The sequence below is a fragment of the Aurantiacibacter flavus genome (genome assembly GCF_039710615.1).
GTDB lineage: Bacteria > Pseudomonadota > Alphaproteobacteria > Sphingomonadales > Sphingomonadaceae > Alteraurantiacibacter > Alteraurantiacibacter flavus.
On record NZ_JBDLBR010000005.1, the window covers coordinates 115,060 to 169,501 of the forward strand.

57 protein-coding genes (2 of these 57 running past the window's edge) are annotated in these 54,442 nt (G+C 64.3%); 31 read left to right on the forward strand and 26 right to left on the reverse strand.

Translation table 11 applies throughout. The features are described from left to right. Window positions 1-667 carry the 5' end (the start) of a TonB-dependent receptor gene (locus ABDJ38_RS14190; protein WP_346785784.1) on the reverse strand. 1,436 nt of this gene lie to the left of the window's left edge, so only the first 667 of its 2,103 coding nucleotides appear in the window; it begins with the start codon at window positions 665-667; its stop codon lies off the left edge, out of view. 102 nt (window positions 668-769) lie between these two features. Here ABDJ38_RS14190 and ABDJ38_RS14195 point away from each other — a divergent pair, with 102 nt between their 5' ends. Together ABDJ38_RS14195 and ftsH are read left to right on the forward strand one after the other, a co-directional pair. Then, window positions 770-1,978, forward strand: coding sequence for a hypothetical protein (locus ABDJ38_RS14195; protein WP_346785785.1), 1,209 nt, complete (start codon window positions 770-772; stop codon window positions 1,976-1,978). An 84-nt stretch (window positions 1,979-2,062) separates the two neighbouring features. Beyond that, window positions 2,063-4,009 carry an ATP-dependent zinc metalloprotease FtsH gene (gene ftsH, locus ABDJ38_RS14200; RefSeq protein ID WP_346785787.1) on the forward strand — a complete coding sequence of 649 codons (1,947 nt, stop codon included), beginning with the start codon at window positions 2,063-2,065 and terminating at the stop codon, window positions 4,007-4,009. A gap of 92 nt (window positions 4,010-4,101) precedes the next feature. Here ftsH and ABDJ38_RS14205 read toward each other — a convergent pair whose 3' ends face one another. Beyond that, window positions 4,102-4,833, reverse strand: a complete 732-nt coding sequence (locus ABDJ38_RS14205; protein WP_346785788.1) for a ParA family protein — start codon at window positions 4,831-4,833, stop codon at window positions 4,102-4,104. 162 nt (window positions 4,834-4,995) lie between these two features. Beyond that, window positions 4,996-5,340: a DNA-directed RNA polymerase subunit omega gene (rpoZ, locus tag ABDJ38_RS14210; RefSeq protein WP_346785789.1), complete on the reverse strand. Its 345-nt coding sequence runs from the start codon at window positions 5,338-5,340 to the stop codon at window positions 4,996-4,998. A gap of 134 nt (window positions 5,341-5,474) precedes the next feature. Between rpoZ and ABDJ38_RS14215 the strand changes: the two genes are divergently transcribed. Beyond that, the gene (locus tag ABDJ38_RS14215; protein WP_346785790.1) at window positions 5,475-5,999 is read left to right on the forward strand and encodes a hypothetical protein; all 525 of its coding nucleotides are present in this window, start codon (window positions 5,475-5,477) and stop codon (window positions 5,997-5,999) included. Window positions 6,000-6,146: 147 nt separating this feature from the next. Further along, entirely contained in the window at window positions 6,147-7,433 is a 1,287-nt protein-coding gene (locus ABDJ38_RS14220) for a DUF6438 domain-containing protein (RefSeq protein WP_346785791.1), read from the forward strand. Between the two features lie 132 nt (window positions 7,434-7,565). On the opposite strand, the gene ABDJ38_RS14225 is transcribed toward ABDJ38_RS14220, so the two are convergent. Continuing rightward, complete coding sequence (locus ABDJ38_RS14225) at window positions 7,566-9,092, reverse strand: replicative DNA helicase (RefSeq protein ID WP_346785792.1); 1,527 nt, start codon at window positions 9,090-9,092, stop codon at window positions 7,566-7,568. Between the two features lie 126 nt (window positions 9,093-9,218). On the opposite strand from ABDJ38_RS14225, the gene ABDJ38_RS14230 reads away from it, so the two are divergent. The 3 genes from ABDJ38_RS14230 to ABDJ38_RS14240 are packed head-to-tail and all read left to right on the forward strand — an operon-like array spanning window position 9,219 to window position 10,828. Beyond that, a complete protein-coding gene (locus ABDJ38_RS14230) occupies window positions 9,219-9,710 on the forward strand; it encodes a UPF0262 family protein (RefSeq protein WP_346785793.1) in 492 nt (163 codons plus the stop codon). A 21-nt stretch (window positions 9,711-9,731) separates the two neighbouring features. Next, complete coding sequence (locus tag ABDJ38_RS14235; protein ID WP_346785794.1) at window positions 9,732-10,430, forward strand: glycoside hydrolase family 25 protein; 699 nt, start codon at window positions 9,732-9,734, stop codon at window positions 10,428-10,430. Continuing rightward, entirely contained in the window at window positions 10,427-10,828 is a 402-nt protein-coding gene (locus tag ABDJ38_RS14240) for a cytidine deaminase (protein WP_346785795.1), read from the forward strand. The genes ABDJ38_RS14235 and ABDJ38_RS14240 overlap by 4 nt, the downstream gene beginning before the upstream one ends. Before the next feature lie 134 nt (window positions 10,829-10,962). Here the strand turns inward: ABDJ38_RS14240 and ABDJ38_RS14245 are convergent, their stop codons facing one another. From ABDJ38_RS14245 to ABDJ38_RS14255, 3 genes are read right to left on the reverse strand one after another with little or no spacing between them, the layout of a single operon-like run. Further along, complete coding sequence (locus ABDJ38_RS14245; protein ID WP_346785796.1) at window positions 10,963-11,508, reverse strand: hypothetical protein; 546 nt, start codon at window positions 11,506-11,508, stop codon at window positions 10,963-10,965. Continuing rightward, on the reverse strand, window positions 11,487-12,623 hold the full coding sequence (locus tag ABDJ38_RS14250; protein ID WP_346785797.1) for a M14 family metallopeptidase: 1,137 nt from the start codon (window positions 12,621-12,623) through the stop codon (window positions 11,487-11,489). Before ABDJ38_RS14250 ends, ABDJ38_RS14245 begins: the two co-directional genes overlap by 22 nt. 2 nt (window positions 12,624-12,625) lie before the next feature. Then, window positions 12,626-13,216, reverse strand: a complete 591-nt coding sequence (locus tag ABDJ38_RS14255) for a DUF4136 domain-containing protein (protein ID WP_346785798.1) — start codon at window positions 13,214-13,216, stop codon at window positions 12,626-12,628. A gap of 151 nt (window positions 13,217-13,367) precedes the next feature. Here ABDJ38_RS14255 and ykgO point away from each other — a divergent pair, with 151 nt between their 5' ends. Both ykgO and ABDJ38_RS14265 read left to right on the forward strand, forming a co-directional pair. Next, window positions 13,368-13,493, forward strand: coding sequence for a type B 50S ribosomal protein L36 (gene ykgO, locus ABDJ38_RS14260; RefSeq protein ID WP_004210176.1), 126 nt, complete (start codon window positions 13,368-13,370; stop codon window positions 13,491-13,493). An 87-nt stretch (window positions 13,494-13,580) separates the two neighbouring features. After that, window positions 13,581-14,216, forward strand: coding sequence for an HAD-IA family hydrolase (locus ABDJ38_RS14265; protein ID WP_346785799.1), 636 nt, complete (start codon window positions 13,581-13,583; stop codon window positions 14,214-14,216). Window positions 14,217-14,220: 4 nt separating this feature from the next. On the opposite strand, the gene ABDJ38_RS14270 is transcribed toward ABDJ38_RS14265, so the two are convergent. Beyond that, the gene (locus ABDJ38_RS14270; RefSeq protein ID WP_346785800.1) at window positions 14,221-14,541 is read right to left on the reverse strand and encodes a CC_3452 family protein; all 321 of its coding nucleotides are present in this window, start codon (window positions 14,539-14,541) and stop codon (window positions 14,221-14,223) included. A gap of 134 nt (window positions 14,542-14,675) precedes the next feature. On the opposite strand from ABDJ38_RS14270, the gene ABDJ38_RS14275 reads away from it, so the two are divergent. Next, window positions 14,676-15,170, forward strand: coding sequence for a winged helix-turn-helix transcriptional regulator (locus tag ABDJ38_RS14275; RefSeq protein ID WP_346785801.1), 495 nt, complete (start codon window positions 14,676-14,678; stop codon window positions 15,168-15,170). 443 nt (window positions 15,171-15,613) lie between these two features. Here ABDJ38_RS14275 and ABDJ38_RS14280 read toward each other — a convergent pair whose 3' ends face one another. Beyond that, a complete protein-coding gene (locus ABDJ38_RS14280; protein ID WP_346785802.1) occupies window positions 15,614-17,110 on the reverse strand; it encodes a YifB family Mg chelatase-like AAA ATPase in 1,497 nt (498 codons plus the stop codon). A gap of 122 nt (window positions 17,111-17,232) precedes the next feature. Here ABDJ38_RS14280 and ABDJ38_RS14285 point away from each other — a divergent pair, with 122 nt between their 5' ends. The 6 genes from ABDJ38_RS14285 (at window position 17,233) to yihA (ending at window position 21,404) form a co-directional block, all read left to right on the forward strand. Continuing rightward, window positions 17,233-17,997, forward strand: coding sequence for an alpha/beta hydrolase (locus ABDJ38_RS14285; RefSeq protein WP_346785803.1), 765 nt, complete (start codon window positions 17,233-17,235; stop codon window positions 17,995-17,997). An 82-nt stretch (window positions 17,998-18,079) separates the two neighbouring features. Beyond that, window positions 18,080-18,214 carry a 50S ribosomal protein L34 gene (gene rpmH, locus ABDJ38_RS14290; protein WP_119591263.1) on the forward strand — a complete coding sequence of 45 codons (135 nt, stop codon included), beginning with the start codon at window positions 18,080-18,082 and terminating at the stop codon, window positions 18,212-18,214. 165 nt (window positions 18,215-18,379) lie between these two features. Continuing rightward, the gene (rnpA, locus tag ABDJ38_RS14295; RefSeq protein ID WP_346785804.1) at window positions 18,380-18,784 is read left to right on the forward strand and encodes a ribonuclease P protein component; all 405 of its coding nucleotides are present in this window, start codon (window positions 18,380-18,382) and stop codon (window positions 18,782-18,784) included. Next, window positions 18,781-18,990: a membrane protein insertion efficiency factor YidD gene (gene yidD / locus ABDJ38_RS14300; RefSeq protein WP_346785805.1), complete on the forward strand. Its 210-nt coding sequence runs from the start codon at window positions 18,781-18,783 to the stop codon at window positions 18,988-18,990. Before rnpA ends, yidD begins: the two co-directional genes overlap by 4 nt. Before the next feature lie 30 nt (window positions 18,991-19,020). Next, window positions 19,021-20,766 carry a membrane protein insertase YidC gene (gene yidC, locus ABDJ38_RS14305; RefSeq protein WP_346785806.1) on the forward strand — a complete coding sequence of 582 codons (1,746 nt, stop codon included), beginning with the start codon at window positions 19,021-19,023 and terminating at the stop codon, window positions 20,764-20,766. Next, entirely contained in the window at window positions 20,763-21,404 is a 642-nt protein-coding gene (gene yihA / locus ABDJ38_RS14310; RefSeq protein WP_346785807.1) for a ribosome biogenesis GTP-binding protein YihA/YsxC, read from the forward strand. Before yidC ends, yihA begins: the two co-directional genes overlap by 4 nt. A 219-nt stretch (window positions 21,405-21,623) precedes the next feature. Here the strand turns inward: yihA and ABDJ38_RS14315 are convergent, their stop codons facing one another. Continuing rightward, window positions 21,624-23,891: an EAL domain-containing protein gene (locus ABDJ38_RS14315; RefSeq protein ID WP_346785808.1), complete on the reverse strand. Its 2,268-nt coding sequence runs from the start codon at window positions 23,889-23,891 to the stop codon at window positions 21,624-21,626. 283 nt (window positions 23,892-24,174) lie between these two features. Between ABDJ38_RS14315 and ABDJ38_RS14320 the strand changes: the two genes are divergently transcribed. The 4 genes from ABDJ38_RS14320 to ABDJ38_RS14335 all read left to right on the forward strand — a co-directional run bounded on the left by ABDJ38_RS14320 (window position 24,175) and on the right by ABDJ38_RS14335 (window position 28,141). Further along, entirely contained in the window at window positions 24,175-24,840 is a 666-nt protein-coding gene (locus tag ABDJ38_RS14320) for a glutathione S-transferase family protein (protein WP_346785809.1), read from the forward strand. Continuing rightward, window positions 24,837-25,988, forward strand: a complete 1,152-nt coding sequence (gene dapE / locus ABDJ38_RS14325; RefSeq protein WP_346785810.1) for a succinyl-diaminopimelate desuccinylase — start codon at window positions 24,837-24,839, stop codon at window positions 25,986-25,988. The genes ABDJ38_RS14320 and dapE overlap by 4 nt, the downstream gene beginning before the upstream one ends. Before the next feature lie 11 nt (window positions 25,989-25,999). Beyond that, window positions 26,000-27,235: a dicarboxylate/amino acid:cation symporter gene (locus ABDJ38_RS14330; protein WP_346785811.1), complete on the forward strand. Its 1,236-nt coding sequence runs from the start codon at window positions 26,000-26,002 to the stop codon at window positions 27,233-27,235. Between the two features lie 258 nt (window positions 27,236-27,493). Further along, complete coding sequence (locus tag ABDJ38_RS14335) at window positions 27,494-28,141, forward strand: class I SAM-dependent methyltransferase (RefSeq protein WP_346785812.1); 648 nt, start codon at window positions 27,494-27,496, stop codon at window positions 28,139-28,141. A gap of 55 nt (window positions 28,142-28,196) precedes the next feature. On the opposite strand, the gene nth is transcribed toward ABDJ38_RS14335, so the two are convergent. From nth to ABDJ38_RS14350, 3 genes are all read right to left on the reverse strand, one after another. After that, complete coding sequence (gene nth, locus ABDJ38_RS14340; protein WP_346785813.1) at window positions 28,197-28,847, reverse strand: endonuclease III; 651 nt, start codon at window positions 28,845-28,847, stop codon at window positions 28,197-28,199. Next, the gene (gene dapB, locus ABDJ38_RS14345; protein WP_346785814.1) at window positions 28,847-29,578 is read right to left on the reverse strand and encodes a 4-hydroxy-tetrahydrodipicolinate reductase; all 732 of its coding nucleotides are present in this window, start codon (window positions 29,576-29,578) and stop codon (window positions 28,847-28,849) included. Before dapB ends, nth begins: the two co-directional genes overlap by 1 nt. A 174-nt stretch (window positions 29,579-29,752) precedes the next feature. Beyond that, the gene (locus ABDJ38_RS14350) at window positions 29,753-30,301 is read right to left on the reverse strand and encodes a GNAT family N-acetyltransferase (RefSeq protein ID WP_346785815.1); all 549 of its coding nucleotides are present in this window, start codon (window positions 30,299-30,301) and stop codon (window positions 29,753-29,755) included. Between the two features lie 61 nt (window positions 30,302-30,362). On the opposite strand from ABDJ38_RS14350, the gene ABDJ38_RS14355 reads away from it, so the two are divergent. Then, complete coding sequence (locus ABDJ38_RS14355) at window positions 30,363-31,064, forward strand: NAD-dependent deacylase (protein WP_346785816.1); 702 nt, start codon at window positions 30,363-30,365, stop codon at window positions 31,062-31,064. A 138-nt stretch (window positions 31,065-31,202) separates the two neighbouring features. Here ABDJ38_RS14355 and ABDJ38_RS14360 read toward each other — a convergent pair whose 3' ends face one another. The 6 genes from ABDJ38_RS14360 to mutM form a co-directional block, all read right to left on the reverse strand. Then, window positions 31,203-31,529, reverse strand: a complete 327-nt coding sequence (locus tag ABDJ38_RS14360; protein ID WP_346785817.1) for a hypothetical protein — start codon at window positions 31,527-31,529, stop codon at window positions 31,203-31,205. A gap of 9 nt (window positions 31,530-31,538) precedes the next feature. Further along, complete coding sequence (locus ABDJ38_RS14365; protein ID WP_346785818.1) at window positions 31,539-32,504, reverse strand: isoaspartyl peptidase/L-asparaginase family protein; 966 nt, start codon at window positions 32,502-32,504, stop codon at window positions 31,539-31,541. After that, complete coding sequence (locus ABDJ38_RS14370) at window positions 32,504-33,268, reverse strand: HesA/MoeB/ThiF family protein (RefSeq protein ID WP_346785819.1); 765 nt, start codon at window positions 33,266-33,268, stop codon at window positions 32,504-32,506. Before ABDJ38_RS14370 ends, ABDJ38_RS14365 begins: the two co-directional genes overlap by 1 nt. A gap of 442 nt (window positions 33,269-33,710) precedes the next feature. After that, on the reverse strand, window positions 33,711-35,171 hold the full coding sequence (gene dnaA / locus ABDJ38_RS14375; protein WP_346785949.1) for a chromosomal replication initiator protein DnaA: 1,461 nt from the start codon (window positions 35,169-35,171) through the stop codon (window positions 33,711-33,713). A gap of 451 nt (window positions 35,172-35,622) precedes the next feature. Continuing rightward, a complete protein-coding gene (gene rpsT, locus ABDJ38_RS14380; RefSeq protein ID WP_346785820.1) occupies window positions 35,623-35,883 on the reverse strand; it encodes a 30S ribosomal protein S20 in 261 nt (86 codons plus the stop codon). Between the two features lie 140 nt (window positions 35,884-36,023). Beyond that, complete coding sequence (mutM, locus tag ABDJ38_RS14385; protein ID WP_346785821.1) at window positions 36,024-36,839, reverse strand: bifunctional DNA-formamidopyrimidine glycosylase/DNA-(apurinic or apyrimidinic site) lyase; 816 nt, start codon at window positions 36,837-36,839, stop codon at window positions 36,024-36,026. Between the two features lie 70 nt (window positions 36,840-36,909). Here mutM and ABDJ38_RS14390 point away from each other — a divergent pair, with 70 nt between their 5' ends. From ABDJ38_RS14390 to dut, 7 genes are all read left to right on the forward strand, one after another. After that, the gene (locus ABDJ38_RS14390) at window positions 36,910-37,851 is read left to right on the forward strand and encodes a DMT family transporter (protein ID WP_346785822.1); all 942 of its coding nucleotides are present in this window, start codon (window positions 36,910-36,912) and stop codon (window positions 37,849-37,851) included. After that, the gene (locus ABDJ38_RS14395; RefSeq protein ID WP_346785823.1) at window positions 37,848-38,579 is read left to right on the forward strand and encodes a class I SAM-dependent methyltransferase; all 732 of its coding nucleotides are present in this window, start codon (window positions 37,848-37,850) and stop codon (window positions 38,577-38,579) included. The genes ABDJ38_RS14390 and ABDJ38_RS14395 overlap by 4 nt, the downstream gene beginning before the upstream one ends. A 4-nt stretch (window positions 38,580-38,583) precedes the next feature. After that, window positions 38,584-40,143, forward strand: coding sequence for a 2-polyprenylphenol 6-hydroxylase (gene ubiB / locus ABDJ38_RS14400; protein WP_346785824.1), 1,560 nt, complete (start codon window positions 38,584-38,586; stop codon window positions 40,141-40,143). Continuing rightward, a complete protein-coding gene (locus ABDJ38_RS14405) occupies window positions 40,131-41,246 on the forward strand; it encodes a hypothetical protein (RefSeq protein ID WP_346785825.1) in 1,116 nt (371 codons plus the stop codon). The genes ubiB and ABDJ38_RS14405 overlap by 13 nt, the downstream gene beginning before the upstream one ends. Then, window positions 41,243-42,373: a hypothetical protein gene (locus ABDJ38_RS14410; protein ID WP_346785826.1), complete on the forward strand. Its 1,131-nt coding sequence runs from the start codon at window positions 41,243-41,245 to the stop codon at window positions 42,371-42,373. Before ABDJ38_RS14405 ends, ABDJ38_RS14410 begins: the two co-directional genes overlap by 4 nt. A gap of 87 nt (window positions 42,374-42,460) precedes the next feature. Beyond that, window positions 42,461-44,113 carry a bifunctional phosphopantothenoylcysteine decarboxylase/phosphopantothenate synthase gene (locus tag ABDJ38_RS14415; RefSeq protein WP_346785827.1) on the forward strand — a complete coding sequence of 551 codons (1,653 nt, stop codon included), beginning with the start codon at window positions 42,461-42,463 and terminating at the stop codon, window positions 44,111-44,113. Then, window positions 44,106-44,600 (forward strand): dUTP diphosphatase, encoded by a 495-nt coding sequence (gene dut, locus ABDJ38_RS14420; RefSeq protein WP_346785828.1) that lies wholly within the window; start codon window positions 44,106-44,108, stop codon window positions 44,598-44,600. The genes ABDJ38_RS14415 and dut overlap by 8 nt, the downstream gene beginning before the upstream one ends. Window positions 44,601-44,688: 88 nt before the next feature. Here dut and ABDJ38_RS14425 read toward each other — a convergent pair whose 3' ends face one another. The 5 genes from ABDJ38_RS14425 to secB all read right to left on the reverse strand — a co-directional run bounded on the left by ABDJ38_RS14425 (window position 44,689) and on the right by secB (window position 49,974). After that, entirely contained in the window at window positions 44,689-45,657 is a 969-nt protein-coding gene (locus ABDJ38_RS14425) for an alpha/beta hydrolase fold domain-containing protein (protein ID WP_346785829.1), read from the reverse strand. Between the two features lie 70 nt (window positions 45,658-45,727). Further along, on the reverse strand, window positions 45,728-46,438 hold the full coding sequence (locus ABDJ38_RS14430) for a DUF4136 domain-containing protein (protein WP_346785830.1): 711 nt from the start codon (window positions 46,436-46,438) through the stop codon (window positions 45,728-45,730). Window positions 46,439-46,589: 151 nt separating this feature from the next. Next, on the reverse strand, window positions 46,590-47,633 hold the full coding sequence (trpS, locus tag ABDJ38_RS14435; RefSeq protein ID WP_346785831.1) for a tryptophan--tRNA ligase: 1,044 nt from the start codon (window positions 47,631-47,633) through the stop codon (window positions 46,590-46,592). A gap of 201 nt (window positions 47,634-47,834) precedes the next feature. After that, on the reverse strand, window positions 47,835-49,418 hold the full coding sequence (murJ, locus tag ABDJ38_RS14440) for a murein biosynthesis integral membrane protein MurJ (RefSeq protein ID WP_346785832.1): 1,584 nt from the start codon (window positions 49,416-49,418) through the stop codon (window positions 47,835-47,837). Between the two features lie 28 nt (window positions 49,419-49,446). After that, on the reverse strand, window positions 49,447-49,974 hold the full coding sequence (gene secB / locus ABDJ38_RS14445) for a protein-export chaperone SecB (protein ID WP_346785833.1): 528 nt from the start codon (window positions 49,972-49,974) through the stop codon (window positions 49,447-49,449). 268 nt (window positions 49,975-50,242) lie between these two features. On the opposite strand from secB, the gene ABDJ38_RS14450 reads away from it, so the two are divergent. The 3 genes from ABDJ38_RS14450 to ABDJ38_RS14460 all read left to right on the forward strand — a co-directional run bounded on the left by ABDJ38_RS14450 (window position 50,243) and on the right by ABDJ38_RS14460 (window position 52,642). Next, a complete protein-coding gene (locus tag ABDJ38_RS14450) occupies window positions 50,243-50,899 on the forward strand; it encodes a Tim44/TimA family putative adaptor protein (protein WP_346785834.1) in 657 nt (218 codons plus the stop codon). A 139-nt stretch (window positions 50,900-51,038) separates the two neighbouring features. Then, on the forward strand, window positions 51,039-52,088 hold the full coding sequence (mltA, locus tag ABDJ38_RS14455) for a murein transglycosylase A (protein WP_346785835.1): 1,050 nt from the start codon (window positions 51,039-51,041) through the stop codon (window positions 52,086-52,088). Further along, window positions 52,085-52,642 (forward strand): Smr/MutS family protein, encoded by a 558-nt coding sequence (locus ABDJ38_RS14460; RefSeq protein ID WP_346785836.1) that lies wholly within the window; start codon window positions 52,085-52,087, stop codon window positions 52,640-52,642. The genes mltA and ABDJ38_RS14460 overlap by 4 nt, the downstream gene beginning before the upstream one ends. Window positions 52,643-52,648: 6 nt before the next feature. On the opposite strand, the gene ABDJ38_RS14465 is transcribed toward ABDJ38_RS14460, so the two are convergent. After that, window positions 52,649-54,220: a catalase gene (locus ABDJ38_RS14465; protein WP_346785837.1), complete on the reverse strand. Its 1,572-nt coding sequence runs from the start codon at window positions 54,218-54,220 to the stop codon at window positions 52,649-52,651. 147 nt (window positions 54,221-54,367) lie between these two features. After that, on the reverse strand, window positions 54,368-54,442 hold the final stretch of the coding sequence (gene katG, locus ABDJ38_RS14470; protein ID WP_346785838.1) for a catalase/peroxidase HPI. 2,136 nt of this gene lie beyond the right edge of the window; the window shows 75 of its 2,211 coding nt (coding positions 2,137-2,211); its start codon lies off the right edge, out of view — the gene reads right to left on this strand; it ends in the stop codon at window positions 54,368-54,370.

Sequence of the window (54,442 nt, forward strand, 5' to 3'; positions counted from 1 at the left end):
CGAGCAGGGTGCCGCTGCCAAGATCGACCGAGCCGCCCGCCACGAATCTGCGATAGCCGTAGCCACCGATTTCTGCCGTGGCGAAAGGCTGAATGCGATCCTTGGTGGTGATCTGGGCGCTGCCGACGAAGGCAAAGTCGCCGGTGTCGGCGCGATAGGGGCCTTTGCGATAGTCGACCCGCTCGACCGTTTCGGGGATCAGGCCATTGACATCGAGATAGCCCTGTCCGTGCCCGTGGGTGCGGAAATTGTACGGCATGTCATCGACATAGAGCGCGAAGTCGGTGCCGTGATCGAGATTGAACCCGCGCAGGAAGAACTGGTTGGCCTTGCCGCCGCCGGAATGTTGGGTGGCGATCAAGCCGGGTGTAGCTTCGAGCAGTTCGCCGGGGCGTAGCAGGGGGCGCAGTTCCAGGTCAGCCCCGGCCACGCCGCCTTCGCTGGCAGCGCCAGCCGTGCCGATGCGCCGCTCGCCCCGGCCATATACATAGATAATATCGCCGGTGACAGTGTCGCGAACGACATTGCCATCATTGACGTCGACCTGGCCGTCAGGCGCGGGTTGGCTTTGCTCCTCTGCTTGGGCTGCCAGCGGAAGGCCGAGCGCGATGATGGAAACGGTCGCGGCAAGCGCGCGGGTGATCTGGGGAATGTCCTCTCTTCTCATTCGCCATGGCTTGGTGAGCCCCTCTTGCTGTGACCAGTTGAATTACGGTAATCGGCTCGTAACAGGTGCGTAACAGCACCCGATCTGAACGAGGAGCCGCTCATGACCGACGCCGTGTCGGACTGTAACGTGGGTTACAAGAAAGAGGTTGAGCGCCTGCGGGCAGCCGGTGTTGCGGGACGTAACGGACGCCTGCGCGACCTGTTCGACTACCTTGCCGAACGCGGCCCCGATGCCGAATCGGCTAGCCAGTCAGACATTGCCGTGGCGGTGTTCGGCGAGGCGCAAAACGATGCCGACGATGCCACGGTGCGCGTTTATGTGCACCGGCTTCGCAAGAAAATCGACGATTACTATTCGCGGCACGAACCTTCGTCCGATGCCTTGAGGCTTGAGATTCCCTCGGGCATCTACGGTCTGCGCCCCATGCGCCGGGCCGGTGCCAGCGACGTGTCCAGCCTTTCGCAAGGGGCGGTCGTTCCGCGCCGACTTGTCGCGATCGCCTTGGTGGCGCTGGCGATATTGTGTGCCGGGGCCTTCGGGCTCGGGCGGTCGCTCGAGCGACCTGGGGCGGCGAGTGCCTTGTGGCAACCCCTGCTAGAGTCAGAGCGGCCGGTACTCTTTGTGCTTGGAGACTACTACCTGTTCGGCGAAATCGATCCGCTCATCCCCGATGAGGGGCGGCTGATCCGCGATTTCCGCGTCAACAGCTCGGAAGACTTGCTGCGCCTGCAGGAAGCCGAACCCGATCGCTATGCCGTGGCCGAGGATTTCGGGCTAAATTACCTCCCCTTTTCCACTTCCTATGCGCTATCCGCGATTGCTCCGGTGCTTGAAGGCAATGGCAAGACCGCGACGGTGATTGCTGCGTCCGACCTGCGGCCCGACATGCTCAACCGGTTCGACATCGTCTATGTTGGTCTGCTCAGCGGGTTGGGACCGCTCGAACAGCAGGTCTTTGCCGGCTCCGGCTTTCGCCTGGGCGAGACTTACGACGAGCTGATCGATCGCGAATCGCGCCAGATTTACGCTAGCGATGAGGCGCGCCGCATCGCGGCCCCCGTGTTCTATCGTGACTATGCCTATCTTGCGCGGTTCATCGCGCCGGGCGGGGCAAAGGTGATCGTCGTCGCCAGCGAGCGCGAAACGGGGCTGCGTTCGCTGGGGCCGATCGTGGCGAGCGCGGAGCTGCCCGAGAAGGTGGCCGAGGTGGTGGCGGACGGCGCGCCGTTCGAGGCATTATGGCAAGTGACCGGACAGCAGGGGGCCGACCTTTCGGACCGCCTGATCCTCGCCCGCACGCGTCGCTGAGGCGAGCCATCGCAGGGAGAGGCCCGTTATCTTGCCATTCACCCGCGCACGCCTACATTGGGTTCCGAAAGGACTCTTAAGCACATGAGCGACAATCGCGAGCCCGAAGGCGGCGGCAACCCCTGGATGAAGAGCCTCATGATCTGGGGCGGCATCTTCGTGGCGCTGCTGCTCGTTATCTCGATGTTCTCCGGCCCGCGCGAGGCGGGCGGGGCGCAGATCCTCTATTCGGACTTCAAGCAGAAGGTCGCCGAAGGCAGCGTGAAGAGCGTCGAAATCTCGCCCGATCTGATCGTTGGCCAGATGAAGAACGACGAGCGCTTCTCCACCATTCCCGTGCAGGGCGATGTCGAGCTGACCGGCCAGCTGGAGCGGGCTGATGTGCAGTTTACCGGCGCCGCGCCCGAGCAGATGAATGTCCTGTGGGTGATCCTGATCCAGGCGCTGCCGTTCCTGCTGATTCTCGGCGTGGCCTTCTTTGCGCTGCGGCAGGTGCAAAAGGGCGGCGGTTCGGGCGCAATGGGTTTTGGCAAGTCGAAGGCCAAGCTGCTCACCGAAAAGCAGGGTCGCGTCACTTTTGACGATGTCGCCGGCATCGACGAGGCACGCGAGGAGTTGCAGGAAATCGTCGAGTTCCTGAAAGACCCGGCGCGCTTTTCGAAGCTCGGCGGGCAGATTCCCAAGGGTGCGCTGCTGGTCGGCTCGCCGGGTACCGGTAAGACGCTGCTGGCCCGCGCCATCGCAGGTGAAGCGCGCGTGCCGTTCTTCACCATTTCGGGCTCGGACTTCGTCGAGATGTTCGTCGGCGTCGGCGCGAGCCGCGTGCGCGACATGTTCGAACAGGCGAAGAAGAACGCGCCGTGTATCGTCTTCATCGACGAAATCGACGCTGTGGGCCGCCATCGCGGCAATGGCATCGGCAATTCGAACGACGAGCGCGAGCAGACGCTGAACCAGCTCCTCGTGGAGATGGACGGTTTCGAAGCCAACGAAGGCATCATCATCATCGCCGCTACCAACCGGCCCGACGTGCTCGACCCGGCGCTGCTGCGCCCGGGCCGGTTTGACCGTCAGGTGGTGGTGCCGATCCCCGATATCGACGGGCGCGAGAAGATCCTCTCGGTGCACATGAAGAAGGTGCCGCTGGCTCCCGATGTGAACGCGCGCACCATCGCGCGCGGTACTCCCGGCTTCTCGGGTGCGGACCTTGCCAACCTCGTCAACGAGGCGGCGCTGTTGGCTGCCCGGCGCAACAAGCGTCTGGTCGCCATGCAGGAGTTCGAAGACGCCAAGGACAAGGTCATGATGGGCACCGAAAGGAAGTCCATGGTCATGACCGAGGACGAGAAGAAGATGACTGCCTATCACGAGGCCGGCCACGCGCTCGTCTCGCTGAACGAGCCGGCGTCTGACCCGATCCACAAGGCCACGATCATCCCGCGCGGGCGTGCGCTGGGCATGGTGATGCGCCTGCCCGAGCGTGACAACTATTCGTACCATCGTGACAAGATGCACGCGAACCTTGCCGTCGCCATGGGCGGCCGCGTGGCCGAGGAAATTATCTTCGGGCACGACAAGGTCAGCTCGGGCGCATCGGGCGACATCCAGTACGCGACCGATCTGGCGCGGAACATGGTGACCAAGTGGGGCATGAGCGACAAGCTCGGTCCGCTCCAGTACGAGGCGAGCCAGGAAGGCTATCTCGGCATGGGCCAGACCACGCGCACCATGGCCGGCTCGGAAACGAACAAGCTGATCGACGCCGAGATCAAGGATCTGGTCGAAGCAGGCCTCAAGCGCGCGACCGATGTCCTGACAGAGCAGGAGGACAAGCTCCACTTGCTGGCGCAGGCGTTGCTCGAATACGAGACGCTGAGCGGCGAGGAGATCAACCGGCTGATGGAGGACGGCAAGATCGACCGGCCCGACCAGCCCGCTGGTCCGACCATTCTGCCGCCGTCGCAAGGCTCCTCGGTGCCCAAGGCTGGCAAGCGGTTCGGCGGTTCGGGCGAGGCACCGCAGGGCGCTTGAGCCGGTCCGGCAAGCCTGCTCGCTCTGAGCCCGTCGAAGGACGGGCAGGAGGTAAAGCCTTCGACACAAGGCTCAGGCTGAGAAAGGCGCTTCTAACCCCGCGCCAGCCTGCGCTCGATCGCGGTCCAGAGCTGGCGGAAGCCGCGCGCGGCCGGCGAGTTGGGGGCGAAGGCACCCACCGGCGCCTGCCGCACCGCGCATTGTTCGACCGCGCTTGCCTGCGGGATGACCGGCCAGTTCGGATTGGCCTCCAGCGCCTCGCGGTGGAGTGCGCGGCGGCGGTCGACCATCGATAGCACCGGCAGGATTGGCGGGTGGTTCTTGGTGTTGGCGCGGATTTCCTTTGCCACGATCTCGAAGGCCCGGGCCGATAGCGGAGAGGGCGGCAGCGGCACGATCACGCAGGTCGCCGCGCGCACCACCTGAGCGCTGATCTCGTTGAGCACCGGCGGGCAATCGAGCACGATCCGCTCGTAGTCGCGCCCCAGGGTGTCGGCGAGCTTGGCCAGTCGCTTCTTTTTGCCGATCCGCGCGAGCAGACTGTCGAGGTCGCGCAGGCTGTCGTCGGCGGGCAGCAGGTCTAGCCGGTCATAACCGCTCTGCCAGATCAGGCTGGCGGGCTCGGCATCGCGGTCGAAGATGGCGCCGGCGGCGGCGCGTTTCTGCGCATCGATTCCGAACAGAAAGCCCGATCCGCCCGCAGCATCGAGATCCCACAACAGCGTGCGCCGACGCGAGACCATGGCCGAGAACCACGCGAGGTTCGCCGCAATAGTGGTTTTCCCGACGCCGCCTTTCACGCTGTAGACTGCTATGACCGCCATCGAAGCTCCCTTCGACGATTCTTAGAGCCTCAATACGGCTGCCGATCAATCGCCAGCCTCGCATCTGTGTCGCTGCCGGACACCGGACAGAAGAAAAGGGCCGCAGCTTGCGCCGCAGCCCCTTCTTGGTCTTGCCTTAGCGAGCAATCAGTCGTCCCAGGATCAGCCTTCGTAGTCACCGCCGACCGAGGTCGAGCGGGCCGGGGCCGCAGCCGAAAGGCGCATGGCTTCGGCCGACTGGCTCAGCGAACCGATGTCGTCCGCTTCGTCTTCCTCATCGGGCAGCACGCGCTGGAGCGACTGGGTCAGCGATTCCTGCAGGTGCTTGGGCTTCACGGTCTGCTCGGCGATTTCGCGCAGGGCCACGACCGGGTTCTTGTCACGGTCGCGGTCGACGGTGAGTTCGGCACCGCCCGAGATCTCGCGCGCGCGCTGGGCGGCGAGCAGGACGAGGTCGAAACGGTTGGGAACTTTGTCGACGCAATCTTCGACGGTAACGCGCGCCATAGGGCACTCCAATCAAGCGGGTTGTCCGGAAAGTTGACCAGATACGGGCGCAAGCGCCGAGAGTCAAGAATTCGCATGTGTGAGGCGGGCGTGCTAGCGCGGGAACCTGGCCCCAACCAAGCTATTGGAACAGCATGACCCGCACCCTCCCGCTTCTGCTTGCTCCCCTGATACTCGCAGCCTGCAACGAGGGCGCCCCCGAGCCGCCCGTTGCCAGCGATGAGCCAGCCGCGCCCGTTGCGTCTGGCGTGAGCATGGCCGAGGGGCAGAGCGCGCCGATCATGCTGGATGTGATCATGCCCGAGGATATTGCTGCCGAACCGCTGGACGGCGAACTTGGTTGCTCGTTCAGCTTCAGCCGCAACGACGACCCGCTGCTGGTCGCCAAGGGTTTTGTTGATAGTCAGAGGCAGGCGATGGGGGCGGTGAAGATCGACGGGACGGTGATGCGCCTCGCGAAGGACGGCAAGGGCGGCTTCGGCGACATGCCCGATGGTGCCTCGTTCACCAACGGCACGGTCAGCGCGCGGGTCGAAGTGACGGGCGAGGCCGATCCCGGCGCAGCGCCGAGCGAGAGCCCACTCAAGACGGCGCGGCTGACTATCGCGCGCGGAACGCGGCAGATCGTGATCGACGGGTTTTATGCCTGTGGGCCGTGAGGGCACAATGTCGGCCTATGGGGAGAGGCTGCGTCTGCTTTCGGGAACTGCGGAATGCGAAGTGAACGGCGGGGAATGGGTGGGAAGCTGACATTTTGTTTGGAAACCCAATAGTCGTCTCGTAGCCTTAGGGCGAGAGGAAAGCTGATGGTGAAGCTCATCTATTCATTCGTAGCGCTATTCCTATTGACAAGCTGTAGTGCGTACGCCGAGCCATTCCCTGAGGTAATCGATGACGAAGTGAAGATAACTCTTCAGCGGACTGCGTGCTTTGGTAGCTGCCCAGACTACACGGTAACGATCGACGGTCAGGGAAATGTAGAATTCCGCACACGGGGAGAGATCTTCCCAGGCGAATTTGAAGTGCACCGTTCATTCTCTCGGAACGACGGGATTTTGCTTTCTGGCGTTCACACCGACGAAATTGATCCGGGTGTGGTCGCGAGCCTGTTGGAGCAGTTTCGTGACGCTAAATTTTTTAGTCTGAATGACGAGTATCGAGCCCAGATAACGGATAGCCCGGCATACATTTTGACAATCGACACAGGCACCGCCTCAAAAACTGTTGTTGACTATGTTGGCGAAGAAGTTGGGATGCCTCCGGTCGTAACCCAGCTTCAGGAAGCGGTTGATCAAGCGGCTGGATCAGCACGATGGGTCGATGGCGCAGAAGGTTTGGTTGAATGGCTGGAAGAGAACAACTTCAATTTTAACTCTGATGCCGCCCGCAGTCTTGCTCTTGAGGGTGCCCTCGAAGACGCAGATGACCGAACAATAATGGGCATTATTGATCGGGGCGCAAACTTGAATGCGATGACTACGCATCCATGGAGTGGTGACGAAGTAGTGCTAGGAGAGGAGCTATTGATGGCAGCAATCGAGCGAGGGCGCGCCGATCTCTTTACATATCTAGCCAGGAACGGGTGGGTTGAGCGTTCTGATAGGCGGAGCCTTGAAGCAATCTTTGCGGACAACGCTGCCGGTTGTAGTGCTTCATTGGCTCGGGCATTTGCGGCTCAAGGGCTATCGATCGACTCTATTGGTGAAGAGGGGCAACCGGCTTTGGCGGCGCTTTCGAGCGTCTATCTCTGCAATCGAGATGATGAGGAGCTGGTCGCGACCGCTAAGGCGCTTTTGGATCTTGGTGCAGATCCAAACAAACGGGACGCAGATGGCGAAACGGCGATCTTCGATGTCGAATATCTCCCCCTCCTAGATCTGCTTTACTCTCATGGTGCGGTCGCTGATGTAATTGACAAAGCGGGCAATAGCCCGGCGCTTTCGTCATGGACTGACGAAATCGTATTGCGACATTTGATGGCAGGTGCCCGACCGGTCGGACGCTATTATGATGGTCGAACACTTTGGGAGCAGATGGAGCACAGGCCAATGCCAAAGGTAGAGGTGTGGCTGGATTCGAATGATTCTGATTAGAAGTAGGTCCGCAATAGGGTCGTTTCCAGATAGTCCGCTTTGCTAAACATCCCGCGCGCAGCGGACATTCTTTCCGGCGCTCGGTCTGAGCAAGCTGGGCCCCGGGGTCAGGTAGAGGTAAGGCTACCCCGCCTACTCGTACCCGTAGTCCGAATAGTCCTTCATCACGGGCGAGGTGAACTTCGTGATCTCGGCCTGGAAGTGCAGCGGCACGTTGCCGGTCGAGCCGTGGCGCTGTTTGGCCACGATCAGCGTCGCCTTGTTGCGCAGCTCCAGATAGCGTTCCTCCCACAACCGGTACTTTTCCTGAATGTCGGCGGAGCTGGTCTCGGTCGGCACCTCGGGGCGGATCGCCTCGTGATAGTAGTCGCCGCGGAAAATGAACCAGACCATGTCGGCGTCCTGCTCGATCGAGCCCGATTCGCGCAGGTCCGACAGCATCGGCTTCTTGTCTTCGCGCTGCTCCACCGCACGGCTGAGCTGCGACAGCGCGATCACCGGGACGCCCAGCTCTTTCGCCAGCGTTTTCAGCCCGCGCGAAATCTCGGAAATCTCGTTCACGCGGTTGTCGCTGGCGCGGCCCGAGCCTTGCAGAAGTTGCAGGTAATCGACCACGATCAGCCCGATATCGTGCCGCCGCTTCAGCCGCCGCGCGCGGGTGCGCAAGGCGCCGATGGTGAGGCCGGGGGTGTCGTCAATATAGAGCGGCAATTCTGACAGTCGGCGGCTGGCATTGGCGAGCCGCTGGAAATCGTCGCGGTTCAATTTACCCGAACGCAGCGCTTCGGAGGAAATTTCGGCCTGTTCGGCAAGGATACGCGTTGCGAGCTGGTCGGCGCTCATTTCGAGGCTGAAGAAGGCGACGGGCCCGCCGAAATTGTGCTCGCCGCCCTCGGCCTGCCAGCGCAGGTGCTCTTCGGCGCAGTTGAAGGCGATGTTGGTGGCGAGCGAGGTCTTGCCCATGCCGGGGCGACCGGCAAGGATGATAAGGTCGGAATTGTGCAGGCCGGCGGTCTTGCGGTCGACCGAATCGAGGCCGGTGGTCTTGCCAGAAAGCCCGCCGCCAGAGTTCATCGCCGCCTCGGCCATCTTGATCGCGGTGAGCGCGGCGGCCTTGAAACTGGTCGCTTCCGAGCCGCTGGCCGCGCCTTCGGCGACCTCGAACAGGCGCGCTTCGGCCTGCGAGATCTGGTTGAGCGGCTCGACCTCCTCGCTGGTATCGAGCGCGCCCTCCACCAGATCGCGGCCCACGCTCACCAGCTCGCGCAGCAGCGCGAGGTCGTAAATCTGCTGGGCCAGTTCGCGCGGGGCGAGCAGGCCCTGCCCATCGGCGGTGAGCTGCGCGAGATAGGCGGTGCCGCCCAGCTCGGCGAGCGCGGGGTCGTTCTCGAACAAGGGTTTGAGCGTCACCGGCGTCACCACCATCTGGCGGTCGAGCTGGTTCTGGATCCGGTCCATGATCTTGCCATGGACAGGGATGAAGAAATGCTCGGGCCGGATCGGCACGGTCATTTCTTCGAGCAGACGGTTGTCGATCAGCAGCGCGCCGAGGAAGGCGGCCTCCGCCTCCGGGTTGGCCGGAAGCGCGCGGCCGGCCGGCGTCTGGGCACTGGTGGCGCCAAGGCCGGCGGAGCGGATAAGCAGGTCTTCGTCGGACATGGCCCCCTCATGCGACCTCATGGCCGCTGCGGCAAGAGGAGCCCCCTTGTGGATAGCGGGGATGAATCCCTCCCGCGCCCTTTCGCAATTGCCATAAAGGCTTGAGATAGGCACAGAGACGCGACCATGCTCGACCCTGCCATCAACCGTATTGCCAGCATCTCGCTTGACGAGGCCTCGGTGATCGCGCGTAGCGAGGATGTCGAGCGGGAGCGGCAGGTGGCGCTGCGCGATCTGGTGGAAGATAACCTGTTTCGCCCCTTGCGCGCCAGCGAGGCCGGTCAGCAGGGGCCGTGGCAGGTGCACCTGTCGGTGGTGGACGGGATGCTGGCCTGGAACCTCACCGATGGCGCGAACGAAGCAGCGGGCACGATTGGGTTGGGCCTCGCGCGGATGAAGCGCCACGTGCGCGATTACTTTGCGATCTGCGACAGCTATTTTAAGGCGCTCAGGCGCAACTCGGCGCAGGAGATCGAGACCATCGACATGGCGCGGCGGGCAATCCACGATCGTGGCACGCGCCAGCTGCTCGAATCGCTCGAAGGCAAGGTGGAGACCGACTTCGCCACCGCACGCCGCCTTTTCACGTTGATCTGCGTGCTGCATATCAGGGCCTGAGACGAGCAAGAGGGGGCCGACTTGGCCAGAAAGCGGAAAAGACCCTGGCGCCTGCGCGCACTGGCTGCGCTGTTGCTGGTCGCGCTGGTGGCGGGCAGCTGGCTCTGGTGGCAATCGCGCACCTGGCGGCCTGAACGCAGTGAGTTCCCGGTGCAGGGCGCGCTGATCGGCGAACGTGACGGCGTGGTCGATTTCGGCGCGCTCGATGCTGCGGGGGCGGACTTCGTCTATCTTGAGGCGAGCGTGGGCGAGAACGGGCGCGATGCGCAATTCAGCCGCAACCTCGAGGCGCTGGCGGGCAAGGACATGCCGCATGGCGCGGTCCATGCCTACGATCCGTGCATTCCGGCCGAGCGGCAATCGGCCAATTTCGTCACCATCGTGCCGCGCGATGCACGGATGCTGCCGCCGGTGATCGCGCTGGAGAAGATGCCGAGCGCCTGTGGCAACCCGGCGATCGAGGCGGCGCTCGAAAGCGAGTTGACCACCTTCATCAATCAGGTGGAAAATCATACCGGCCAGCCAGTGGTGCTACAGGTGCCGCCCGAGTTCGAGGCGAAATACGGAATATCCAAGCGGATCGAACGCAACCTGTGGCTGACCCGCGACTGGTTCCAGCCCGACTATGCCGGGAGGCCGTGGACCTTGTGGACCGCCAACGCCCATCTCCACAGCGCGCTGGCGAACGAGCCGCTGCGCTGGGTGGTGGTGCAGCCATGACCGTCTCGCGCGAGGCATTGATGGCGGCGGCGCGCACGGCGGCGGAGCAGGCCTATGCGCCCTATTCGAATTTTGCCGTAGGTGCGGCGCTGGCCTTTGCCGATGGTAGCGTGGTGAGCGGGGCCAATGTCGAGAACGTGAGCTATGGCCTGTCGCTCTGCGCCGAGACGGTGGCGGCGGGCAAAGCGATGAACGAGGGGCGGCGCGGCGGGTTGGTGGCCGTGGCGGTCAGCGGGCCGGTGACCCACGCGATCACGCCATGCGGACGCTGCCGACAGGTGTTGGCCGAGCTGGCCGTACTTGATGGGAGCGACCCGCTGGTCTGGTGCGACGGGCCGGAAGGTGTGCGCGAGTTTCGCTTGTCGCAGCTTTTGCCCGAAGCTTTTAGCGGGCTTTAGGAGCGATAGCCTTTCCCGTTCGTGGTGAGGAGGAAACGAGGCCGCAGGCCGAGCATCCGTTTCGAACCACCCGGGTCTGTTCTTCGAGATGGACGCTCAGCCTTCGGCTTCGTACCCTCCTCAGGACGAACGGGCTATTTTGAGACTGGCGTGTTATCGCTGGCATAGCGCTCGGTGCGCGACACCGGCTCGGCCTTGCCCCACTCTGCCACCAGCGCATCGGCGGCCAGCAACTGCCCCATGAAGCGCTGATACGACGCATCGCGGCAGCCTTGGTTGTAGGCCAACTCCTCGGTGGTCGCGCCATGGGTCAGGCGCAGCGTGCCATAGAGATCGTCGGTGCGAAACATCTCGCAATCGAGCGGGTTCGGGGCCGAATCGGGCAGGTTTGCCAGCACGGCTTCAAGCTCGGCCATTTGCGCAGGGCCGACATCGAATTCGTGATAGCGCAGTTCGTAAGGGCCGACCGGTCCCGGCTGTCCGCTGTCGTTCACGCGCTCGTACCAGGTCCCTGCGCCGTCCCTTCCGACGATCCAACCTGAAACCACGCGCCCCCAGCTGTTGGTGTCGTAGGCAATGCGTTCGGCCGGAGCGTCGGCGGCGGGCGGGGTGGTCGCGCAGGCGCTCAGCATAAGCGCAGCCAGCAGGGCGAGCCGCATCACGCGCGATCTTCCAGCCATTGCAGCAGCGCGCCGAGACAATCGCGCGCCAGCAGGCGGCACCGCTCGGGGCTCCAGCCCTGCGCGGGATCGGGCAGGTCGTCGTTGTCCTTGAACGGCATTTCGAGCGTCATCGACACCGCGCCGAATCGCTCGGCGACCTGATTGGTGCTCATCGACAGGTTGGCGCGACCGGGGCGGGCCGCCGGATAGCCGAGCCGGCGCTGGAAATCGGGCGTGCGCCGGTCGAGCAACTCGCGATAACGCTCGTAGTCGGCGCCGAGCTTGTCGGTCCACGAGGGGATGCCCTCGAACCCGGCGATGAAGTTGGCGGGTATCGCCTCATCGCCGTGGACGTCCATCGCGAAGTCCACCCCGCTGGCGTCCATTGCATTGCGGATCGCGAGCACTTCGGGTGCGCGGTCGGCGGTCGGGTTCTCCCACTCGCGGTTGAGGTTCACGCCTGCCGCATTGGTGCGCAGGTGTCCGCGCGTGCTGCCATCGGGGTTGCAGTTGGGAACGACATGGAAGCGGCAAAGCTGGTGCAGCTTGCGCGCGATCGGGTCGGCCGGATCGGTCAGCAGGTCGAGCGCGCCTTCCATCCACCACTCGGCCATCGATTCGCCCGGGTGCTGGCGCGCATAAAGCCATACCTGAAAATCACCTTCGCCCATTTCGAGGCAATCGAGCGGACGCCCGTCAAGCGTGGTGCCGAGACGGACATGGCTCACGCCCTCGCTGGCGGCGGCTTCGGCCACGAGGTCGAAATGGCGTTCCAGTGAATAGGGCGCGAAATAGGCGAACCACACGAGATCGCTGGCAGGTGTATAGCGGATCGTCAGCGTGCCGTTCGCGGTGTCCTTGTCATAGGACGTGTCGGCCCGCCCCCAGAGCAGCCGATCTTCAGAAACGCAGGCGCGGTATCCGGGCCAGCCATCGGGATAGGCGCTTTCCTCGAGGTTTTCGATTCGCAGCACCAGCTCGCGCCCGGCGCAGCCCGAGACGCGAAAGTGGAACCACTGCGCAAACTCGCTTTGGTGGTCGCGCTTGATCGCGAGACGGGCCTCGGCGCTGTCGATGGCGAGCACCTCGATGTTGCCGCTGTCGAAGGCGGCATCAATATGAATGGTGGTCATGCTTATTCTACCTGGATGGTTTCGCTGGACGTTCCGGGGAAGTTGCTGAACAGCGCCGCGGCCAACCGAGCGGCGGCGGAATTCTGGTCAGCATAGTCGCTGTTGGCGCTGGCGGTCATCTGGGCGCGGCCTTCCCACAGGTTTTCGCCGCCAGCGGCCGGGCGAATCGCCACCGAAAGCTGGGTGTCGAGCCGTTCTGCCGCGCGTGGGGTGAGGTCGAGCCCGATGCCAAGCCCGACGCCTGAACCATAGCTGCCGACTGATGCGCCGCCGCCGACGCTCACCGGGCGGCGGCCCGCATCAGGATCGTTGACGAACTGGTCGAGCGAAACCTGTGCCACCTGTGCGCCGCCGGTGGCGCGGATGGTATAACCAAGGCCCGCCAGTTCGCGCTCCACCGCCGTGCGATAGACGGCCTCGTTGGGCGAGCGCTGAAGGCCCGGTCCGAAGTCCACCGAGATGGTGCCAGTGCCAAGTTGCGAAGGGGCCGAGCCGACGAACCGCGTCACCTCGACCGGCGACACATAGGCGGGCGCCGCGCAGGCTGCGAGCCCGGCGCAGGCGAGGAGGATTGTGTAACTTCTGCGGATCATGCTACATAAACCCTTCGTGCGAGCCCTTGTTCCGCTACTCGCTAGCAGGCTTGGGCTTGACTTTCACCGCTGTCGACCATATTTCGCGCGCCATAGATTTTGCGGCACCGGATCTCTGGTTTCCGGTGCCTTTTCATTTGGAAAGATCGCCATGAAGATTCGTAACAGCCTCAAGTCGCTGAAGGGCCGCCATCGCGATAACCGCGTGATTCGTCGCCGTGGCCGCACCTATGTGATCAACAAGACCAACCGTCGCTTCAAGGCCCGCCAAGGCTGATGCACGCCGAGCCGCGATTCGTTCGCGGTCGGCTGGTCCTCGATCGACCTGCAAGAGATGGCCTCCGCGCGAGCGGGGGCTTTTTCTATGTCTGATTCCCTGTCTCATTTGCCGGTTGCCCCTCCCGTCGCGGTCGTCTGGGACGTGGGCCGCGTGCTCTACCAGTGGGAGCTGCGGCATCTGTTCGCGCGCCTGATCGACGATCCCGAGGAACTGGACTGGTTTCTCGATCATGTCGTGACCGAGGAATGGCACTTCGAACACGATGCCGGGCGGCCACTGGCCGAGATGGTGCCCGAGCGGCAGGCGCAGTTTCCACGCCATGCCCCGCTGATTGCGGCCTATGCCGAGCGCTTTCTCGAATCGATTCCCGGCCCGGTTGAAGGCACCCATGCGCTGGTCGAGACGCTGGCGGCGCGTGGGGTCCCACAGTATGGCCTCACGAACTTCGGGGCCGAGTTCTGGGGCATGTTCCGTCCCACCGCGCCGATCTTCGATCTGATGCAGGATGTGGTGGTCTCTGGCCGAGAGCGCAGCGTAAAGCCCGATCCCGAGATCTATGCCTTGCTCGAAGGCCGCAGCGGGCACGCGGGGAGCGACCTCTTCTTCATCGACGACCGCGCCGATAACGTGGCTGCAGCCCGCGCACGAGGCTGGCACGCGCACCAGTTTGGCAATGCCGGCGCGCTCGAAGCCGAGCTGTCGGCGCACGGGCTGCTCTAGCGCCTCAGGCGTTACAGCGGGCCAGTTGCTCGTCCGCCAGCGGCTCTCCATCGACAGTGAAGCGGGTGATCGCGCCAGCCTTGCGCTTGAGCTCGTGGCAGATGCGCAAGGGGCGCGCTGTGCCGCGCGAGGCGACGCAGCTGGTGCCTTCGCAAGCCCAGGCCACACCGCCGGCGGCCATGCGCGTTGCGTCCATCGGGGTGGCTATCTCGGCCACGTAGAATGCGCCGGAGCCCTGCGGCTGCGCCATCAGCGCGGTCTGCGGCGCGGCGGCGAAGGCCAGGGTGAGGGCGGAAAGGGCGATCAGGTGGGCGCGACGTGTCATGACAGCTCCTGCTACTAAGTTGCGAATCGCTACCTATTGCAAAAGGTTGCATTACACAACGCAGTTATGACACAATTTGGGGTGCCTTAGCGATTGTGCTTATTTTGCAACGCGGCGGCGGATATAGGAGCCTCATGACACAGCTACGCGAACCCTTGAGCCTGATCAGTGAATGCGGGCTGCCCGCTGCGCTCGAGGTGATGGGGGAGCGCTGGTCGTTCCTGATCCTGCGCGCGGCCTTCAACGGCTTCGTTCACTTCGAGGACTTTTCAAGCGAGCTGGGCATTGCCCGCAATATCCTGTCGAACCGGCTGGCGCGGCTGGTCGATCACGGGGTGCTGGCGCGTGAGCGGTGCGAGCACGACAAGCGCAAGGTCGAATACCGGATGACCGACAAGGGGCGCGAGCTGCTCCCGGCTATGCTGGCGCTGCGAGACTGGGGGCTACGCCATAGCGAGAAGGTGGCGCCCAATCTGGTGCTGGTCGATGCGCGCGACCAGCAGCCGATCGCGCCGATCACGATCCGCGCGCACGATGATCGCGTGCTCGAATGGGGCGATCTGGCTTGGGCCGAGCCGGAGGATGTCGGCAAGCCCGCGGCAGAGGAATGCTGCTCCGAAAAGGCCTGAGAGGCTTGTCCCTGCTTTATACCAGGGCAGGCGTTTCGCGGGATGCAGCGGGCATCGGTAATGCGTTCGTCAGTTCCGGTTCCTCTCGGACCGAATGGCGATCCAGGCAATAAGTCCACTAACCACTGCTGCAAAGCCCATCCCGATCGCAATATGTGGCAGGAGCATTCCCATTACGTCGTTGGCGCTGCCTTCAGTCATCATGAGTATCAGGGGGCTGACAATAGCGAGCCATATGGGAGCCACAAACGCCTCGAATACCGTACCGCCCTGCCACAGTATCAAGATGATCAGCTGGAGGTAAACGCCTAGGATCGTCAGTGGTATGAAGGTGAGGCAAACAGGCAGACATCCGGCTCTCATTATTGGTGAGTCCTTGGGAGTTCGCGATGGTTCACGGCTAGGCGGCAAACCTTAACAGGCAGTGGTGGAAGGGGGCGTGGTTATGCCCGCGGGGCCGCGCGGCGATAGCTGAGCGCCTCGGCCACATGCACCCGCCCGACCTCTTCCGCTCGGGCAAGGTCGGCTACGGTGCGCGCCACGCGCAGCATCCGGGTATAGCCGCGCGCCGATAGCCGCATTGTTTCCGCGGCCTGCATCAAGAGCGCGCGCCCGGCCTCGTCGGGCGTGGCATGGCGTTCGAGCAGGTCGCCCTCCAACTCGGCATTGGCGCGGATCCCGCGTGCGAGCTGCACCTCGCGCGCCCGCGCCACCCGTGCGGCGACCTCGGCGCTGCCCTCGGCGGGCGGGGGCAGGGCGAGGTCCATCGCGCTCACCGCTTGCACCTCCACATGCAGGTCGATCCGGTCGAGCATCGGGCCGGACACCTTCGACTGATAGTCGGCCGCGCATTTCGGCGCGCGCGAGCAGGCCAGCGCCGGGTCGCCCAGATGGCCGCATCGACAAGGGTTCATCGCCGCGACCAGCTGCACCCGCGCCGGATAGCTGACATGGGCATTTGCCCGTGCGACATCGACCTTGCCGGTCTCCAGCGGCTGGCGCAGCGAATCGAGCACCGCGCGCTGGAATTCCGGCAGTTCGTCGAGGAACAGCACGCCAAGGTGCGCGAGGCTGACCTCGCCCGGCCGAACACGCAACCCGCCGCCGGTGAGGGCAGCCATCGAGGCCGAATGGTGCGGCGCGCGGAACGGGCGGGCGCGGCTGATGCGCCCGCCTTCGAGCAATCCGGCGACCGAGGCGACCATGCTCACCTCCAGCGCCTCGGTCGGGCTCAGCGGTGGAAGGATGCCGGGAAGGCACGAGGCAAGCAGGCTTTTGCCCGCACCGGGTGGCCCGTTCATCAGCAGGTTGTGCCCGCCCGCCGCCGCGATTTCGAGCGCGCGCTTGGCGCTTTCCTGGCCCTTCACTTGCCGTAGGTCAGGCCCGTGGTCGGGCTCTGCAATTTCGCCGACGGCGGGCTCTGGCAAGCGTTTGTCGCCGCGAAAATGGGCGAGCAGGCTCACCAGATCGGGCGCGGCGCAGATGTCGATCCCGCTTGCCCAGCGCGCTTCGGCCCCTTGCGCAGCGGGGCAGATTAGCCCCTTGTCCTGTTCGCTGGCATGAAGCGCGGCCAGCAGCACACCCGGCGAGGCGATAATCCGCCCGTCGAGCGCCAGTTCGCCCACGGCCACCCATTCGGCCAGATCCTCGGCATCGAGCACGCCCATTGCGCCGAGCAGGGCGAGTGCGATCGGCAGGTCGTAGTGGCTGCCTTCCTTGGGCAGGTCGGCGGGCGAGAGGTTAATGGTGATGCGTTTGGGCGGCAGCGACAGGCCCATCGCCGCCAGCGCGGACTGCACCCGTTCGCGGCTTTCGCCGACGGCCTTGTCCGCCAACCCGACAATTGAAAAACGCGGCAACCCGGCAGCAAGCTGGCATTGCACCTCGACGCTACGCGCCTCCAGCCCGAGATAGGCCACCGTCGATACCAGTGCGACCATTGTACCCCCTGTCCTCAGAGTGATAACGACAGATTCCGCGCTGTCGAGCCGATCATCGTTAACTCTCCGGTAACCTTTTCCTTTCGCAATGGGTAAGGATCATTGGAGGGAAACTGCGTAGCATGACTCGCTCGCTCCTTTCCGCGATCCTTGCCTTGGCAGCGCTATTTGGCGCATTGCCCGCGCGGGCTGAGAGCTGGACCGTGGTCTATGAGGAGGAATGGGTAGAACAGGTGCCCGCCAGCGCCTCGCGCTTCGTCTCGCCGTTGCAAGCGCAGGTCGAGCATGAGGCCGTGGCGTCCTATGGCCCGTTCCGCGTTATCGACGAGCATACCGCCGCGCTGGTCGGCACCACCGACAGCCGCTCGCCCGCCCAGCTGGCCGCGATGCTGGCCGCCTGGCCGCAGATCGAACGGCTCGATTTTGTCGAAGCGCCGGGCACAGTTGACGATCTTGCCAACTTGAAGATGGGCCGCCTGCTGCGAGCGCGCGGCATCTCCACCAGTGTGAGCTCAGGAGGCTCTGTGCGCTCGGGCGCGGTGGAGCTGTTTCTTGCCGGAGCCCGCCGCACGATTGCGCCGGGGGCCGAGTTCGCCGTCCACGGCTGGCTCGACTACGATGGACGCGGCGCAGAGGACTATCCGCCGGGCTCGCCCGAACACCAGCGCTACCTCGACTATTACACCGACATGGGCATGACCCGCGAAGAGGCCTCACGCTTCTATGCCATGACCAACTCGGTGCCGTTCGAGGATGCGCTGTGGCTCGACGGGGTGGAAATGGCGCGCTGGATGGGGCAGGAGGTCGTCGATCGTCCGGCAACGATGCTGGCCTCGGGTGATGTCCCGCATATTGTCTATCTTGACTTGGGGGCACTCGTTCAGTAAGCGCCCTTTCCATTGAGTGGCCGCCCCCGGAGCAATCAGGGCTTGGCGGCCCTTTTCTTTTCGTTTTTCGAGGTAAGTTACGATGAAGCGCACTTTCCAGCCGAGCAACCTAGTGCGTGCTCGCCGCCACGGTTTCTTCGCTCGCAAGGCCACTGTTGGTGGTCGCAAGGTTCTGCGCGCCCGCCGTCGTCGCGGTCGCAACAAGCTTAGCGCCTGATTCTTTTCGATCGCCCATCCGGGCGATCGTCCTCGGCGCCGCTCCCTTCGCTCCGCTTCGGGGCGCCTGCGGGCGGTCGGTCGACCTTGCGGGCCCGTTTGGGCCCGTTTTGGTTTGCGCTACCGATTCGTGACTCTTGATCGGGCGCACTCTATCTTTTCTGCCATGACCATTTCGGTCCTCACCCGCCGGGCGGATTTTCTTGCTGCCAACAGGGGGCTGCGCGTGGCGCGGCCCGGCTTTGTGCTGCTTGTCCGGCCCAATGGCGGCCCAGATGGCGGAAAGGGCAAGCGTTATGGCATCACCGTCACCAAGAAGATCGGTAATGCGGTGGTGCGGAATCGGATGAAGCGCCGCTTTCGCGAGCTGTTGCGCGCGGCTCTGCCCGAGCATGGACTGGCCGATCACGACCACGTGCTAATCGGCCGCGACGGCGGCGTGGAGCGCGATTTTGCGCAGCTTGGCGAGGAACTGGAGCAGGCGCTGGCGCGTGCCGCTGTGGGCAGGGGCGATCCGCCGCGCAGGCCGAGACAGGGCAATCGCGGCGGTGGCCGAGGGGGCCGCAAGTGAAGCGCTTCTTCATCCTTATCGCGCGTGGCTGGCAGCTCGGGCCCAGCCGGATTTTGCCGCCCAGCTGCCGCTTTCAGCCCTCGTGCAGCCAGTACGCGATCGAGGCGCTGGAGAAGCATGGTGCCTTGAGGGGTGGATGGCTGACGATTTCGCGGCTAATGCGCTGCCATCCCTGGGGTGGGCACGGCCACGATCCTGTGCCGTAATCCAGACATAGTGACGGAATTGACGAGACCTTGGACAATCAACGTAACCTAATTCTCGCCGTGGTGCTGAGCGCGGTCCTGCTGTTCGGCTGGGACTTCGCCATGCGCACCTACTCCCCCGAGCCGGTGGAAGATGTGCCCGCCAACATGGCTTCGCGCGAGGATGCGCCGCAGGCGCGGCTCGACGGCACGCCGGTGAGCGAGGTGGCCGTGCCCGTGAATCTGGACGAGGCGATTGCGGCACCTGACCGGATCGAAATCGAAGCGCCCGAGGTGGTCGGCTCGATCAACCCGGTCGGCGCGCGGATCGACGATATCGACCTCACCACCCACCGGCAGACGGTGGACAAGGATTCGGGCCCCGTCCGCCTGTTCGCGCCCGCCGGCACGCCGGGGCAGCAATATGCGCAGTTCCGCTGGCTGGGCGACGGGGTGAGCCTGCCCGATGCCGAAACTCGCTGGCAGGTGATCGAAGGCAACAAGCTGACGCAGGGCAGCCCGGTCACGCTCGGCTGGAACAACGGCGCCGGCCTCACTTTCCGCCAGAAGTTTGCGATCGACGATCATTACATGATCACCGTCACCCAGACGGTCGCCAACACCAGCGGCAGCACGCTTGCCCTGCGCCCCTATGCGATGATCGTGCGCACCGATGCCAATGCCAGCAAGGACACCTTCAACGTCCATTCCGGCCCGATCAGTGCGCATGACGATACGGTCGATTTCGGCACCAACTATGACGATGTGACCGAGGATGGCACCGTCTCGGTGGAAGGACGGAGCAACTGGGTCGGTTTCACCGACATCTACTGGATGAGCGCACTGATCCCCGATTCGGCACAGGCTGCGTCCAGCACTTTCCGCGCGCAAGGGACCGACCTGTTCCGCGCAGAGCTGCTCTATGCACCGGTCAACTTGCCCGCCGGTCAGCAGCTCTCGCGCACCACACGCCTGTTTGCCGGCGCCAAGGAAAGCGCCGTGCTCGACATGTATCAGGACCAGGGCGTGACCAAGTTCGGCCTCGCGATCGACTGGGGCTGGTTCCGTTTCATTGCCTGGCCGATCTGGCAGGTGCTGATCGCGCTGTTCGACCTCACCAAGAACTTCGGCGTGGCGATCATTTTCCTCACCGTGATCGTGCGCGGGATCATGTTCCCGATTGCGCAGAAGCAGTTCAAGTCGATGGCGCAGATGCGCGTCGTCCAGCCCAAGATGAAGGCGCTGCAGGAACGCTACAAGGATGACAAGGCCAAGCTGCAGGAGGAGATGGCCAAGCTCTACAAGGAGGAGAAGGTCAATCCGCTGGCCGGTTGTCTGCCAATCTTCCTGCAGATCCCGATCTTTTTTGCTCTGTACAAGACGCTGCTGCTCTCGATCGAAATGCGGCACGAGCCGTTTATGCTCTGGATCAAGGACTTGTCGGCGCCCGACCCGCTGCACTTCCTGAACCTGTTCGGGCTGCTCGACTTCACCCCGCCGGGCTTCCTCGCAATTGGCCCGCTGGCGCTGTTGCTTGGCTGCACGATGTACTTCCAGTTCAAGCTCAATCCGACTGCGATGGACCCGACGCAGCAGCAGATTTTCGCCTTCATGCCGTGGATCATGATGTTCGTGATGGCGCCGTTTGCGGCCGGCTTGCTGCTGTACTGGTGTACCTCGAACATCCTTACCATCGCGCAGCAGAAGTATCTCTATGCGAAGAACCCGCAGATGCGGGAAATGGCGGAAAGGGAAGCGGCAGCCAAGGCGGCCGAGCGCGAAAAGGCCAAAGGGTGACCCCGGAAGAACAAGACCTTGCCCGCGAGGCATCGAAGCTGTTTTCAGGCCGGGTGGATTTTCTGCTCAGCGCCCCGCAACTCAAGTTCCTGCCTGATGGCGATTTTCCCGAGATCGCCTTTTGCGGGCGTTCGAACGTGGGCAAGTCGTCGCTGCTGAACGCGTTGACGGGGCGGCGGGCGATTGCGCGCACCTCGGTGACGCCGGGGCGCACGCAGGAGCTGAACTTCTTCGAAGTGGGCGAGCCGACCCAGTTCCGACTGGTCGACATGCCCGGCTATGGCTTTGCCAAGGCCCCGGTGAAGGTGGTCGAGAAGTGGCGCGCGCTGGTGCGGACTTTTCTCAAGGGGCGTGCGGTGTTGAAGCGCACACTGGTGCTGGTCGACAGCCGCCACGGGCTGAAGGATGTCGACCGTGAGATGATGCGGATGCTCGACGAGACGGCGGTAGGCTATCGCATCGTGCTGACCAAGGCCGACAAGATCAAGGCGAGCGAGCTGGAAGCGGTGGCGAGCAAGGTTTCGGACGAGATGCGGCGGCATCCGGCCGCGCATCCACAGCTGCATCTGACGAGTTCGGAAAAAGGCTTGGGTCTGGACGAACTGCGCGCTGCCGTATTGGCGGACGTGCGCAGCTAAGAGGATTTGCGGGTCGTCAGGCACTGCGGGGCAGGTGCGCGTGCAAAAAAAAGGGGCGCCGAAGCGCCCCTTTTTCGAAACTTGAAACAAACCTTGGATTAGCCGGCTGCCCGGCCACCAAGGATGCGATCCCAAATGCTAGCGCCCATGATTAACTCCTTCGTTTAGCGAAGGCCTATATATCGTTAACCATAGGTGTTTGTAAAGTATTAACTATATTTACGCCGCTGACTGGGGTGCAAGTTTCTGGAATCGAATGACTTCCTGAAGGGGGGAAGGGCGCGCGATTCCGTAGCCCTGCGCCACCGGGCAGGCCGAATCGCGCAGCAGTTGCAAGGTCTGCTGGTCCTCGACTCCTTCGGCGACGACGGTGATTCCCAGCTCCTGGCCCAGACGAAGAATATGGACCACGATGCCCATTGCCTTGGGATCGCTTCCCATCCGGCTGATGAACAGGCGGTCGATCTTCAGTTCTGAGAAGGGCAGGTACATCAGCGCCTCGAGACTCGCTGCGCCCACGCCGAAATCGTCCATTGAGATCTTGGTGCCAAGCGCCTTGAGTTCGGCCAGGATCGCGGCTGCCCGACCGAGGTCGGCGATGCGATAGGTTTCGGTGATCTCCAGCACGAGCAGACGGGGATCGTAGCCGGTTTCGGCAAGTACATCGCGCACCATCCGCACAATCGAGCGTTCGTGCAGCAGCGTCGCGGAAATGTTCACCGCCACAGGAATCGGTCCGCAGTTACGGTGCAACTCCTGCCCCGCGCGGCAGCCCTCGATAAGGACATGTCGGGTGAGCTGGCTCATGCGGCCTGCGTTTTCGCACTGGCGAATGAACTGGTCCGGCGCAATGTGGCCGCGCGCCGGATCGTTCCAGCGCACCAGAGCCTCCACGCCTACCAACGCGCCAGACATCACACCGACCTTCGGCTGGAAGGCAAGATAGATTTCGCCGTTAGCCAAGGCCGTATCGATCCGGGCCTGGAGCGAGATGTTCCATATCAGATCGTCGTCGCTCGCAGCGTCAGATATGGCGATGGGCTCGAAGGTCTCGTTGGTCTTCTCGACCGCCGCAATCGCCGAAGCCAAGCGCCGCGCCACATTGGGGCTGGCCGTAACATCGACGCCGAAGGTGATGCCGACGTCGATCGCGTTGTCGCCGACCATCAACGGCGAGGCAAACAACGCGCGCAAGCCGTCGAGGTGATCGCGCAGCAGCGTGGGCTCTTTCTCCGCCATCGTCCACGCGATGAGGTTGCCTTGGCCGAGATAGAGCGTTGTATCCTGTGTTGCGGCCTTGAGCCGGGCGATGATGCGCAGGATATATTCGGCATGCAGTTCGCTCGGGAGCGTGCGCCGCACTTCGTCGAAACGGTGGACTTTGGCGACCACGATGGCGGGGACCGATTCCGAAACCGACTTGTCCGCCTCCAGAGCCGCAAAGGTGGGCAGGTTCGTGTCGGCATCGACCAATGTGAAGCTCTGCTTCCAGAGGGCGCGCGCGCGGAATGTCGCAAAGACTACAAGAAGGGTGAGGACGCTTGCTCCGCTCATACGAATGGCAAACTGTGCGGCTATCAGGAAAGCTAGCGGCAAGGCTAGAACCGCTGCTCCGTAGCCGATGTAGCGCCACCGTCTCGGGGTGATCAGTACCAAGATTGCCAGCAGCAGGGCAAACACGAGCAAAGTTTCCAAGCCATCGACCTGAACGGTGTGCCCAGCCAAAAGGGTTTCCGCCGCGTAGATGTCGACCAGAGAGGGAGGCACCACTAGCGAACCTGGCAAGTTCACCGGTACGTTGTCGGTCGGGTTGATGGCTCCAATTATGACTTTTTTGCCAGCGAGGAGATCGAGTTTTTCCGGTTGGTCGAGCAGTGTCTCAAAACGATAGTTCGGGATCGTGCGCTGGTCGAAAAAATAGCTGATCCAGAACTTATCGGGAAGGAACTTTCCCTTGTCGGCAAGGCGCGCGGCAAGGTCTCCTCCGGCAGGTATGCTAACTTGTTCTTCCGGAGCTGCCTGCTGCTCGAGCAAGTACTTGATCGGATAGGATATCCACACGACATCGAAGATGAAATCGGTCCAGGCGACCGTGCCCACTTCGTCCACACCGTAAGCGACAGCGGATACGCTCGAAGTCAGGCCGGTGGATCCGTCGATTTTCGGTTTTGCTTTGCTCACCAGAGCAGCTCGCCCATTGGTGGCGAGCAGCGCTTCGCGCAAGGCGGCATCGCTGCCGGCCGCAGAGGCCCGGTCGAACACCATGTCGACGTAAATTTCCTTGGCTCCGGCGCGATCGACCGCCCTGATGAAACGAGCGAGGTCTTCGCGTCGTCGTGGGGAGGCCGGATCGGTCAGATCCTGTTGGGCCCCGACAAAGGCAATGTCTCCGGAAACCTGTTCCTTGGAAAAGCTGTCGAGCCGATATTGCGCGATCTGGCCGAATTGATCCAGCGGAACCAGCAGGGTGGAAAATTGCAGGATCAACGCGATCAGTCCGGCCCAGACAAGATGTCTCAGCCGCTCTCTGTACCCTTGTTTGGGCTTTGTTCTCGCGTTCGTTCTGACCACCCGTTTACCTTCTGGCGTGCACACCTTCGGTTTTCCGGGCTCTGTCATGACAGGCTGTGGTTAAGAATGTCTGATGGTAAGCTTCGAGTAACTATGGGGCTTCCCGTATTTGCGCGGTTTTTCCATTCTTCGTTCATGCTCGACAGCTCGATTCTGAACGACTAGCAGGGCGCAAGGCAACAGGGGCCACGTGCGACAGATGAAGCTCATTATCGGCAACAAGAACTATTCGAGCTGGTCGCTGCGCGGCTGGCTCGCGGCCAAGCAAAGCGGGCTCGCCTTCGATGAGCTTACCGTGGCGCTTTATGGCGAGGAGTGGGAGGCGACCAAGCGCGAGCAGGGCGAGTTCCAGCCTTCTGGCGGGAAGGTGCCGCTGCTGTGGGATGGCGATGTCGTGGTGTGGGACAGCCTCGCCATCCTCGAATACCTCGCCGACAAGGTCGGGCGCGACCGTTTCTGGCCAAAGGCCGATGAGCCGCGCGCCATGGCCCGCGCAACGGTGGCCGAGATGCACAGCTCCTACTTCGCGCTGCGCCACCAGTGCCCGATGAACCTGCGCGCGCGGGCGAAGGTCAAGCTGACCGAAGACCTGCAGCGCGACATCGTGCGCATTCTGAGCCTTTGGGCGGAGGCGCGCGCCCGGTTCGGCAGGGGCGGGCCGTTCCTGTTCGGTACCTTCAGCGCCGCCGATATCTTCTATGCCCCGGTTGTCTGCCGTTTCCGGACCTACGGCATCACGGTCCCCGGCTTTGCAAAGGCCTATATGGATGCGATCTGGGAGCATGCCTGGATGCAGGAATGGGTGGCCGCCGCCGAAGCCGAGGAGTGGACCATCTCCGCCTTCGATGTGGGTGCCACCGCATGACCTCAGATCCCGTAGTCCTGACGCGAGCGCTGCTCGCCGCCCCCAGTGTGACCCCTGCGCGTGGGGAAGTGTTCGACGTGCTGGAGGCGATGCTCGTGCCGCTCGGCTTCACGGTCGAGCGGTTCCTCCGCGGTGAAGGCGAGGAGGGCAGCGACGAGGAGCCGGTCGAGAACCTGTTCGCGATCCGCCAAGGCCCCGTGGGAAGCAAGCATTTCGCCTTTGCGGGGCATGTCGACGTGGTGCCGCCGGGTGAGGGCTGGAGCTGCGATCCGTTCGAACCCGAGCTGCGGCAGGTTCCGGGCGGCGAGCTGCTGTATGGGCGCGGCGCGGTCGACATGAAGGGCGCGGTCGCCTGTTTCATCGCCGCGCTGGCGGAGATTCCCGCCGAGGCGGGCACGGTGAGCCTCATCATCACCGGCGACGAGGAAGGCCCTGCGCTCCACGGCACTCGCGCGCTGATCGACCACATGCGCGCCCGCGACACGATCCCAGACCTGATCCTCGTCGGCGAGCCGACCAGCGTGAACCGGCTCGGCGACATGATGAAGATCGGTCGGCGCGGATCGGTCAACATCTGGCTCGAGGTCGAGGGCGCGCAGGGGCACGTCGCCTATCCGCATCTGGCCGACAACCCGCTGCCGAAACTCGTCGCCATGCTGACGGACCTCGATGCGCTCAAGCTCGACGAGGGGACCGACTGGTTCCAGCCAAGCAACCTCGAGATCACCGAGATCAACGTGCCCAACAAGGCGCACAACGTGATCCCCGGCAAGGCCTCAGCACGCATCTCGATCCGCTTCAACGACCTGCACACGGGCGCGTCGCTCAGCGAAAAGGTCTGCGCCATCGCCGATCGGCACGGCGGCACGGTGCGCCCCGTGATCTCGGGCGAGAGCTTCCTCACCCCGCCGGGAGCTTTCTCCGAGCTGATGGCTAAGGCAATCGAGGCCGAGACCGGAATCGTGCCCGAAGCCTCCACCAGCGGGGGAACGTCCGACGCGCGCTTCCTCAAGGACCTGGCGCCAGTGATCGAATTCGGCCTCGTCAACGCGACGATGCACAAAACAGATGAGGCAGTAGCGGTTGACGACCTGCACACATTGACCGCAATCTACCGCAGAATTCTCACCTCCGCCCTCAATTCCTAGGAGATTCGTGCATGCGCTTCTGGTTCGCCACCCCGCTCTGGCAGCGCGTGATTGCCGCCCTCGTGCTCGGCATTCTCGTCGGCTACTTGTGGGGACCGGGGGCGGAAGCCATCAAATGGATCGGTGATCTGTTTATCGCCGCAATCAAAATGCTGGTGGTGCCGCTGATCTTCTTCAGTCTGGTTTCCGGCGTTGCCTCGATTGGCGATCTGAGGAAGCTGGGAGCAGTCGGCGGGCGCGCGGTGCTGCTGTTCGTCATTACCGGGCAGATCGCGGTTTGGCTGGGGCTGGGCCTCGGCACACTCTTTCAGCCGGGCGCGGGGCTCGACACCTCGACCATCGATGTTGGCGAGGTGCCGCAAAGCAATTTCACCGGCTGGACCGACATGATCGTGGCCACCGTACCCGCCAGCCCGGTGCAGGTCATGGCCGATGGTGCGGTCTTGCCGCTGATCGTGTTCTCGCTGTTGATCGGCATCGGTATCCTTATGGCGAAGGACGAGGGCACGCCGGTCGCGCGGGTGTTCGATTCGGGCTCGGTGGTCATGCAGAAGGTGACCGCCATCGTGATGGAGCTGACCCCGTTCGGCGTTTTCGCGCTGATCGCCTGGGTGACCGGTACGCTCGGCATTCCGGCGCTGCTGGCGTTGGGGCAGGTGGTCGCGCTCAATTATCTCGGCTGCTTCCTGATGATCGGCCTCGTCTATGTCGCCATGCTCAAGTTCCTGGCGCGGGTGCCGGTGGTCGCGTTCTTCCGCGGCATGGTTGATGCCTTGGCCGTGTCGTTCTCCACCGCCTCGTCGAGTGCGACGCTGCCCGTCACCCTGCGCTGCCTCGAGCGAAACATCGGAGTGGGGCGCAGCGTATCGAGCTTCACTGCCTCACTGGGCGCGACGATCAACATGGACGGCACGGCGATGTATCTGGGCCTTGCGACTCTGTTTGGCGCGCAGATTTTCGGGATCGAGCTTGGCTTCAGCGACTACATCATCATCGCGGTGACTGCGACGCTTGGCTCAATCGGCGCGGCGGGCATTCCAGGCACCGGGCTGATAATGATGACGCTGGTGATGGGCAGCGTGGGCGTGCCGCTCGAAACCATTGCCTTCGTGGCGGGCGCGGACCGGATCATGGACATGATGCGCACCACCACCAACGTCACATCCGATGCGACCATCGCCACCACGGTGGCCGCAATGACCGGCGCGCTCGATCGCGAGGAGCTGGTGAGCGCGGACGATGTCTAGCGACTTGTGCGAGGGCTACGAAGTTCTGGTGTTTTTCTAAAGCAATCATTGTAGGTCACTAGGAAAACCCGGCTGGCGTCCGTAAAGCCGTGCGACTTACTTACGAACACTTAGGGTCTGCGAATGGTAAATAACGTTGATAGCTGCAAGGACGCGGCACTTTACACTCTGCCGCGAGATATATCCTCGCTCGACGAATGTTATTTCTATCATACGATTGATATTCCCGGCCACGGCACGGTGGAGGGCGAATGGGATTTGCGCAACAGCCTTGAGCCCTATCTCGGGCATTACAATTTCGCCGGCAAGCGCGTGCTTGATGTGGGTGCTGCCTCGGGCATCTTGTCCTTTCATATCGAGCGGCAGGGCGCTGACGTCGTGTCTTTCGACCTGTCGGAAGACTACGACTGGGACATTGTTCCATTCGACGCGAACGACAATGCATCAGCCCGCAAGGACCGCCGCGGCCACCTTCGGCGGATCAACAACGGCTACTGGCTTTGCCACAAGGCGTTCGGGTCGCAGGCGAAGATGGTCAACGGGGTGGTCTACAACATTCCCGCGCAGATCGGCGCGGTGGATGTGGCCGTCTTCGGCAGCATCCTGCTGCACTTGCGCGACCCGTTCCTGGCCCTGGAAAACGGCGCGCGCCTGGCGCAGAAGACCATGATCGTCGCTGATGTTTCGCCTTACGGTCGCCTCGCCAGCCGGTTTCTCAAACGGCCGCGTTTCATGCCGAGAGCTGATCGTCCGGAGTGGGTGACCGATGGCTGGTTTCGCCTGCCGCCTCTTCTGGTTGAAGAGTACCTGCGAATTCTGGGCTTTTCCAATACGAGGATTACCTGGGGCGACTATCGCTACAAGGATAGAGCAGTGCCGATTTACACGATTGTCGCGGAGAAGTGATGTGGTAGCTGGTGGAGCGCAGGGCTTGCGATAAGCGTGCTCGCCGGAGGCTTACTCACCGCCCCTTCGGCTTCTCCAGCACCTTCTTCCTAAAGCTGCACAGGTCCTCCACCTTGCAGCGCCAGCACTCGGGCGTCCTCGCCTTGCAGACATAGCGTCCGTGCAGGATCAGCCAGTGATGCGCGCCCAAGCGAAACGGCTGCGGCACGCGCTTTTCCAGCTTCGCCTCGACCTGTTCGGGCGTCTTGCCCTTGGCGAGGCCGGTTCGGTTGCCGACCCGGAAGATATGGGTATCGACCGCAAAGGTCTCCTGCCCGAACCAGCAGTTGAGGACCACATTCGCCGTCTTGCGGCCCACGCCGGGCAGGCGCACCAGATCCTCGCGGGTGTCGGGCACCTCGCCGCCATATTCGTCGACCAGAAGCTGCGAGAGCGCGATCACGTTCTTGGCCTTGGAGTTGAACAGGCCGATGGTCTTGATGTGCTCTTTCAGTCCTTCTTCGCCCAGATCGAGCATCGCTTGCGGTGTCTCCACCTTGGCAAATAGCGCGCGGGTGGCCTTGTTCACCCCCACGTCGGTCGCCTGCGCCGAGAGCGCCACGGCCACCACCAACTGGTAGGCATTGCCATATTCCAGCTCGGTTTCGGGATCGGGGTTGTCTTCGGCGAGGCGGCGGAAGAACTCGAAAATCTGGTCCTTGGTCATCAGATCCCAAGCACATCCTTCATGGAGTAGCGTCCCGGTGCCTTGCCGATCAGCCAGCTTGCGCCCTTCACCGCGCCATGGGCGAAGATCGCGCGGTCTTCGGCGAGGTGGGTGAGGGTGAGCCGTTCCTTCTCGCCCGCGAGATAGACCATGTGTTCGCCCGCCACGGTGCCCCCGCGCAGCGCGGCAAAGCCGATGGCGCCCTCGGCGCGCTTGCCGGTGTGGCCGTGGCGGCCGCTCTCCATGTTGTCCGCAAGCTCGATCCCGCGCCCTTTCGCTGCGGCTTCGCCCAGCAGCAGCGCGGTGCCCGAAGGCGCATCGACCTTCATCCGGTGGTGCATCTCGACGATCTCGATGTCCCAGTCCGGCCCGAGCTTGCAGGCGGCCTCCTCGACCAGGTGCGCGAGCAGGGTGACGCCCAAGGAGGTGTTGCCCGTTTGCAGGACGGGAATGGCGCGGGCGGCGTTGTCGATGGCGGTCATCTCCCCCTCGCCGAGGCCGGTGGTGCCGATCAGCAGCGGAATGCCTGCGCCGATGGCGGCGTGGAGATTGGCCTCCAGCGCGCCGGGGGCGGAGAAGTCGACCAGTGTATCGCTCGCATCGGCCAGCGCGGCGACATCGCCGCCATGGTCCGCGCCGCCTGCGCATTCGTGCTCCGTGCTCGCCGCCAGCGCGGCGGCAATCGCCTGACCCATGCGCCCGGCGCTGCCGATGATTCCTATTCTTGCCACATGCACCCCGATTGTCCTGAGCTTGTCGAAGGACTGCTTGCCTTCACCGCCCGTCTAGAAGGAAGGATACCCCTTCAACAAGGCTCTCCTGAGCTTGTCGAAGGACTCAGGGCGTACGGTGGTGAGTGAAATGGCAGTATTTTCGAACGCCAATGTGATCCTCATCGGCGCAAGTCAGAACGCCTTGCGCATCCGCACCAAGGGCAGCGAGACCTCGCCCGCCATGACCTCGACCCGCTCGACCGCGCGATAGCCCGCCACCGCATAGAGCCGCTCGCCCGCCAGCGTGGCCATCATCTCGACGCTGGTGAACCCGGCCGCGGCGGCGGCTTCTTCGCAGGTCTTGAGGATCAGGCGGCCCACGCCTTGGCGCACGTGTGCGGGGGCGGTGTACATGGCCCTGATCTTGGCCGGATCGCGCGCCGGGTCGAGCAGCTCCGGGTTGCGCAGGTCGGTGCTGTGATCGCCGCCGAACAGCGTGGCGCGGTTGCTCCAGCCGCCGCAGCCGGCGATCTCGCCATCGCGTTCAGCGATAAGATAGGTGCCGTCCCGGATCAGCTGCGTATCGAGCCCCATCACCGCATGGCTGGCGACGACCTGCTCGGGCGTGAGCACATCAGCCTGAAGTGTGTCGATGGCGAGCTGCATCACCGCCTTGAACGCGGGAAGGTCGTCCATCGTGGCCCATCGGGTCGTGAGCTGTTGGTTTTGCGAATCTGTCATTGTGGGTCCCGTTCTTGTCGCGCCGCCTTGCCCGCGCGGGGCGATGCTTCATAGTGGGCGGATGGCAGTCTATCGCAGCATCGTGATCCTCACCGGCGCCGGGATCAGCGCCGAATCGGGCCTGCGCACTTTCCGCGCCGAGGATGGCCTATGGGAAGACCACCCGGTGGAGCAGGTCGCCACGCCCGAAGGCTTTGCGCGTGATCCCGATCTTGTGCAGCGCTTCTACGACGAACGCCGCGCGCAGGTGCTGGCCGCCGAGCCCAATGCCGCGCATCAGGCGCTCGGGCGGCTGGACCGCGAGTTCGATGGCGACCTGTTGCTCGTCACGCAGAACATCGACGACCTGCACGAGCGGGGCGGGGCCGAGCGCGTGCTGCACATGCACGGTGAGGCTCTGAGCGCATGGTGTCGGGCCTGCGATGCACGCCACCCCTGGCAGGGCAGCTTGCGTGACGGGCCAGCCTGCCCCTCCTGCGGTGCGGTGGCCATGCGTCCCGACATCGTCTGGTTCGGCGAAATGCCCTATCAGATGGAGCGCATTTTCTCAGCGCTCGCCGGGGCTGACCTGTTCGTGAGCATCGGCACCAGCGGCGCGGTCTATCCGGCGGCGGGCTTCGTGCAGCAAGCAGCCGATCACGGTGCGCGAACGCTCGAACTCAATCTGGAGCGCAGCGCCGGATCGCACTGGTTCGACGAAACGCGGCTGGGCGCGGCCAGCGAACTGGTGCCGCAGTGGGTGGACGAGGTGCTCAGGGCCTGATCGAGCAAGCCGGTCCTTCGAGACGGGCGCTCAGCCTGCGGCTTCATGCCCTCCTCAGGACGAACGGATTGGGGGCGGTGGCACAAGACCCGCTCAGGCTGAGCCTGTCGAAGCCCAGACACTGACATACCCGCCGCCCTAACGCCCCTTCTTCGCCGGTGCCGCGTGAAAGTCGGGGTCTTTCTTGGCCACCCATTTCACGAACTTGTCGATCACCGGCTCGGCCAATAGCTGGTCGACGTCCATCCCGATCCGCTCAAGCTGCGAGTTGGTGAAGTTCGTCATAAGCGCATCCTGGCAGATCGCGTGCATCGGCACGGTCTCGCGTCCGCCGCGGCTCTTGGGCACGGGGTGGTGCCAGACCAGCGTCGCCCCGGTTGGCCTGCCGCAGAGCCAGCACGTTGGCGGCGGAGCCTGCTCTTCGGGTTCGTCGATGTCCCAGTCATCGCGGCGTTTGCGTGCCATCTCGTGCTCCTATTCGTCGCCGTACATCGCCACCACCGGCTCTGCCCCGGCAGCGGCCACGCCGCGATACATGCCTTCGGTGTTGAAGCTCCAGGCCGGTGTGCCGTCTACCCCGACCACGATCACGCCGCCCGTGCCGCCCAGCGCCAGCGTTTCGGCCTGCACCGTGTCGGCGGCTTCCTGCGCGCTCTCGCCGAGGAAGCGCATTCTTGCGGCGATCTCGTGCGCCAGCCCTTCGCGGATATAGAATTCGCCCGCGCCGGTGGCCGAGACGGCGCAGGCGCGGTTGTCGGCATAGGTGCCCGCGCCGATCAGCGGGCTGTCGCCCACGCGGCCATAGCGCTTGCCCGTGTGGCCGCCGGTCGAGGTGGCGGCAGCGAGCGCGCCGCTCCTGTCGCGCGCCACCGCGCCCACCGTGCCGTGCTTTTCGTCGTTGATGTGAGGCAGACCTGTCGCTTCGCGCTCGTGCCAGCGGGCGAGCTGTGCCCGCGCGCGGTCGGTGCCGAAGTAGTCGGGCTCGGCCTGTTCAAGGCCCTGTTCGAGCGAGAACTTGTCCGCCCCGGCGCTTGCCAGCAGCACATAGCGCCCATCGTCGAGCACCTTGCGCGCGAGCGATACCGGGCTGCGGGTGCGGGTCACGCCGCAGACAGCCCCGGCGCGTCGCTCGGTGCCCTCCATGATCGCCGAATCGAGTTCGATCGTGCCCTCGGCGGTGAACACCGCGCCGTGTCCGGCGTTGAAGGCGGGGTCGTTCTCCAGAACCTGCACGGCGGCCTGCACCGCATCGAGCGCGCTACCGCCTGCCTCCAGAATGGCGCTGCCATCGACCAGCGCGCGGGCGAGCGCGGCGCGAGTGCGTTCCTCGCGCTCGGGCGAGAGGTCGGGGCGGAGAATCGTTCCCGCGCCGCCGTGGATCACAAGCGTCCATTCAGGGGCGGGTGGGGTGTGCCTGGCGGGAAGGGTGGGCATGGTCATCAGGCGTGCGAACAGCCCTTGCAGGCCGGGTCCTTGGCGATGTTCAATGTGCGCAGCGAGGGGGCAAGGCCGTCCATCAGGTGCAGCTTGCTCCACAGCGGCTCGCCCATCTGTGGGGCGACCAGCACGCGGATGGCCTGCATGGCGGCGAAGGTGCCGGCCCAGCCCGCCATCGCGCCGAGCATGCCGTCCTCGGCGCAGGTGTCGCAGTCCTCGGCGTCGAAGGCATCGCCGACGAAACAGCGGTAGCAGGCCTCGCCTTCGAGGTGCCCGGCAAAGGCCCCGACCTGACCCTGAAACCGGCCCACAGCAGCGGCGAGCAGCGGCACCCCCGCGGCAACGCAGGCGTCGGACACGGCGAGGCGGGTGGCGAAGTTGTCGGTTCCGTCAAGCACCAGATCGACGCCTTCGAGCACGGCGGGGGCATTCTCGGGCGTGATCCGGCGGTCGGAGATGTTGACCGCCAGCTCCTTGTCGAAATTCGCCACCCAGCGCCGCGCGGAGACCGCCTTGCCGTGGCCCACGTCGCGTTCGGTGTAGATGGTCTGGCGCTGGAGGTTCGACATGTCGACATCGTCGTCGTCAACCAACGTTAGCGTGCCGATCCCGGCTCCGGCGAGATATTGCAGCGCGGGCGAGCCGATCCCGCCGAGCCCCATCACCAGCACATGCGCCTGATTGAGCAGCACCTGCCCGGTGCCGCCCAGTTCGGGCAGGACGATGTGGCGGGCAAACCGGTCGAGACGGGCGGTGTCGAAGTTCATGGCCGCTTCCCTAGGTCGCCGGGAGAAGGCGGGGAAGAGCTTTCCTACAGCCGGTGGATAATGGCAGGGGCAGGGATGGCTCTTTGATAGTGTGGATAGCGGTGGTCGCGGCGCGGGAATGCGCGCGAGTGTCAACTTTGCAGGTGTGCCTGAAAGGCGCGCATTTCTGCGGGGTTGCGTTAGGCTGGTGCGCATGTCGGAGTGTCAACTTCGTCACCTTTGCACGTTGTGGGCAGGGCTGTGGAGAGGCGGTGCATAAGCCTGTGCACCGCGCCGGGAAAACCGGGGCGGCGGGGTAGGGGACAAGTTTGTCGAAAAGCGAGGGAAAGGCGGTTGGTCCTTCGAGACGCTCTGCTTTCAGCTTCGCTCCTCAGGACGAACGGGAATTAATATCATCCGTTCGTCCTGAGGCCGTTTCGAAGGACCGGGCCTTAGTGGGGCCTCAGCTCTCAAGCTGGCGCAGCAGGCTGCGCACGTCGCCGTCCATATCGGCGTCGCGGGTGCGCAGGTCTTCGATCAGACGCACGGCGTGAATCACGGTCGAGTGATCGCGGCCGCCGAACTTCCGTCCGATCTCGGGGTAGCTGCGCGGGGTCAGCACCTTGGAAAGGTACATCGCCACCTGTCGCGGACGCACCACGGCGCGGGCGCGGCGCTTGCTGCTCATCTCCGCACGGTCGATGCGGTAGAACTGGCAGACGGTGCGCTGGATCTCGTCAATCGTGATGCGCTTGCGGTTGGCCGAGAGAATGTCGGTCAGCTGCTCTTCGGCAAGCTGGAGCGACACTTCCTGACCCGTCAGCTGGGCATAGGCTATCAGCTTGTTCAGCCCGCCGACCAGCTCGCGCACATTGCGGCTGACGGTGCGGGCGAGGAAGTCGATCACATCCTCGGGCACGGCGAGCGGGGCGAACTTGGTCAGCTTCGATTCGAGAATCGCGCGCCGCAGTTCGATATCGGCAGGCTGGATGTCGGCGACCAGACCCATCGACAGGCGGCTGAGCAAACGCGGCTCGACCCCGTCGAGCGCCTGCGGCGCACGGTCGGCGGCGAAGACCAGCCGCTTGCCTTCGTTGAGCAGCGCGTCGATCGTGTAAAGCAGCTCTTCCTGGGCGCTGGCCTTGCCGATGATGAACTGGATGTCGTCCACCAGCAGCAGGTCGAAGCCCCGCAGACGGCCCTTGAACTCGATCATCTCGTTCGACTTCAGCGCCTGCACGAACTCGACCATGAAGCGCTCGGCCGAGCAGTAGAAGATGCGGGCGCGCGGGAAGGTGCGCAGATACTGGTGGCCGATGGCATGCAGCAGGTGCGTCTTGCCCTGGCCGGTGGCGGCCTTGAGATAGAGCGGCGAGAACTGCGGCTTTTCGGCCTGAGCCATGCGCTCGGCAGCGTTCTTCGCCAGCACGTTGCCGGTGCCGGTAACGAAGGCGGCGAAGGTCTGCGTCGGGTCGAGGCCGACCGAAGAGGTAAAGCCATCGTCGCCGATCGATTCCATCGCCAGCGACGGATCGTTGGCGGCGACATTGCCGAAGTGGTCCTGGCTCTTGAGGCTGATGTCCGACATCCGCCGACGACCGGGATGCACCTTCACATCGACCTGACGCACGCCATTGCGGATGATCTTCCACGCCAGCGACAGACGGTCGAGATAGTTCTTGCGCACCCAGTTGGCGAGAAACTCGCTCGGCAGAAACAGCTCGAGCGTGCCGGTGGCCTTGTCGAGCTTGCCGAGCTGGATCGGCTTGATCCACTGCTGGTGCAGCTGGTGGCCGAGGTCCTTGCGCAGGCCCTGGCTGATGTCCGCCCAGTCCGCTGCCAGGTCCAGGGCTTCGCTCTCCTCGATATTTTCCACGCTGTTCCCGTTCTTGTCTTTGCGTACGCGTCCTGCTTGTGGCCCCATCCGTATCATTGTCTTGTCATTCCTGCTCAAAATGCCCAACCGACAGATGCTGCCCCTCTCGCAGACACGACCTCCCCGCACGGCGCGGCTATATGCGGCGCCGCCGGTCGTGTTGCATTTGGATCTGTAAGCGGCCCGGGATGACCTCCCGTTGACCGCGAGGAGGACTATTGGACGACTTGGCTGGAGGGGCAAGGCCGAGCCTGTAAAAAATCTTAAATATACCGGCTTGACACCTTGGGGTGCCGCAGCCCTCCGTTCAAGTTTTTGAAATTAAAGAATAGTTATGTGACAGGATCGCGAATCGTTGGATTCATGGCCTTTTGTCGGATGCCAATGAGCGGAAAGACCTAGGTACGAAAAAAGGCCGGTGAAAGGATCACCGGCCCGTTCCAAATCTGTTCCGATTATTGTGCATTGCGGCAGCGAATCACCGCCGCCGAGACGCGAATCAGAGAGCGGCGACGCGCTTGGTCAGCCGGCTCAGCTTGCGCGAGGCGGTGTTCTTGTGGAGCACGCCGCGAGCGACACCGCGCGCCAGTTCGGGCTGGGCGGCCTTGAGGGCGGTCGACGCGGCTTCCTTGTTGCCTTCGGTGCAGGCCAGCTCGACCCTCTTCACGAAGCTGCGGATGCGGCTCATGCGCGCGCCGTTGATCTCGGCGCGCTTGTTGTTGCGACGGATGCGCTTCTTGGCTTGCGGCGTATTGGCCATGTCTGTCCTTCGTCTCCACGAACGCTGGAGAGCGCCCGGATGTCTCTGTTGTAAACGTGCGGAAGCAGGCGGGAGCCCGCTGGAAAGCGCGGCCCATAGCTCCATGCAGAGATTCGGTCAAGCAAAGGCGCATATAGCCCCTAACGCTGACAGCGCGGGCAATACCAGGTGCTGCGCCCGCCCTGAGCCAGCCGCTGGATTACGCCGCCGTCCTCGCGCAGGCAAGGCTCGCCCGTGCGGCCATAGACGGCAAAGCGGGTGGCGAAATAGCCCAGTTCTCCGCTCGGCGCGGCATAGTCGCGCAAGGAAGAGCCGCCGTCGGCAATGCTCTGTTCGAGCACCTCGCGGATCGCCGGGACCAGCCTTTCGAGCGCGGGCCGCGAGACCTTGCCGCCCGCCTTGCGCGGATCGATCCGTGCCCGGAACAGCGCCTCGCACACGTAAATATTGCCGAGCCCCGCGACGATGGCCTGATCGAGGAGGCACAGCTTGATCGCCTGCTTGCGCCCCGCCAGCGCGGCCTTGAGGTGGGCGGCGGTCAGCTCGCTGCCGAGCGGTTCGGGCCCCATCGCGGCAAAGGCGCGCCACGCATCGAGCCGGTCGGTGGGGACGAGATCGACAAAGCCGAACCGGCGCGGATCGTTAAGCGCAAAGCGGTGCTGCGCCGTTTCGAGCACGAGGTGATCGTGCTTCTCGTCGCTCTCGGGATCGATCCGCCAGCGTCCGCTCATGCCGAGGTGGAAGATCAGCGTGGCGGCGCGGTCGGTGTGGAGCAGGCCATACTTCGCCCTCCGCCCCAGCGAGGAAATCGTCGCTCCGGTCAGCACCTGCACGAGGTCGGGCGGGAAGGCGAAGCGCATGTCGGGCCGGTTCACTTGCACCCGCGCGATTCGCTCGCCTTCGAGGAAGCGGGCAAGGCCGCGTACGGTGGTTTCGACTTCGGGCAGTTCGGGCATGGCGCTGATTTAGGGCGGGCAAGGCTTTCTGTCATCGCCAAGCCTGCCGGGCGCCATTAACAGGCCTGCGATGACAAACAATTCGAACTATCGCGCGATGGCGCTGCTCGCGCTGGTCATGATTTTCTGGGCGGGCAATTCTATTGTCGGGCGCGCGGTGGCTGGGCAGATCCCTCCGCTGACCTTGGCCTTCATCCGCTGGACCGGCGCGCTGGCGTTGCTTGCCCCGTTTGCCATTACGCCGTTGCGGCGCGATTGGCCCGAATTGAAGCGCGCCTGGATGCCGGTGCTGGTGCTGGGTGTGCTCGGCATCGGCGCTTTCAATTCGCTGCTGTATTCGGGCCTCCAGTTCACCACCGCAACCAATGCGCTACTGTTGCAGGCGGCCGTGCCGGGCGTGGTCCTGCTGCTCGATCGGGTGTTCTTCCGCTTGCGCAGCGGAACGGTGCAGATCGCCGGAACACTGGCAACCATGATGGGCGTGGTGTTCATCGTGTTCGAGGGCGATCCGGCGCGCGCACTGGCGCTGCATCTCGGCAGGGGCGATGCGCTGGTGCTCGTGTCGGTGCTGGTCTGGTCGCTTTACACTGTCTTCCTGAAGTTGCGCCCTGAGGTTGCCCCGATCAGCTTCGTGGCGGTCACCTTTGCCATTGGTGTGCTGGCGAATGCCCCGCTGGCGCTGTGGGAATGGAGCGCGGGCCTGCGCATCGTGTGGAGCACGGGCACCGCTCTGGCGCTGGTCTATGTGGCGTTGTTCCCGTCGCTGGTGAGCTACTTCATCTACAACTATGCGGCCGGGCAACTGGGCGCGGCGCGGGCGGGGCAGTCGATCACCTTGCTGCCGGTGTTCGGCGCGCTGCTTTCGGCGCTGTTGCTGGGCGAGGTGCTGCACTGGTATCACGCAGTGGGCATCATGCTGATCGGCCTGGGTATTGCGCTGGGCCTGTGGGCGCTGCGGCAGCAACAAGCCGGTGGCGCACCGCGCCCTACGCCGCTAGAGGGCAAACGATGAGCGAGCAGGTATCCTTCGGCTACGAAGACGTCGATCCCGCCGAGAAGACCAAGCGCGTCGGCGCGGTGTTCTCCGGCGTGGCCAGCAAATACGACATCATGAACGATGCGATGTCGGGCGGGTTGCACCGCTTGTGGAAGGACCAGTTCGTGCGCCGGGTGAAACCGCAGGCGAACGAGCAGATCCTCGATATGGCGGGCGGCACCGGCGACATCGCATTCCGCATGGCCGACGAGGGCGCGAGCGTGATCGTCTCCGACATCAACCAGGAGATGCTCGATGTTGGCATCGAACGCGCGATGCAACGCGGGATCGATGGCCTTGTCTGGTCGCGCCAGAACGCCGAGGAGCTGACCTTCACCAACCGCCAGTTCGACGCCTACACCATCGCTTTCGGTATCCGCAACGTGACGCATATCGACAAGGCGCTGCGCGAGGCGCACCGGGTGCTCAAGTTCGGCGGGCGGTTCTTCTGCCTCGAATTCTCGACCATGAACTGGCCCGGAGCGAAGGAGGCCTATGACCTTTATTCGCACAAGCTGGTGCCGCAGCTGGGCCAGATGATCGCAGGCGATGCCGAGAGCTATCGATATCTGATCGAATCGATCCGCCGCTTCCCGCCGATGCCGGAGTTCGAGCAGATGATCCGCGACGCCGGGTTCGTGCGCACCAAGGTCGAGCCGATCCTCGGCGGGCTGGTTGCGATTCATTCGGGGTGGAAGGTCTGATCTCTTGACCACTCCCGCCACGCATATCTGGCGCCTGCTGAAGTGGGGGCGCACGCTGGCGCGCCACGGTGCGCTGCGCGGGATCGAGGCCGATCCGAACACGCCCGCGCCGGTCAAGCGACTGTGCCGCCTTGCTCGCTTTGGCACGGTGCAGCCGCGCGAGCCTGACTATGCCGCGGCCTTTCAGGCCATCGGCCCTGCCGCGATCAAGCTCGGGCAGACGCTCGCCACCCGGCCCGACCTTGTCGGCGAGGATGCCGCGCGCAACCTCTTGAGCCTGCAGGACAGCCTGCCGCCGGTTCCCTTCGAGAAAATCCGCGAACAGATCGAGCGCGGCTTCGAACGGCCGCTGGAAGACATCTTTGCCGAGGTCGATCCGGTGCCGGTGGGGGCTGCCTCTATCGCGCAGGTCCACAAGGGCATCACCATCGACGGGCGCACCGTGGCGATCAAGGTGCTGCGGCCCGGCATCCGCGAGAAGTTCGAGCGCGACATAGCCACCTATGAATGGGCCGCAGCGCATCTGGAGGCGATGGGCGGCGAGGCGCAGCGGCTGCGCCCGCGGCTCACCATCGCCAATTTCAAGCGCTGGACCAACCGCGAGCTGGACCTGCGGCGTGAGGCCGCCTCGGCTTCAGAACTGGCCGACGCGATGGTCGCCATCGACCGCTATGAAGTGCCCGATATAGACTGGGACCGCACCAATGGCCGGGTGCTGACGATTGCCTGGATCGACGGGATCAAGATTTCGCAGACCGACAAGCTGATCGAGGCCGGGCACGACCTGCCCGACCTTGCCCGGCGGCTGGTGCTGGCCTTCCTGACGCAGGCAATCAGCGCGGGCTATTTCCATGCCGACATGCATCAGGGCAACCTGTTCGTGCGCGCCGATGGCACCATCGTCGCAATCGATTTCGGGATCATGGGCCGGATCGACCGCCGCGCGCGGCAGTGGCTGGCCGAGATCCTCTATGGCCTGACCACCGGCAACTACAAGCGCGTGGCCGAGATCCATTTCGAGGCGCAATATGTGCCGAGCTATCACTCGGTCGACGAGTTCGCGACCGCGCTGCGCGCCGTGGGCGAGCCGATGCGCGGCAAGCCGGTTAGCGAGTTGAGCGTCGGGCAGATGCTCGATGGTCTTTTTGCGATCACTCGCGATTTCGATATGCAGACGCAGCCGCACCTGTTGCTGCTCCAAAAGACCATGGTGATGGTCGAAGGCATCGCCACCCAGCTCGATCCGCAGATCAACATGTGGGACGTGGCCGCGCCCTATGTGCGCGACTGGATTCGTGACGAGCTTGGCCCTGAAAGCGCCATTGCCGACCGCATCAAGGAAGACACCGACACGCTGCTGCGCGTGCCCGCGCTGATCAGGCGCTTGGAGGAGCTCTATCCCCCGCGCGGCGGAGCGCCCGAACCGCCCCCCTTGCCAGAGGTGGAGCTGATCTGGGAGCGGCGCGCGCGCGTGCCTGGGCGCGGCTTGCTCGGCTATGTGATGGCAGCTCTGGCAGGCGGCGCTCTGGTCTGGGCGGGAAGTGTGGCTGGATGGCTCAGCTAGGCGCGCGAACGAGGAAGTTCGACCGGTTTGCTAAGTGGGCCCCCGGCGCGGCGGTACTGGTACTCCTGGGCTTTACCCTGCTGCTGGTCGCGGCGGCGCTGGCCGCAAGGCCGGTGCCCGAGGACGTGCCAGGCAATGCGGTGGCGAGCGTGGCCTCCGCTCTCATGACCGAGACCGATGAAAGCGCGGACCGCGATACCGATCTCAGGTTGTACGATCGCATTGCCGAACGCGTGGGCGAGGGCGAGAATTACTATGTCGTCGCGATAGAAGAGCAGCGCGCGCGCGATTTTCCGGTGCGTCCGGGCGTCGCCGTGCGCTTGCCCACGCTGGCTTGGGTCAGCGGCCATGTCGGGCCTTGGGGGATGATGGCGGTAGCCTTCGTGCTGGGCGTTGCCGTGTTCATTGCCTGGTGGGACAGGCTGGAGAACGAGCCGGGCGGGCGCGAATATCGTACCTATATTCTCCTGCTCTTGGCCATTGGCGCGCTGGCCGGGTTCAAGCCGCACTATTTGGCTCTGCACGAGGTTTGGGCCGGGATGTTCGTGGCGCTCAGCCTGGGCCTCTATCGCCCCGGCCAATGGGGCTGGGCGTTGGTCTTTGCCGCCGCCGCACTTGCTTTGCGCGAACTGGCCTTGCCTTATGTCTGCCTGATGGGGACGATGGCGCTGATGCGCGGCGAACGGGTGGAGGCCGTGGCCTGGAGCTTGGTGGCCGGCCTGTTCCTGATCGGCCTTGCGGCACATGTCAGCCTCGTCGGAGCGCTTGCCAGCACGGCAGACCCGGTTTCGCCCGGTTGGCTGGCTTTGCGTGGGCTCGGCGGGTGGACCGGCAACATTGTCGCCTCCAGCCCCTTGCAGTTGCTCCCATCATGGCTGGCCGCACCGCTGGTCTTGCTTCCGCTGATTGGTTGGGCCGGATGGCGCAGCGACCTTGGCCTGACCGGTTTTCTGCTGTGTTTCGGCTATGGCCTTGGCTTCATGACTTTCGGACGCGAAAACAATTTCTACTGGGCGCTGGTGGTGATGCCCGTGTGGTTCGTGGGCCTTGCCTTCGTGCCGCGCGCGCTTTCCAGCCTGTGGGCGTCGGCGCGCGGGCAATGAGCGTGGCGGCTGACTGGCTGGCCCGCTGGTGCGCGCTTGATCGGCCATTGCGGCACCTGCCGCGGCTGGGGGCTCTGGCCGCGCTCCTCGCGCTGGTTGGGACCTTGGCCTGGAGCACCGTGGCCGTGCCGCAGATGCGTAGCGGTGAGGTGAAGGCGCAGGTCACCAAGGCTGAAAACAACGGCAAGAAGGGCATCGGCGACTACGAACTCTATCGCCGGATTTACAAGCGTGTCGATGCGGGCGAGAACTACTACGAGGCCGCCGTCACCGAGCAGCGTGCCAACCGCTATCCGGTAAAGCCCTTTGTGACCGTGCGCCTGCCGACCCTGGCCTATGCTCAAAGCTGGCTCGGCCTGGAGAGGCTTGGCCATGTCCTGGTCGCCATGCTGGTGGTGTCTATCGGGCTGTTCCTGCCGCTGACGCAGGATCGCACCGGGCTTGCCGAGCGGGTGGTGGGGGCCTTTGCGCTGCTGCTGGGCGGCGCGAGCCTGTTCGCGCGGCAAGGGCCGCTGTCGCACGAATCGGTTGCCGGAATCCTGCTGACGCTGGCGTTGCTCTCCTATCGAACGACCAACTTCTGGCCCTCTCTGATATTCGCGGCGATGGCGCTGGCAGTGCGCGAGCTTGCCTTGCCTTTTGTGCTCCTCTGGCTTGCGCTCGCCTTGGTGGCGGGGCGCTGGCGCGAGGCGGGTTGGGTGGCTGGCATTGTTGGGCTGTTCGGGCTTGGACTGTGGCTGCATTCGCTGGGCGTGGCGGCTGCGGTGGCGGACGGAGGTCTCGCCTCTCCGGGCTGGAAGGCCATGGCCGGCCCGGCGCTTCCGCTCATGGGGATGGTGCGGATGACCCCGCTGCTCACGCTGCCGACTTGGCTTGCCGCCCCACTCGCGGTTTTGCCGCTGGTCGGATGGGCCTCGCTCGGGGGCAAGCGGGCAGGCTTTGCTTGCCTCGCTTTTGCAGGATTCTTCCTGATGATGGCGCTGTTCGCGCGAGCCGAGAACTACTACTGGATTCTGATCGTCCTGCCTCTCTATGCGGCAGGTTTTGCCTTTGCGCCGCGTGCTGTGGCCGATCTGGTGGCCGCAGCGCGCGGCAAGGTTTCCAGCCGCAGGGAAGGGCATATTTAACCATAGTCGGGCATGGCTGGAAAAATGCTGGTCGCATGACTAGTCTTTGAAATGCAGTGATTTGGCCAGGAGGGCCACGAACAGGTAATGGCAGAGCCACGTATCCTGCTGGTGATCGGCGGCGGAATTGCCGCTTACAAGTCGTGCGAACTTGTGCGCCTGATCCGCAAGGGCGGGGGCGATGTCACCTGCGTGCTGACTGACAGCGGCGCCAAGTTCGTCACCCCGATGGCGCTGGCTGCGCTGTCGGGCAATCAGGTCCACACCACCTTGTGGGATCTGAAGAACGAGGCCGAAATCGGCCATATCCAGCTGACCCGCGAGGCCGACCTCGTGGTGGTCTGTCCGGCGACGGCGAACCTGCTTGCCAAGATGGCCCACGGAATCGCCGACGATCTGGCTACAACGCTGATCCTCGCCACCAACAAGCCGGTACTGGCCGTGCCCGCGATGAACGTGCAGATGTGGCTTAACGAGGCGACCGAACGCAACGTGTTCACCCTGCGCGAAAGCGGGCTCCGAGTGATGCAACCCGAGCTTGGCGAGATGGCCTGCGGCGAATTCGGGCCGGGGCGTTTGCCCGATCCCGAGATGGTCTGGCTCGAAATTGCCGACATGCTTGGCCTGGATCCGAGCGTGGTCGGGATCGACTATGAGGACGAGGACGGCAACCTCGGGGTCGATCATCCGGGCGGGCTGTCGGGCCTGCTCGCCTCGATCATCCCGCGCTCGTTCCGGGGCGGCGATGAGGGGCAGGAGCCGGACGAGGACGATGGCTTCGAAGCTGAACCCTCCGATGGCCCGGACTTGCCCGAACCTGACTATTCGGATTCCGGATCGCTGCTCGCGAAGAAAGGCATTGCCAAGGCCGCCCCGCCGACCGACCGCGAGGCGATCAACCACGAGGTGAACGCCCGCCAGAGCGCGCCGCAGCCCTTCGAGGGCGAAGATGCGGCAGCGCCCACGCGCCCACTCGATTATCCGCTTGCCAATGCGCTCGACGCGCCGAGCGAGCTGGCGTTTGACGACGCGCTGGACAGGTTCGACCCGCTCGCCGGGCAACCCGGTTTCGAGGAGCCGGTCGAGCACCGACCGCTCTATGGCAAGCACGTACTCATCACCGCCGGGCCGACGCACGAGCCAATCGACCCGGTGCGCTATCTCGCCAACCGCAGCTCGGGCAAGCAGGGCTATGCCATCGCCGCCGCTGCCGCCGCTGCGGGCGCGCGGGTGACGCTGGTGTCAGGCCCGGTAAACCTTCGCACCCCGCTCGGGGTCGACCGGATCGATGTGGAAAGCGCGGAGGACATGGCCAAGGCGGTCAAGGCTGCGCTGCCTGCCGATGCGGCGGTGATGGTGGCTGCGGTGGCCGACTGGCGCCCGCGCGATTATCGCGAGGAGAAGCTCAAGAAGCGGTCTTCGGCTCCACCCGCGCTGATCCTCACCGAGAACCCCGATATCCTTGCAACGATCGCCGCCAGCCCGCAGCGGCCCGACCTCCTGATCGGCTTTGCCGCCGAGACCGAGAACGTGATCGAGAGCGCGCGCAAGAAGCGCAAGAGCAAAGGAGTCGACTGGATCGTAGCCAATGATGTATCAGGCGATGTCATGGGCGGCGAAGACAATCAGGTTCATCTCATTCTCGAAGGCAAGGCCGAAGAATGGAAACCGATGAGCAAGCAGGACGTCGCCACCCGCCTCGTTGCCAAGATTGCCGAGAAGCTGACCGCTAATGTCTGAGACTGTTCCCGTCCGTATCCGCCGCCTGCCGCATGGGCACGGGCTGGACTTGCCGCGCTATGCCACGGCGGGCGCTGCCGGGATGGACGTGCTTGCGGCCGAAAACGTCATTCTGCGGCCGGGTATGCGTCACGCGGTGGCAAGCGGCTTTGCCATGGCCATTCCCGAAGGGTTTGAAATCCAGGTTCGCCCGCGTTCGGGGCTGGCGCTGAAGCACGGGATCATGGTCCCCAACACGCCCGGCACCATCGACAGCGACTATCGCGGCGAGGTGAAGGTGATCCTCGTGAACCTGAGCGAGGACAACTTTGCCATCCAGCGCGGCGACCGCATTGCGCAACTGGTGCTCGCGCCGGTCACGCTGGCGCAGTGGGACGAGGTGGAAGAGCTTGACGAAACCGCGCGCGGCGAGGGCGGCTTCGGGTCGACCGGCGTCTCCGAACAGCGGACCTCCGCACCGAGCCGCGATTACGCGCCTTTGCGCTAGCGGCGTTGGTATCGCCTGTCCTTCGAGGCGGGCACCCAGCCTGCGGCTTCGCGCCCTCCTCAGGACGAACGGGCGAGTGCTCCGGCCCCTAAAGCCCGCGCACCCACTCCATAAACGGCCCTGACAGGCTCTGGTCGGTAGAGCCAATTGTCGCGCCTTCGGTGATATGGTTGTGGCCTTTCAAGAGCAGCATGGTGGGGCAATTGCCGCTCGCACCCTCGGTGCACAGCTGCGCTTCCACGGCCTTGGCGAAGCTCGTGAACTGCTCGGGGTCGTGCTCGGCATAGGCGAGCATCAGCGGCACCTGCACTGCGCCAAGCCTTGTGACGGCGGCGTCGGCCGTATGCGCGGCAGTGTCGCTACCATAATAGACGTGATCTTCGCCTTCGGTGGCGGTGTAATAGGGGGAGAGCAGCAGCGCGCCTTTCACGCTCGAGAACTCTGGGCCGTGCAGGTCGGCGTGCTGGACATAGTCGGCCACGTGGCTCGCGCCCGCCGAATGGCCGAACAGAACCACCTGATCGGGGTCGCCGCCATAGTCGGCGATGTTGTCGCGCACCCATTGGACCACGGCAGCCAGATCGTCACGTCCGGCGGGCCATTGGGCAACCGGGGCGAAGCGATACTCCATGTTCACACCGACCATGCCATTGCGCGCGGCGAAGGCGGTGACGTTCTGCGGGTAGAAGCCGTCGCCTGCCTTGCTCCCGCCGACGAAGCCGCCGCCGTGGACGAACACCAGCACCGGACGCGCCGTCGTCTCGTCGGCAGCGTTCTCGGTATAGATGTCGAGCCGCTGGGCCGTGTCTTCGCCATAGGCCACATCGCTCGTGATCGTCACATCGTCATAGGGCGGGGCCTCGACCATCCCCTGCACCACCGCGATGCTGGCCGGAGGATCGATCACGGGGCCAATGGCAGCAATCTGCGCAGCCTTGTCGGCAGGAAGGCCGGGCCATTGCGACGGCATCGCTTCTTCAGTCATCTCTTCCTCGACAGGTTCGCTGCCGCAGGCGGCAAGTGACAGGCAGGTGGCAGCCAGCAGCCAGGTTCTCATACGATTTTCCCCCGTGAGCATTCGTTCCGAGCTGCTTGCCGGATTATGCTTGCGAGGGAAAGCCCCAAGCCTAGTCGCGCTTGACCGGCTGGTCCTCGGGCTTGATCGAAATACGCACCGTCTCGCCCGAGTTGCCGGGGAAGTCGGTGAACATGGCTTCGACCAGGTTGGGAACCAGATACTGCAGGCGGTTGGAGGTCGATGCCGCCTCGGCATTGCCTTCGAACAGGCGCTCGCCGCTCTTTGCGTCGTCGATCTTCAGCTCGATACCGCTGGTATAGACGGTGTAGCTGTCCACCCCGCGATAGCTGGGGCCGCCGAAGAACGGATCGTGCCAGCCATAGCCCCAGGCGCGGCTCGGCAGATAGGCGACGCGCGGGCGGCCATCATAGCCGCGATAGACCACGGGGCGCGAATAGCCGTACCAGCTGTCATAGAACGGGTCGCGGTAAAAGCCGCTCGAGCGCACACGTTCGCGCCCCTGATCGACGCCATAGTCGAAGCGCACCAGTAAGGTGGCATCCTCTGGGCTGGAGGCCTGAGTATAGCCCAACTCGGCCATCTCGGCCTCGACATAGTCGGCATAGAGCGCGAACTCGAGACCGCCGGCCAGTTCCGGATCGTCGGCGACGACCGCGAAGGTCTGACCCTGCGGGGCGGGCAGGCGGCTTTCGAAGCGACTTACGTCGGCATTGAAAGAAGTTGCACAGGCAGAAAGCCCGGCCAGAAGCAGCGGCGCGGCGGCGAGCTTCACGAAGCGACGAAGGGTTGTATTTGCCATGGGTCTCTCACTCCGGCCTGCATTCTGCGCGGCATCGAAGCCGGCGGGCAGACCTTTTCTCTACGATAGACCGGTATCTGGCAAGGATGGGCTGAATGAGCCTTGAATGAACGGGCGGCATGGGTAGGGGCCGCCCGTTCATGCCAGATGGTCAGCCGCGCACGAGACCCAGCGCCTTGTAGGCCGCATCGAGCGTGGGGATGCCCAGCTCGCGCGCCTGTGCCGCGCCGCGTGCGAGGATCGCGTCGAGCATTTCGCGGTCCTGCCGCAGCTCGACGAACCTGTCGCGCACCGGCGCAAGACTTTCGACCAGCAGCTCCGCCAGCGCGGGCTTGAACGCGCCGAAGCCCTGTCCGCCGAACTGGCTCAGCACCGCCTCGTGCGTGGTGTCGGCAAGAGCGGAGTAGATCGTGACCAGATTAAGCGCTTCGGGACGGTCCTCTAGCCCGGCCACCTCGCTGGGCAGCGGTTCGGGGTCGGTCTTCGCCTTCTTGATCTTCTGCGCCATGGTGTCGGCATCGTCGGCCAGCTCGATCCGGCTCATTTCCGAAGGATCGGACTTGCTCATCTTTTTCGAACCATCGCGCAGGCTCATGATGCGCGCGGCGGCGGGCGGGGTGATCGCCTCGGGGAGGGTGAAGACCGGCGCTTCCTCGCCATTCTCGTTCTTTGGGGCAAAGTCGTTGTTGAATTTCTGCGCAATGTCGCGCGCCAGTTCGAGGTGCTGGCGCTGGTCGTCGCCCACAGGCACGTGGGTGGCCTGATAGAGCAGCACGTCGGCCGCTTGCAGCACAGGGTAGGTGAACAGCGCGGCGCTGGCGCCTTCGCGGTTCTTGCCTGCCTTGTCCTTCCACTGCGTCATGCGGTTCAGCCAGCCCATCCGGGCCGTGCCGTTCAACAGCCATTGCAGCTCGGCATGGGCGGGCACCTGCGCCTGATTGAACAGTATCGAGCGCGACGAATCGATCCCGCAGGCGGTCAGCACGGCGGTCATCTCCAGCGTGGCTGCGTGGAGCGCGGCCGGTTCGTGCGGCATCGAGATGGCGTGCAGGTCGGCGAGGAAGAACAGGCACTGGCCGTTCTCGCCGTCAGTTGCGGCGAGGTCGTCCTGCATCCGCACCCAGTTGCGGATGGCGCCGAGATAGTTGCCAAGGTGAAGTGAGCCGGTGGGCTGGATACCGGATACGATGCGCATGAGGTCAGGTCTTTCGAATTGGGAAACTGGCAGGAAGATGGCTCGGCCTTATGCTGCCGAGCGGGCAGGATCAGCGCGCGGCGCGCGCGAAGCTGCAGCCTCGCCAGGCCCAGGCTCCCCGGCCGATGCGGGCCGTGATGCAGGTCTGAAGGTTTGTTTCCATCGGGTGCGGCATAGCAGGATTCGTTCGTCAGGAAAGTCTCAGGTTTCGGCGCGCTTGCCGAGCATCTGCGCGATCCGCGCGCGGTCGATGGCGCCGACCAGAAAGGCCACGCCGAAATAGACCAGAGCCGCACAGGCAACGAGCACCGCCAGCGCGAACAGGCGGGCGAACAGTCCGGCGGAGTAGTAGCTCGTCAGCAAGTCTTGCGCCCAGAACAGCGCTGCGCCCATTGCTCCGGCGGCCAGCAACTGCCGCAGGATGCGACCGAGCAGCGTCCAACTGCCGCGATAGTAGTCGCGCTTCACCAGTACGGTGTAGAGGTAGGCAAGGTTGACCCAGGCCCCGATCGCGCTTGCCAGCGCGACGCCCTCGACGCCCAGCCGATGCAGGAAGGCAAGGTTGAAGGCGACGAATATCGCAAGGCTGAAAAAGGCCGCATAGACGGGCGTGCGGGTGTCGGAGCGGGCGTAGAAATTGGGGACCAGCACCTTCACCAGGACATAGGCGGGCAGGCCAAGCACCAGCATCGAGAGCACGCCGCCGGTGGCCGCAGCGTCCGCCATGGCGAAGCGTCCGCCCTCGAAGATCATCGTGATGAACGGCACCCCGCACACGCCCAACGCCACGGTAGCAGGCAGGGTCAGCAGGAGACCGATCTCGATGGCGTCGGACTGCACGCGGGCAGCGCCCTCGCGGTTGTCTGCCCCGATAAAGCGCGAGAGCGTGGGCAGGATCGCGGTGGACAGCGCAATGCCGATAATGCCGAGCGGAAGCTGGTTGAGGCGGTCGGCATAGTTCATCCAGCTAACCGCGCTGCCTTCGAGCTGGTTAAGGAAATAGAGCTGGATCAGGGTGTTGATCTGATAGGCACCGCCACCAATCGCAGCGGGCAGGGCGATGATCGCCAGCCGCTTGACCTCGGGGGTGAGGCGCGGGCGGGCGAGCCGCATGCGGAATTTCGACTTGCGTGCCCAGTAGACCAGCCACGCGAGCTGCAACAGGCCTGCCACCGGCACGGCGCAGGCAATGATATAGCCCAGTTCCTCCACCGGCGCGCCTGTTTCCACCAGCGCATCGGCCCCCAGTAGCGCCGCGATCAGCACGATGTTGAGGATGATCGGAAAGCTCGCGCCGGGCATGAACTTGCTGACCGAATTGAGCATGCCTGTAAGCAGCGTCACGAGGCTGATCAGCAGGATATAGGGGAACATGATCCGCGCGAAGTCGACCGAGTAGGCGAACTCGTCTGCGTCGATCGGCTTGTCCGAGAGAAGCCAGATCACCCCCGGCATGATGACTTCGAAAATCGCGGTCAGCGCCAGCAGCGCGGGTACGAAGATCGACAGCACCTCGTTCGAGAACTTGCGCGCGGCATCGAGCCCGCCGCCCTCTTCGCTATCGGCGTGAAGCTTCTTCGAGAACATCGGCACGAAGGCGGCGGAGAAAGCGCCCTCGGCGAACAGGCGGCGGAACACGTTGGGGATGATGAACGCCTGAAACCAGGCGTCCGTCACCTCGTTTGCGCCCAGGACGCGTGAGAAGATCATCTCGCGCGCCATGCCGGCGATCCGGCTGACCAAGGTCAGCGATCCGATCGTGCCGACGTTCTTGAGCAGGCTCATGGCCCTGGTGCCTTGCTGGCGGGGAGGATCAGGCCTCGCCGCTTGTTTGGTCGGCAGCCGGAGCCGCAGCACCTTCCTCGGTGCGGCGCTGGGCGAGCTGCTGGAGATACAGCCCGTTGAAGTCGATCGGGTCGAGCAGGAGCGGGGCAAAGCCCGCATCGCGCACAGCGTCGGCGATCACCCGGCGGGCGAAGGGGAACAGCAGGCGCGGCGCTTCGGCGTAGGTGAAGGCGTGGATCTGCTCGTCGGGCATGTTACGCATGCCGATCAGGCCGCAATAGCTCAGCTCGACGATATAGGCGACGCCTTCGCTGGTCTTGCTGGTGGCGGTGATCTTGAGTTCGACCTCGGTAACCTCGTCGCTGACCTTGTTCGCGCCGATGTTGAACTGCACGTCCATTTCCGGCTGGCCGCGCCAGTTGAAGCTATCCGGAGCCTTCGGGTTCTCAACCGAGAGATCCTTCACATACTGCGAAATCACGCCAGCGACCGGCTGGTTATCGGCGCCATTGGGGGCGGAACCAAGATTGGACAGGACGTTGCCTTCATCGGCCATGTTCGGGTCTCTCAAGTTTGCTGCGGGGGCTGGCCCTGCCAATCACGCAGCAGGGGATAGGCCCGGTTGATCTGGCGCGAGCGACTAGCAGCACTGGGGGCGCGCCGCAACGGATCCGGCGCAGGCGCTGTCGAAATGCGCGGGCAATGGGCCGAATTGGTCCTGCTTTGCGGTTGTTCATTTGATATTGGTGCCTATCTGCTACACAATAGCCAATTACTAAGACGGCAGGCGCCGATGTCGCCTGCACCGCTGCGGGACAAATTGTGTGATACCTGAAATCATCATCCTCGCCATGATCGCCGCCTTCCTCGGCATGCGGCTCTATTCGGTGCTTGGTCGCCGGGCCGAGCACGAGGAGGAAATGGTGGCCAACCGGTTCGAAAGGCCTGAAGATGCTGCACCGCAGCCGGCTCCGTCGGCTGCGCAGGCAGAGGCGCCGCGGGCGGAAAACCTCACCGGCGGCTTTGCGCCCGCGATCGAGAACGGCCTGCGAGATATCGCTGCGGCGGACCGCTCGTTCCAGCTCATTCCCTTCCTCGAAGGCGCGCGCGGCGCTTACAGGATGGTGCTCGAAGCTTTCTGGCGGGGCGACCGTGAAGAGCTGCGTCAGCTGTGCGACGACGATGTCTACGCCAGTTTCGATGCCGCCATCACCGAGCGCGAGGAATCGGGCCAGATGCTCGAAAACCGGCTGATCCGGATCGAGGATTCAACGATCCACTCGGCCATGCTCGATGGCCGCACCGCGCGCATCTCGGTGCGGTTCGTGTCCGATATCGCTTCGGTCACGCGCGATAAGGATGGCACGATGATTGCCGGCTCGCTCGACGATGCGGTGGAAAGCCGCGATGTCTGGACCTTCAGCCGCAATGTGAATGCCGCCGGGCCTGACTGGCTGCTCGACGAAACCGACGTCGGCTGATAATCGGCTGGGCGTGTCCCTCGCGCCCCGCTTCCTCTTTGCTCTTGGCCTGTCTGCCGCTTTGGCGAGCTGCTCGGCGCTGCCGTCGCGCCCTGGCGGGCCCGTTGCCGCAGCTGCAAATGCGGCAGCGCTTGGGGCTATGCGCGCCACGCTGCCTGCTTCCGTCCGGGTCGATCCCGAGGATGCGGCCGCAGCGCTTGCCAGCTTCTCAGCCTCTTGCAACTTCGCGCTTCGCCGCGAGGACGCTTCGGGCCTGACCCGGACCAGCGACTGGGAAGCGCCGTGTGCCGCCGTAACCACCTGGCCGCGCGACCAGGCGACCGCCTTTTTCGGGCGCTACTTCCGGCCCGTGCGGGTGGGCGATGGCAAGGCCTATGCCACCGGCTATTTCGAGCCCGAGATTCGCGGCAGCCGCACCCGCCGCCCCGGCTATGATGCGCCGGTCTATGGCGTCCCCGACGATCTGGTGCGCTGCTGGCGCGATGGCACGCTTGACGCCGACCGGGTGGGCAATCCGCCGCTGTCACGCCGCACCGCGACCGGCTCATGCGTTCCCTACTATGACCGTGCCGAGATCGAGCGGGGGGCGCTTGCCGGGCGCGGGCTGGAGATCGGGTGGGCAGCGGACCCGGTCGAACTGTTCTTCCTCCAGATTCAGGGCTCGGGCCGGTTGCGTACGCCTGAGGGCGAGATCATCCGCATCGGCTATGCTGGGCAGAACGGCCATGCCTACACCGGCATCGGCGGCTTGATGCGCGCACGCGGGCTGCTGGGGAGCGGTCCGGGGCAGTATTCGGGCTCGATGCAGGGCATCATGCAATATATCCGTGAGAACCCGCAGGCTGGCGCGGCGCTGATGCGTGAGAACCGCAGCTGGGTGTTCTTCCGTGTGCTGGAGGGCGATGGCCCGCTCGGTTCGCTGGGGGTGCCGGTGCGTGGGCATAGCTCGGTGGCGGTCGATCCGAAGTTCGTACCCTATGGCGCGCCGGTGCTGCTCGAGACGGACCGTGATGTGGCCAACGGCCTGTGGGTAGCGCAGGATACGGGCGGCGCGATCAAGGGCGCCAACCGCTTCGACACCTTCTGGGGTGCGGGCGAGCAGGCGCGCAGCATCGCCGGCGGGATGAGCGCGCGGGGCGAGGCGCTGATCCTCCTGCCCAAGGCCGCCGCCGACCGGCTGCCGCGATGAGCCGCCACCCACGCGGCCTCTCGCCCGAAGAGGCGGCGCTGTGGGACCGGCTGGCCGCCAGCGTGACCCCGCTCCATCCGGTCCGCAAGGTGGCGCCGAAGCCTGTCGTGCCGATGCCCGAACCGGCCAAGGCGCCGGTCAGGAAGGCCAAGGGCCGCGTGCCCCCCGCTGCGCCGCCCAAGGCAGTGTCAGCTCCGCCTCCACCTGCACCCGGCCTCGATTCGCACTGGGAGCGCCGCCTCGCCCGCGCCGCGATCGCGCCCGATTTCACGCTCGACCTGCATGGCCACACGCTCGAACAGGCGCACGCGCGGCTTGATACGGGGTTGGCGCAGGCCAAGGCGATGGGCGCGCGCATGGTGCTGCTCATCACTGGCAAGCCGCGCCCCGCTGCCTCTGCCGACCGGGGCGAGAGGCGCGGGGCGATCCGTGCCAAGATCCTCGACTGGCTCGCCGCGGGTCCGCACGCGGGTGAAATCGCCGCCGTGAGAAACGCGCACCGTCGCCACGGAGGCGAGGGCGCGCTCTATCTGGTGCTGCGGCGGCAGCGCTAGGCCGGCTTAGACCTTGCGGCTGCCTTCATCGATGCGGGCAATGTCGGCTGATGCGGGAATGCCCTGATAGCCATCGATGCTTTCGGCGCTGGCCATGCCGGGCGCCTTCGATTCTCCGCCGAGCATGTCGCGCACCTTCTTCTCGATCCGCTCGCCGATCTTGGCATCGACATTTTTCCAGTAGTCGAACGCGCGCAGCAGCACCGCCTCGCTGACGCCATCGGCCAGGTGTCCGGCCACATTGTCGACGAAGCGGTCGCGCTCTGGATCGTCCATCACGTCGCGTACCAGCGCGCCGGCCTGGCTCCAGTCATCATCGTCCTCGCGCAACGTGTAGGCCGCGCGGACCATGTCGCCATCGCTGTGCCAGCTTGCCTCCAGCTCGCGTTCTTGCTGGGCGTGTGCGCCACCATAGGAATTGGGCGCATAGACCGGGTCCACCGCATTCACCGTGCGGCCTTTGCCCGCGCGCGAATAGCTGTTCACCTCGGCATTCTTCGCCTGGTTGACCGGGATCTGTTTGTAATTGACGCCCAACCGCGCCCGGTGCGCATCGGCGTAGGAGAAACCGCGCGCCAGCAGCATCTTGTCGGGGCTGAGGCCGATGCCCGGTACCATGTTGTTCGGCTCGAAAGCGAGCTGCTCGATCTGCGTATCCCAATCGACCGGGTTGGTGTCGAGCACCAGCTTGCCGACCTCGATCAGCGGATAGTCGTCATGCGGCCAGGTCTTGGTCAGATCGAACGGGTTGATGCGGTAGGTCTTGGCATCCTCGAACGGCATGATCTGAAACTTGAGCGTCCAGCTAGGATAGTCGCCCTTGGCGATATGATCGAACAGGTCGCGGCGGTGATAGTCGCCGTCCTGCCCGGCCATCTTGTCGGCCTCGTCCTGCGTCAGGTGCGCGTTGCCGTCGCCTGCATCGGTGTGGAAGTGCCACTTGACCCAGAACTTCTCGCCCGCCTCATTGAAGAGCATGTAGGTGTGGCTGGAATAGCCATTCATCTCGCGCCAGTTCTTGGGCACGCCGCGATCGCCCATAAGGTAGGTAACCTGATGCGCGCTTTCGGGGCTGAGCGTCCAGAAATCCCACTGCATGTCATGATCGCGCAGGCCGTTGTCGGCGCGGCGCTTCTGGCTGCGGATGAAGTGCTGGAACTTGAGCGGGTCGCGGATGAAGAAAATCGGCGTGTTGTTGCCGACCATGTCGAAATTGCCATCCCCGGTGTAGAATTTGACCGAGAAGCCGCGCGGATCGCGCCATGTGTCTGGGCTGCCGCGTTCGCCGGCGACGGTCGAAAAGCGCATCGCGGTTTCCGTTTTCGCGCCGGGCTGAAGGAAGCTGGCCTTGGTGTATTTCGAAACGTCGCCGGTCACTTCGAAATAGCCGAACGCGCCGGACCCCTTGGCATGCGGTTGCCGTTCGGGAATGCGCTCGCGATTGAAGTTGGCCATCTGCTCGATCAGGTAATGATCGTTCAGCAGGATCGGCCCGTCCGGCCCGACGGTGAGCGAATGCTCTTCGCTGGCGACCGGGATGCCGGCATCGGTGGTGGTTGGGGGAAGCTTGCTGCTCATCGGGCCTGTCCTTCTCGCATGACTTTCGACGAGTTTACGGGTGGAGCGCGCAGCCGTTCCTCACGGCGCAAATATATCGCGGGTGCGCAGGTACGAAAAAGCCCCCGGCATTGCTGCCGGGGGCCTTCGAGGTGCATTGTTGCGATCTTATTGGTGATACTTCGCATAGGTGAGGTCGAAGCGGTCGGCTTCCATCACCTTAGTCCAGGCCTTGACGAAGTC

What these genes read in the sequence shown, in the direction of transcription:
- ABDJ38_RS14460 (WP_346785836.1), top strand. Translation starts at nt 52,085, where the DNA reads ATGAGCCGCCACCCACGCGGCCTCTCGCCCGAAGAGGCGGCGCTGTGG.
- dut (WP_346785828.1), top strand. Translation starts at nt 44,106, where the DNA reads ATGTCTGAGACTGTTCCCGTCCGTATCCGCCGCCTGCCGCATGGGCAC.
- dnaA (WP_346785949.1), bottom strand. Translation starts at nt 35,171, where the DNA reads ATGGGGCCACAAGCAGGACGCGTACGCAAAGACAAGAACGGGAACAGC.
- ABDJ38_RS14370 (WP_346785819.1), bottom strand. Translation starts at nt 33,268, where the DNA reads ATGAACTTCGACACCGCCCGTCTCGACCGGTTTGCCCGCCACATCGTC.
- mutM (WP_346785821.1), bottom strand. Translation starts at nt 36,839, where the DNA reads ATGCCCGAACTGCCCGAAGTCGAAACCACCGTACGCGGCCTTGCCCGC.
- ABDJ38_RS14265 (WP_346785799.1), top strand. Translation starts at nt 13,581, where the DNA reads ATGTCTGATTCCCTGTCTCATTTGCCGGTTGCCCCTCCCGTCGCGGTC.
- ABDJ38_RS14465 (WP_346785837.1), bottom strand. Translation starts at nt 54,220, where the DNA reads ATGAGCAGCAAGCTTCCCCCAACCACCACCGATGCCGGCATCCCGGTC.
- rnpA (WP_346785804.1), top strand. Translation starts at nt 18,380, where the DNA reads ATGACCATTTCGGTCCTCACCCGCCGGGCGGATTTTCTTGCTGCCAAC.
- ABDJ38_RS14220 (WP_346785791.1), top strand. Translation starts at nt 6,147, where the DNA reads ATGGTGAAGCTCATCTATTCATTCGTAGCGCTATTCCTATTGACAAGC.
- ABDJ38_RS14195 (WP_346785785.1), top strand. Translation starts at nt 770, where the DNA reads ATGACCGACGCCGTGTCGGACTGTAACGTGGGTTACAAGAAAGAGGTT.
- ftsH (WP_346785787.1), top strand. Translation starts at nt 2,063, where the DNA reads ATGAGCGACAATCGCGAGCCCGAAGGCGGCGGCAACCCCTGGATGAAG.
- ABDJ38_RS14225 (WP_346785792.1), bottom strand. Translation starts at nt 9,092, where the DNA reads ATGTCCGACGAAGACCTGCTTATCCGCTCCGCCGGCCTTGGCGCCACC.
- ABDJ38_RS14215 (WP_346785790.1), top strand. Translation starts at nt 5,475, where the DNA reads ATGACCCGCACCCTCCCGCTTCTGCTTGCTCCCCTGATACTCGCAGCC.
- ABDJ38_RS14205 (WP_346785788.1), bottom strand. Translation starts at nt 4,833, where the DNA reads ATGGCGGTCATAGCAGTCTACAGCGTGAAAGGCGGCGTCGGGAAAACC.
- ABDJ38_RS14285 (WP_346785803.1), top strand. Translation starts at nt 17,233, where the DNA reads ATGACTCGCTCGCTCCTTTCCGCGATCCTTGCCTTGGCAGCGCTATTT.
- ABDJ38_RS14405 (WP_346785825.1), top strand. Translation starts at nt 40,131, where the DNA reads ATGGCTCAGCTAGGCGCGCGAACGAGGAAGTTCGACCGGTTTGCTAAG.
- ykgO (WP_004210176.1), top strand. Translation starts at nt 13,368, where the DNA reads ATGAAGATTCGTAACAGCCTCAAGTCGCTGAAGGGCCGCCATCGCGAT.
- murJ (WP_346785832.1), bottom strand. Translation starts at nt 49,418, where the DNA reads ATGAGCCTGCTCAAGAACGTCGGCACGATCGGATCGCTGACCTTGGTC.
- ABDJ38_RS14365 (WP_346785818.1), bottom strand. Translation starts at nt 32,504, where the DNA reads ATGACCATGCCCACCCTTCCCGCCAGGCACACCCCACCCGCCCCTGAA.
- ABDJ38_RS14330 (WP_346785811.1), top strand. Translation starts at nt 26,000, where the DNA reads ATGCGCTTCTGGTTCGCCACCCCGCTCTGGCAGCGCGTGATTGCCGCC.
- rpsT (WP_346785820.1), bottom strand. Translation starts at nt 35,883, where the DNA reads ATGGCCAATACGCCGCAAGCCAAGAAGCGCATCCGTCGCAACAACAAG.
- ABDJ38_RS14425 (WP_346785829.1), bottom strand. Translation starts at nt 45,657, where the DNA reads ATGAGAACCTGGCTGCTGGCTGCCACCTGCCTGTCACTTGCCGCCTGC.
- ABDJ38_RS14230 (WP_346785793.1), top strand. Translation starts at nt 9,219, where the DNA reads ATGCTCGACCCTGCCATCAACCGTATTGCCAGCATCTCGCTTGACGAG.
- ABDJ38_RS14355 (WP_346785816.1), top strand. Translation starts at nt 30,363, where the DNA reads ATGGCAGTCTATCGCAGCATCGTGATCCTCACCGGCGCCGGGATCAGC.
- ABDJ38_RS14350 (WP_346785815.1), bottom strand. Translation starts at nt 30,301, where the DNA reads ATGACAGATTCGCAAAACCAACAGCTCACGACCCGATGGGCCACGATG.
- trpS (WP_346785831.1), bottom strand. Translation starts at nt 47,633, where the DNA reads ATGCGCATCGTATCCGGTATCCAGCCCACCGGCTCACTTCACCTTGGC.
- ABDJ38_RS14255 (WP_346785798.1), bottom strand. Translation starts at nt 13,216, where the DNA reads ATGATCCGCAGAAGTTACACAATCCTCCTCGCCTGCGCCGGGCTCGCA.
- ABDJ38_RS14320 (WP_346785809.1), top strand. Translation starts at nt 24,175, where the DNA reads ATGAAGCTCATTATCGGCAACAAGAACTATTCGAGCTGGTCGCTGCGC.
- rpmH (WP_119591263.1), top strand. Translation starts at nt 18,080, where the DNA reads ATGAAGCGCACTTTCCAGCCGAGCAACCTAGTGCGTGCTCGCCGCCAC.
- ABDJ38_RS14240 (WP_346785795.1), top strand. Translation starts at nt 10,427, where the DNA reads ATGACCGTCTCGCGCGAGGCATTGATGGCGGCGGCGCGCACGGCGGCG.
- ABDJ38_RS14280 (WP_346785802.1), bottom strand. Translation starts at nt 17,110, where the DNA reads ATGGTCGCACTGGTATCGACGGTGGCCTATCTCGGGCTGGAGGCGCGT.
- dapE (WP_346785810.1), top strand. Translation starts at nt 24,837, where the DNA reads ATGACCTCAGATCCCGTAGTCCTGACGCGAGCGCTGCTCGCCGCCCCC.
- ABDJ38_RS14390 (WP_346785822.1), top strand. Translation starts at nt 36,910, where the DNA reads ATGACAAACAATTCGAACTATCGCGCGATGGCGCTGCTCGCGCTGGTC.
- ABDJ38_RS14245 (WP_346785796.1), bottom strand. Translation starts at nt 11,508, where the DNA reads ATGGCTGGAAGATCGCGCGTGATGCGGCTCGCCCTGCTGGCTGCGCTT.
- nth (WP_346785813.1), bottom strand. Translation starts at nt 28,847, where the DNA reads ATGACCAAGGACCAGATTTTCGAGTTCTTCCGCCGCCTCGCCGAAGAC.
- ABDJ38_RS14270 (WP_346785800.1), bottom strand. Translation starts at nt 14,541, where the DNA reads ATGACACGTCGCGCCCACCTGATCGCCCTTTCCGCCCTCACCCTGGCC.
- ABDJ38_RS14415 (WP_346785827.1), top strand. Translation starts at nt 42,461, where the DNA reads ATGGCAGAGCCACGTATCCTGCTGGTGATCGGCGGCGGAATTGCCGCT.
- ABDJ38_RS14395 (WP_346785823.1), top strand. Translation starts at nt 37,848, where the DNA reads ATGAGCGAGCAGGTATCCTTCGGCTACGAAGACGTCGATCCCGCCGAG.
- ABDJ38_RS14275 (WP_346785801.1), top strand. Translation starts at nt 14,676, where the DNA reads ATGACACAGCTACGCGAACCCTTGAGCCTGATCAGTGAATGCGGGCTG.
- rpoZ (WP_346785789.1), bottom strand. Translation starts at nt 5,340, where the DNA reads ATGGCGCGCGTTACCGTCGAAGATTGCGTCGACAAAGTTCCCAACCGT.
- ABDJ38_RS14430 (WP_346785830.1), bottom strand. Translation starts at nt 46,438, where the DNA reads ATGGCAAATACAACCCTTCGTCGCTTCGTGAAGCTCGCCGCCGCGCCG.
- ABDJ38_RS14360 (WP_346785817.1), bottom strand. Translation starts at nt 31,529, where the DNA reads ATGGCACGCAAACGCCGCGATGACTGGGACATCGACGAACCCGAAGAG.
- secB (WP_346785833.1), bottom strand. Translation starts at nt 49,974, where the DNA reads ATGGCCGATGAAGGCAACGTCCTGTCCAATCTTGGTTCCGCCCCCAAT.
- mltA (WP_346785835.1), top strand. Translation starts at nt 51,039, where the DNA reads ATGCGCGCCACGCTGCCTGCTTCCGTCCGGGTCGATCCCGAGGATGCG.
- ABDJ38_RS14410 (WP_346785826.1), top strand. Translation starts at nt 41,243, where the DNA reads ATGAGCGTGGCGGCTGACTGGCTGGCCCGCTGGTGCGCGCTTGATCGG.
- ABDJ38_RS14250 (WP_346785797.1), bottom strand. Translation starts at nt 12,623, where the DNA reads ATGACCACCATTCATATTGATGCCGCCTTCGACAGCGGCAACATCGAG.